The 57,671-nt window shown below is 61.1% G+C and carries 50 protein-coding genes and 1 pseudogene (1 of these 51 cut by a window edge); 22 read left to right on the forward strand and 29 right to left on the reverse strand.

The annotated features are described in order from the left end of the window. The 3 genes in view from hutG to hutI are tightly spaced (at most 52 nt apart) and all read right to left on the reverse strand, a layout consistent with a single transcriptional unit that may run on beyond the window. Positions 1-558 carry the 5' portion of an N-formylglutamate deformylase gene (gene hutG / locus EEQ99_RS03905; protein WP_028757210.1) on the reverse strand. The gene continues 246 nt to the left of window position 1, outside the view, so 558 of the gene's 804 nt are visible here — the first part of the coding sequence; its start codon is at positions 556-558; the stop codon falls past the left edge of the window. A gap of 52 nt (positions 559-610) precedes the next feature. Beyond that, positions 611-2,146, reverse strand: coding sequence for a histidine ammonia-lyase (gene hutH / locus EEQ99_RS03910; RefSeq protein ID WP_028757211.1), 1,536 nt, complete (start codon positions 2,144-2,146; stop codon positions 611-613). Next, a complete protein-coding gene (gene hutI, locus EEQ99_RS03915; RefSeq protein WP_028757212.1) occupies positions 2,143-3,405 on the reverse strand; it encodes an imidazolonepropionase in 1,263 nt (420 codons plus the stop codon). Before hutI ends, hutH begins: the two co-directional genes overlap by 4 nt. Before the next feature lie 122 nt (positions 3,406-3,527). On the opposite strand from hutI, the gene EEQ99_RS03920 reads away from it, so the two are divergent. Then, the gene (locus EEQ99_RS03920; protein ID WP_127430026.1) at positions 3,528-4,874 is read left to right on the forward strand and encodes a formimidoylglutamate deiminase; all 1,347 of its coding nucleotides are present in this window, start codon (positions 3,528-3,530) and stop codon (positions 4,872-4,874) included. Positions 4,875-4,993: 119 nt separating this feature from the next. Further along, positions 4,994-5,716 carry a histidine utilization transcriptional repressor HutC gene (hutC, locus tag EEQ99_RS03925; protein ID WP_028757214.1) on the forward strand — a complete coding sequence of 241 codons (723 nt, stop codon included), beginning with the start codon at positions 4,994-4,996 and terminating at the stop codon, positions 5,714-5,716. 34 nt (positions 5,717-5,750) lie between these two features. Here the strand turns inward: hutC (EEQ99_RS03925) and hutC (EEQ99_RS03930) are convergent, their stop codons facing one another. Further along, a complete protein-coding gene (gene hutC / locus EEQ99_RS03930; protein ID WP_028757215.1) occupies positions 5,751-6,506 on the reverse strand; it encodes a histidine utilization transcriptional repressor HutC in 756 nt (251 codons plus the stop codon). 196 nt (positions 6,507-6,702) lie between these two features. On the opposite strand from hutC (EEQ99_RS03930), the gene EEQ99_RS03935 reads away from it, so the two are divergent. The 5 genes from EEQ99_RS03935 to EEQ99_RS03955 all read left to right on the forward strand — a co-directional run bounded on the left by EEQ99_RS03935 (position 6,703) and on the right by EEQ99_RS03955 (position 11,381). Next, positions 6,703-7,545, forward strand: coding sequence for a transporter substrate-binding domain-containing protein (locus EEQ99_RS03935; RefSeq protein WP_127430027.1), 843 nt, complete (start codon positions 6,703-6,705; stop codon positions 7,543-7,545). A gap of 105 nt (positions 7,546-7,650) precedes the next feature. After that, positions 7,651-8,376, forward strand: a complete 726-nt coding sequence (locus tag EEQ99_RS03940; protein WP_028759048.1) for an ABC transporter permease — start codon at positions 7,651-7,653, stop codon at positions 8,374-8,376. Between the two features lie 10 nt (positions 8,377-8,386). Further along, a complete protein-coding gene (locus EEQ99_RS03945) occupies positions 8,387-9,091 on the forward strand; it encodes an ABC transporter permease (RefSeq protein ID WP_028759049.1) in 705 nt (234 codons plus the stop codon). A 23-nt stretch (positions 9,092-9,114) separates the two neighbouring features. Beyond that, a complete protein-coding gene (locus EEQ99_RS03950) occupies positions 9,115-9,891 on the forward strand; it encodes an ABC transporter ATP-binding protein (protein ID WP_063475979.1) in 777 nt (258 codons plus the stop codon). Next, on the forward strand, positions 9,888-11,381 hold the full coding sequence (locus tag EEQ99_RS03955) for an HAL/PAL/TAL family ammonia-lyase (RefSeq protein ID WP_127430028.1): 1,494 nt from the start codon (positions 9,888-9,890) through the stop codon (positions 11,379-11,381). Before EEQ99_RS03950 ends, EEQ99_RS03955 begins: the two co-directional genes overlap by 4 nt. Positions 11,382-11,386: 5 nt before the next feature. On the opposite strand, the gene EEQ99_RS03960 is transcribed toward EEQ99_RS03955, so the two are convergent. After that, entirely contained in the window at positions 11,387-11,929 is a 543-nt protein-coding gene (locus EEQ99_RS03960) for a hypothetical protein (protein ID WP_063475981.1), read from the reverse strand. A gap of 191 nt (positions 11,930-12,120) precedes the next feature. Between EEQ99_RS03960 and EEQ99_RS03965 the strand changes: the two genes are divergently transcribed. From EEQ99_RS03965 to EEQ99_RS03975, 3 genes are all read left to right on the forward strand, one after another. Continuing rightward, positions 12,121-12,858: a phosphatase PAP2 family protein gene (locus tag EEQ99_RS03965; protein ID WP_063475982.1), complete on the forward strand. Its 738-nt coding sequence runs from the start codon at positions 12,121-12,123 to the stop codon at positions 12,856-12,858. A 159-nt stretch (positions 12,859-13,017) separates the two neighbouring features. Continuing rightward, positions 13,018-13,770: a COG4280 domain-containing protein gene (locus tag EEQ99_RS03970; protein WP_097630774.1), complete on the forward strand. Its 753-nt coding sequence runs from the start codon at positions 13,018-13,020 to the stop codon at positions 13,768-13,770. Next, positions 13,767-13,991, forward strand: coding sequence for a hypothetical protein (locus tag EEQ99_RS03975; protein ID WP_063475984.1), 225 nt, complete (start codon positions 13,767-13,769; stop codon positions 13,989-13,991). The genes EEQ99_RS03970 and EEQ99_RS03975 overlap by 4 nt, the downstream gene beginning before the upstream one ends. Positions 13,992-14,063: 72 nt before the next feature. Here the strand turns inward: EEQ99_RS03975 and EEQ99_RS03980 are convergent, their stop codons facing one another. Next, positions 14,064-15,584 carry a cyclic nucleotide-binding domain-containing protein gene (locus EEQ99_RS03980; RefSeq protein ID WP_097595648.1) on the reverse strand — a complete coding sequence of 507 codons (1,521 nt, stop codon included), beginning with the start codon at positions 15,582-15,584 and terminating at the stop codon, positions 14,064-14,066. Between the two features lie 198 nt (positions 15,585-15,782). Between EEQ99_RS03980 and EEQ99_RS35580 the strand changes: the two are divergent. After that, a pseudogene (locus EEQ99_RS35580) lies at positions 15,783-15,864 on the forward strand (phosphatase PAP2 family protein); the annotation flags it as partial. A gap of 232 nt (positions 15,865-16,096) precedes the next feature. On the opposite strand, the gene EEQ99_RS03985 reads toward EEQ99_RS35580, so the two are convergent. The 5 genes from EEQ99_RS03985 to EEQ99_RS04005 form a co-directional block, all read right to left on the reverse strand. Then, positions 16,097-18,658: a GcvT family protein gene (locus tag EEQ99_RS03985; protein ID WP_127430029.1), complete on the reverse strand. Its 2,562-nt coding sequence runs from the start codon at positions 18,656-18,658 to the stop codon at positions 16,097-16,099. Between the two features lie 125 nt (positions 18,659-18,783). Beyond that, positions 18,784-19,128 carry a hypothetical protein gene (locus EEQ99_RS35460; RefSeq protein WP_080759866.1) on the reverse strand — a complete coding sequence of 115 codons (345 nt, stop codon included), beginning with the start codon at positions 19,126-19,128 and terminating at the stop codon, positions 18,784-18,786. Further along, complete coding sequence (locus EEQ99_RS03995; RefSeq protein ID WP_047612774.1) at positions 19,013-19,252, reverse strand: hypothetical protein; 240 nt, start codon at positions 19,250-19,252, stop codon at positions 19,013-19,015. The genes EEQ99_RS35460 and EEQ99_RS03995 overlap by 116 nt, the downstream gene beginning before the upstream one ends. 9 nt (positions 19,253-19,261) lie before the next feature. Continuing rightward, positions 19,262-19,522 carry a hypothetical protein gene (locus EEQ99_RS04000; RefSeq protein WP_047613454.1) on the reverse strand — a complete coding sequence of 87 codons (261 nt, stop codon included), beginning with the start codon at positions 19,520-19,522 and terminating at the stop codon, positions 19,262-19,264. Between the two features lie 3 nt (positions 19,523-19,525). After that, complete coding sequence (locus EEQ99_RS04005) at positions 19,526-19,846, reverse strand: helix-turn-helix domain-containing protein (RefSeq protein WP_047612775.1); 321 nt, start codon at positions 19,844-19,846, stop codon at positions 19,526-19,528. A 329-nt stretch (positions 19,847-20,175) separates the two neighbouring features. Between EEQ99_RS04005 and EEQ99_RS04010 the strand changes: the two genes are divergently transcribed. Continuing rightward, the gene (locus tag EEQ99_RS04010; protein WP_127430030.1) at positions 20,176-21,237 is read left to right on the forward strand and encodes a class I SAM-dependent methyltransferase; all 1,062 of its coding nucleotides are present in this window, start codon (positions 20,176-20,178) and stop codon (positions 21,235-21,237) included. Positions 21,238-21,256: 19 nt separating this feature from the next. On the opposite strand, the gene EEQ99_RS04015 is transcribed toward EEQ99_RS04010, so the two are convergent. Continuing rightward, on the reverse strand, positions 21,257-22,099 hold the full coding sequence (locus EEQ99_RS04015; RefSeq protein ID WP_047612778.1) for an AraC family transcriptional regulator: 843 nt from the start codon (positions 22,097-22,099) through the stop codon (positions 21,257-21,259). Between the two features lie 245 nt (positions 22,100-22,344). Here EEQ99_RS04015 and melA (EEQ99_RS04020) point away from each other — a divergent pair, with 245 nt between their 5' ends. The 6 genes from melA (EEQ99_RS04020) (at position 22,345) to melA (EEQ99_RS04045) (ending at position 31,411) form a co-directional block, all read left to right on the forward strand. Beyond that, a complete protein-coding gene (melA, locus tag EEQ99_RS04020) occupies positions 22,345-23,811 on the forward strand; it encodes an alpha-glucosidase/alpha-galactosidase (protein ID WP_047612781.1) in 1,467 nt (488 codons plus the stop codon). Positions 23,812-23,933: 122 nt separating this feature from the next. Beyond that, on the forward strand, positions 23,934-26,021 hold the full coding sequence (locus EEQ99_RS04025; RefSeq protein WP_127430031.1) for an ABC transporter substrate-binding protein: 2,088 nt from the start codon (positions 23,934-23,936) through the stop codon (positions 26,019-26,021). Between the two features lie 173 nt (positions 26,022-26,194). Then, positions 26,195-27,202, forward strand: a complete 1,008-nt coding sequence (locus EEQ99_RS04030; protein ID WP_047613455.1) for an ABC transporter permease — start codon at positions 26,195-26,197, stop codon at positions 27,200-27,202. A gap of 1 nt (position 27,203) precedes the next feature. Next, positions 27,204-28,340, forward strand: a complete 1,137-nt coding sequence (locus EEQ99_RS04035; protein ID WP_047613456.1) for an ABC transporter permease — start codon at positions 27,204-27,206, stop codon at positions 28,338-28,340. A 10-nt stretch (positions 28,341-28,350) separates the two neighbouring features. Beyond that, complete coding sequence (locus tag EEQ99_RS04040; protein WP_047612786.1) at positions 28,351-30,018, forward strand: ABC transporter ATP-binding protein; 1,668 nt, start codon at positions 28,351-28,353, stop codon at positions 30,016-30,018. A 22-nt stretch (positions 30,019-30,040) separates the two neighbouring features. Then, entirely contained in the window at positions 30,041-31,411 is a 1,371-nt protein-coding gene (gene melA / locus EEQ99_RS04045) for an alpha-glucosidase/alpha-galactosidase (protein WP_047614861.1), read from the forward strand. Between the two features lie 92 nt (positions 31,412-31,503). On the opposite strand, the gene EEQ99_RS04050 is transcribed toward melA (EEQ99_RS04045), so the two are convergent. The 7 genes from EEQ99_RS04050 to EEQ99_RS04080 all read right to left on the reverse strand — a co-directional run bounded on the left by EEQ99_RS04050 (position 31,504) and on the right by EEQ99_RS04080 (position 39,552). Then, a complete protein-coding gene (locus EEQ99_RS04050) occupies positions 31,504-31,884 on the reverse strand; it encodes a hypothetical protein (RefSeq protein WP_063475991.1) in 381 nt (126 codons plus the stop codon). Positions 31,885-31,910: 26 nt separating this feature from the next. After that, a complete protein-coding gene (locus EEQ99_RS04055; RefSeq protein ID WP_063475992.1) occupies positions 31,911-32,408 on the reverse strand; it encodes a hypothetical protein in 498 nt (165 codons plus the stop codon). A gap of 13 nt (positions 32,409-32,421) precedes the next feature. Beyond that, a complete protein-coding gene (locus tag EEQ99_RS04060) occupies positions 32,422-33,630 on the reverse strand; it encodes a gluzincin family metallopeptidase (protein WP_373289064.1) in 1,209 nt (402 codons plus the stop codon). Between the two features lie 66 nt (positions 33,631-33,696). Further along, positions 33,697-34,464: a TfuA-like protein gene (locus EEQ99_RS04065; RefSeq protein ID WP_127430032.1), complete on the reverse strand. Its 768-nt coding sequence runs from the start codon at positions 34,462-34,464 to the stop codon at positions 33,697-33,699. After that, on the reverse strand, positions 34,454-35,611 hold the full coding sequence (locus tag EEQ99_RS04070) for a YcaO-like family protein (RefSeq protein ID WP_088930363.1): 1,158 nt from the start codon (positions 35,609-35,611) through the stop codon (positions 34,454-34,456). The genes EEQ99_RS04065 and EEQ99_RS04070 overlap by 11 nt, the downstream gene beginning before the upstream one ends. Positions 35,612-35,627: 16 nt before the next feature. Then, positions 35,628-38,612 (reverse strand): ATP-binding protein, encoded by a 2,985-nt coding sequence (locus EEQ99_RS04075; RefSeq protein ID WP_127430033.1) that lies wholly within the window; start codon positions 38,610-38,612, stop codon positions 35,628-35,630. Between the two features lie 505 nt (positions 38,613-39,117). Continuing rightward, positions 39,118-39,552: a hypothetical protein gene (locus tag EEQ99_RS04080; RefSeq protein WP_097543488.1), complete on the reverse strand. Its 435-nt coding sequence runs from the start codon at positions 39,550-39,552 to the stop codon at positions 39,118-39,120. A gap of 204 nt (positions 39,553-39,756) precedes the next feature. Here EEQ99_RS04080 and EEQ99_RS04085 point away from each other — a divergent pair, with 204 nt between their 5' ends. Further along, positions 39,757-40,653 (forward strand): GGDEF domain-containing protein, encoded by an 897-nt coding sequence (locus tag EEQ99_RS04085; protein ID WP_127430156.1) that lies wholly within the window; start codon positions 39,757-39,759, stop codon positions 40,651-40,653. 102 nt (positions 40,654-40,755) lie between these two features. Here EEQ99_RS04085 and EEQ99_RS04090 read toward each other — a convergent pair whose 3' ends face one another. Both EEQ99_RS04090 and EEQ99_RS04095 read right to left on the reverse strand, forming a co-directional pair. Continuing rightward, positions 40,756-41,061 (reverse strand): hypothetical protein, encoded by a 306-nt coding sequence (locus EEQ99_RS04090; RefSeq protein ID WP_047612813.1) that lies wholly within the window; start codon positions 41,059-41,061, stop codon positions 40,756-40,758. Positions 41,062-41,365: 304 nt separating this feature from the next. Beyond that, positions 41,366-42,907: a cation:proton antiporter gene (locus tag EEQ99_RS04095; protein WP_047612815.1), complete on the reverse strand. Its 1,542-nt coding sequence runs from the start codon at positions 42,905-42,907 to the stop codon at positions 41,366-41,368. Between the two features lie 100 nt (positions 42,908-43,007). Between EEQ99_RS04095 and EEQ99_RS04100 the strand changes: the two genes are divergently transcribed. From EEQ99_RS04100 to EEQ99_RS04110, 3 genes are all read left to right on the forward strand, one after another. Next, entirely contained in the window at positions 43,008-44,225 is a 1,218-nt protein-coding gene (locus tag EEQ99_RS04100) for a flavin monoamine oxidase family protein (RefSeq protein WP_063475999.1), read from the forward strand. 101 nt (positions 44,226-44,326) lie between these two features. Further along, positions 44,327-44,791, forward strand: coding sequence for an NUDIX hydrolase (locus EEQ99_RS04105; RefSeq protein ID WP_063476000.1), 465 nt, complete (start codon positions 44,327-44,329; stop codon positions 44,789-44,791). A gap of 258 nt (positions 44,792-45,049) precedes the next feature. Next, positions 45,050-47,143 carry a carboxy terminal-processing peptidase gene (locus tag EEQ99_RS04110; RefSeq protein WP_063476001.1) on the forward strand — a complete coding sequence of 698 codons (2,094 nt, stop codon included), beginning with the start codon at positions 45,050-45,052 and terminating at the stop codon, positions 47,141-47,143. A 236-nt stretch (positions 47,144-47,379) separates the two neighbouring features. Here the strand turns inward: EEQ99_RS04110 and EEQ99_RS04115 are convergent, their stop codons facing one another. The 8 genes from EEQ99_RS04115 to arfA form a co-directional block, all read right to left on the reverse strand. Continuing rightward, complete coding sequence (locus EEQ99_RS04115) at positions 47,380-47,658, reverse strand: hypothetical protein (RefSeq protein WP_047612826.1); 279 nt, start codon at positions 47,656-47,658, stop codon at positions 47,380-47,382. Between the two features lie 225 nt (positions 47,659-47,883). After that, positions 47,884-50,112 (reverse strand): bifunctional diguanylate cyclase/phosphodiesterase, encoded by a 2,229-nt coding sequence (locus tag EEQ99_RS04120; RefSeq protein ID WP_127430034.1) that lies wholly within the window; start codon positions 50,110-50,112, stop codon positions 47,884-47,886. Positions 50,113-50,207: 95 nt separating this feature from the next. After that, positions 50,208-51,020, reverse strand: a complete 813-nt coding sequence (locus tag EEQ99_RS04125; protein ID WP_127430035.1) for an ABC transporter ATP-binding protein — start codon at positions 51,018-51,020, stop codon at positions 50,208-50,210. Beyond that, positions 51,017-52,006 carry an ABC transporter ATP-binding protein gene (locus EEQ99_RS04130; protein ID WP_127430036.1) on the reverse strand — a complete coding sequence of 330 codons (990 nt, stop codon included), beginning with the start codon at positions 52,004-52,006 and terminating at the stop codon, positions 51,017-51,019. Before EEQ99_RS04130 ends, EEQ99_RS04125 begins: the two co-directional genes overlap by 4 nt. 1 nt (position 52,007) lies before the next feature. Next, positions 52,008-52,865 (reverse strand): ABC transporter permease, encoded by an 858-nt coding sequence (locus EEQ99_RS04135; RefSeq protein WP_047612835.1) that lies wholly within the window; start codon positions 52,863-52,865, stop codon positions 52,008-52,010. Between the two features lie 3 nt (positions 52,866-52,868). Next, positions 52,869-53,873: an ABC transporter permease gene (locus EEQ99_RS04140; RefSeq protein WP_127430037.1), complete on the reverse strand. Its 1,005-nt coding sequence runs from the start codon at positions 53,871-53,873 to the stop codon at positions 52,869-52,871. Between the two features lie 113 nt (positions 53,874-53,986). Further along, a complete protein-coding gene (locus tag EEQ99_RS04145) occupies positions 53,987-55,891 on the reverse strand; it encodes an ABC transporter substrate-binding protein (protein WP_127430038.1) in 1,905 nt (634 codons plus the stop codon). Positions 55,892-56,057: 166 nt separating this feature from the next. After that, positions 56,058-57,566 carry an arabinosylfuranosidase ArfA gene (gene arfA / locus EEQ99_RS04150; protein WP_047612843.1) on the reverse strand — a complete coding sequence of 503 codons (1,509 nt, stop codon included), beginning with the start codon at positions 57,564-57,566 and terminating at the stop codon, positions 56,058-56,060. Between the last annotated feature and the right edge of the window lie 105 nt (positions 57,567-57,671).

Below are 57,671 nucleotides of genomic sequence, written 5' to 3' on the forward strand. Positions count from 1 at the left end.
GACGGTGAGCGTCGCCTGTTCGATGGCGCTGTCGCAGGTCTTGCCCATATCGGTCCCGATATTGAAATCCGGCAGCTTTCCTTCGAACAGGAAAGGAATGTGGGACCGGATCGAGTGGCAATCGTAAAGGATCGCGACGCCATGGATCGCTCTCACGCGCTCGATCTCGGCGGCAAGGGCTGCATGATAGGGCGCATGAAAATCCCGCAGCCGCGCCGCAATATCGGCCTCGTCAGGTCCCTTTCCATCCTTCCAGATCGCCTTGCCGTCAAAATCCGTTTCGGGAATGAGGCCGGTGGTGTTCTGGCCGGGATAGAGGCTGACGCCCGCCGGATCTCGGTTGGCATCGATGACGTAGCGGTGGAATGTGGCGCGCACGACCGTGACGTCGTCGAGCAGCCCGTCATAGAGGTGGTGGATGTGCCAGTCGGTATCGGCGAGAATCCTGCCATTGTCGTTGAGACGGTCGGCGATCTCAGCCGGCACTGACGTGCCGGTGTGGGGGAAGCCGAGGATGACGGGCGAGGTGCCCTGACGAATTTCGTATGGTGTGGTCATGGGCAAAGTGCTCCGGTGTCTCGGGCGATACCCAAATGCACATACATCACGATCAACCCTCCAATACCGGCAATATGCCTGTTGAAACCGAGGCGTTCAGCGCGCCCGTCGCCACCAGTTCGGCAGCGGCGGCGAGGTCGTTTGCCATGTAGCGGTCGGTATCGAGGGTCGGGACCTTGCTGCGGATGGCGGCGATCGCCTTGCTCAGTTCCGGGCTCGTCGACAGCGGCGCGCGCAGTTCGACGCCTTGGGCGGCGGTCAGCGCCTCGATGCCGATGATGGCGAACAGGTTCTCGGTCATCCCAAGCAGGCGGCGGGCGCCGTGGCAGGCCATGGAGACATGGTCTTCCTGATTGGCCGAGGTCGGCGTCGAATCGACTGAGGCCGGGTGCGACATCTGCTTGTTCTCGGACATCAAAGCCGCCGAGGTGACCTCGGCGATCATCAGGCCGGAGTTCAAGCCCGGCTTCTTGGCGAGGAAGGCCGGCAGGCCGTAGGAGAGGGTGGGATCGACCAGCAGCGCGATGCGGCGCTGCGAAATCGCGCCGATCTCGCAGACGGCGAGCGCAATCTGGTCGGCGGCGAAGGCGACGGGTTCGGCGTGGAAATTGCCGCCGGATACAACGGAATTGTCCGACAGCACCAGCGGATTGTCGGTGACCGCGTTGGCCTCGATTTCGAGCGTGCGGGCGACCGAGCGCAGCAGATCGAGGCAGGCGCCGTCGACCTGTGGCTGGCAGCGGATGCAATAGGGATCCTGCACGCGCTCGTCGCCCTCGATATGGCTCTGGCGAATGATGGAGTTTTCGAGCAGGGCGCGAAGGGCGGATGCCGTATCGATCTGGCCCTTGTGGCCACGCAAAGTATGAATATCGGAATGGAAGGGTGCCGAAGAGCCCATGGCGGCATCGGTGGACATAGCGCCGGTGATCAAGGCCGATTGTGCGGCGCGATGGGCGCGGAACAGGCCGGCCAGCGCCAGCGCCGTCGAGGTCTGGGTGCCGTTGATGAGCGCCAGGCCTTCCTTGGCGGCGAGCACCACCGGTTTCAGCCCGGCCCTTTCGAGGGCTTGCGCGCCCGGGAGGCGTTCGCCGGCGAAGAAGGCTTCGGCCTCGCCCATCATCACCGCCGCCATATGGGCAAGCGGGGCAAGATCGCCGGAGGCGCCGACCGAGCCTTTTTCCGGGATCAGCGGGATGACGCCTTTTTCCAACATGCCTTCGATTAGCCGTACCAGCTCCAGCCGCACGCCGGAGGCGCCGCGGCCAAGCGAGACCAGCTTCAGCGCCATGATCAGCCGGACGATATTGTCGGGCAGCGGCGCGCCGACGCCGCAGCAGTGCGACAGGATGAGATTGCGCTGCAACGTCGCGACATCGGCGCTGTCGATCTTGATCGAGGCAAGTTTGCCGAAGCCGGTATTGATGCCGTAGACCGGGGCATTGCCGGCGGCGATCTCGGCGATGCGGGCGGCGGCCTTGGTGATGCCGGCATCGAAGGCGGGATCGAGCCTTGCCGGCTCGCCGGTCCAATAGATGATTTCCAAATCCTTGAGCGAGACGGAGCCCGGGTGGAGCGTGATGGTCATCGACCGTTCCTTTCGCCCTTGAAGATACGCGCGTGAAGCGGGTTGAAGCCGATGCGGTAGACGAGTTCGGCGAGGCTTTCGGTATTCCAGACGGCGAGATCGGCGGACTTGCCGGGCTCGATCGTTCCTGTCTTGTCGAGCAGGCCGAGCGCACGGGCGCCTTCGCGGGTGGCGCCGGCGATGCATTCCTCGACGGTGAGGCCGAAGAGCGTCGCCGACATGTTCATGGTGAGCAGCATCGAGGTGAGCGGTGAGGTGCCGGGATTGCAGTCGGTGGCGATTGCGATCGGCACGCCTGCCCGCCGCAATGCTTCGACCGGCGGCTTCTGCTTCTCATGGATGGCGTAGAAGGCGCCGGGCAGCAGCACGGCGACGGTGCCGGCTGCGGCCATCGCCGCAACGCCGTCTTCGTCGAGATATTCGAGGTGATCGGCCGAAAGCGCGCCGTAGGATGCAGCGAGCTTGGCGCCGCCGAGATTGGAGAGCTGTTCGGCATGCAGCTTGACCGGCAGGCCAAGCGCCTTGGCCTTGTCGAAGACGCGGGCGATCTCGGTCGTGGAAAAGGCGATGCCCTCGCAGAAGCCGTCGACGGCATCGGCGAGACCGAGATTAAACATATCGTCGAGACCTGGCAGGACGACATCATCGAGATAATCGCCGTTGCGGCCCTTATATTCCACCGGCGTCGCATGGGCGCCGAGATAGCTGGTGGCGACGCGCACCGGTCTGATATGGCCGAGCAGGCGGGCGCTCTGCAGCATCTTCACTTCGCCGGTTCGGTTCAGCCCGTAACCGGACTTGACCTCGATCGTCGTCACGCCTTCGGCAAGCAGTGTGTCGAGTCGCGGCAGGGCCTCGGCGACGAGCTCCTCGACCGACAGCGCATTGGTCGCCTTCACCGAGGAGACGATGCCGCCGCCGGCGCGCGCGACTTCTTCATAGGTGGCGCCTGCAAGGCGCATTTCGAATTCGCGGGCGCGGTTGCCGCCGTGGACGATATGGGTGTGGCAGTCGACGAGGCCGGGCGTCACCCAGCGGCCTTCGAGATCGACGATCTCGGAATGTTCGATGGCCGATGCGGGCAGATCGCTTTCGGCACCGGCAAAGGTGATACGGCCATTCTCGATCAGCACGGCGCCCTTTTCGACGATGCCGAGGCCTTCTTTACCAGGCGCAAGCGTGGCGAGCCGCGCATTGCGCCAAAGCGCCGGCCTGACGTCGGCGGATGAGGCTTCCTCTGAAAAATTGTTCCCGGTCATCAGCTTTGCGCCTTTCCTTATGCCAAAACATGTATATACATAATCAACAGGTGACAAGTGAAATTTTGCGCGCTTTTCTGGAAAAGAAAGATCGGCGGCGCGGCAAGAGGAGAGGGAAGGCGATGACCACGCTTCACGCAGACACGGCGCTGACGCCGGAAGGCTGGCAGAAGAATGTACGGCTGACGCTCGAGGCCGGGCGCATCGCGCGGGTCGAAATCGGTGCTTCTCCCGAGCCGGGCGATGAACGCCACACGCTGCTCGTTCCCGCCATGGCGAACCTGCACAGCCATGCTTTCCAGCGGGCGATGGCCGGCCTTGCGGAAGTGCGCGGCCCGGCCAACGACAGCTTCTGGAGCTGGCGCACTGTTATGTACAAGTTTGCCCAGGCGATGACGCCCGAGCATGTCGAGGCCGTCGCGGCCAAGCTTTATGCGGAAATGCTGGAAGCCGGCTTTTCCCGCGTCGGCGAGTTCCACTATCTCCACCATGACAGGGATGGCAGCGCTTACGCCAATATCGCCGAGCTTGCCGAACGCATCGGCGCTGCCAGCGCAGAGACCGGCATCGGCCTGACATTGCTGCCGGTCTTCTACGCCCATTCCGGCTTTGGCGGCGCTGCGCCGATCGACGGCCAGCGGCGTTTCATCAATTCGCTCGAAAGCTTCGAAAGACTGATGGAGGGATGCCGGGCAGTGACCGGGCGGCTCGATGGCGCCGAGCTCGGGCTGGCGCCGCACAGCCTGCGCGCCGCGACACCCGAGGAGCTCACGAGGCTCGTGCCGATGGCTGGCGACGGTCCCATACATATCCATGTCGCCGAACAGGTGAAGGAGGTCGAGGACTGCATCGCCTGGTCCGGCGCGCGGCCGGTGGAATGGCTGCTCGATCATGCGCCCGTGGATGAACGCTGGTGCCTGATCCATGCAACGCACATGACCGAAGACGAAACGCGGCGAATGGCGAAAAGCGGCGCAATCGCCGGCCTCTGCCCGATCACCGAAGCCAATCTCGGCGACGGCGCCTTTGCCGCGCCGCTCTTCCTCGAAGAGGGCGGGCGTTACGGCATCGGCTCGGATTCCAACGTGCTGATCTCCGTGCCGGAGGAACTGCGCCAGCTCGAATATTCGCAGCGCCTGGCGCTTCGCGCCCGCAATGTCGTCGCAGCCCCCGGCGGTTCGACGGCGCTTTCGCTGTTCACACACGCGCTTGCCGGCGGCGGTGCCGCGCTGAAAGCGCCGGCAGGTCTCGCCAAGGGCCATCACGCCGATATCGTTTCGCTCGATATTTCAGCCGTTCCCTATCTCGCGGGTGATCAGATCCTCGACCACTGGCTGTTTGCCGGCGGCGTTTCCGTCGATTGCGTCTGGGCGCGCGGCCGCAAGCAAGTGGAAGGCGGTCGCCACCGTGAACGCGACGCTATCGACCGGCGGTTCCTGGCCGCAATGGGCGAATTGCTTGCCGCCTGAAAAAGAGCTTTTCCCATCCCGATATTCGAATTAGAGCAATTCCAGCAAAAGTGCGTAGCGGTTTGCGTCCGGAATTGCGCTAAAACAAAGAGATAGCGGGAGCCAACCGGAGCGTGGTAATGGACCAAAGCAGGGATCCCACCTTGCATCAGCGCATCCTGAGCGACATCGAGGGCCATATCGTCTCAGGCGAATGGCCGCCGGGGCACCGTATTCCCTTCGAGGTCGATCTCGCCACGCACTACGACTGTTCGCGCATGACGGTGAACAAGGTGCTGACCCAGCTTGCCAAGGCCGGCCTCATCGAGCGGCGCAAGAAGTCCGGCAGCTTCGTCACCCAGCCGCAGGCGCAATCGGCCGTTCTCGAAATCCACGACATCAAGGCCGAGGTGCAGTCGCTGAACCTGCCCTACTCCTATGCGGTATCGAAGAAGACGAGCCGCAAGGCCAAGGCGGACGACAGCCGCCGGCTGGAACTGCCTGTGGCGTCCTCGGTCGTCGAGGTCGTCTGCATCCACAATGCCGGCGCGCGGCCCTTTTGCCTGGAGGAGCGACTGATCAGCCTTGCGACGGTGCCGGAGGCGGCCAATGCCGATTTCCTGGCGATGGCGCCGGGTCCCTGGCTGCTCAACCAGGTGCCCTGGAGTACGGCCGAACACCGGATCCATGCCGTCTCCGCCAATGCCGAAGTGGCCGCAGCGCTCGATATAGCACGCAACACCGCCTGTCTCGTGGTCGAACGCCGCACCTGGAGCGGCGCCGGGCCGGTGACGCATGTGCGCTTCACCTATCCGGGCGATCGTCACGCGCTGGTGGCACGGTTCACGCCGGCGTCACAATAAGGGCCATGTTCCATATACAACATGGCCGCTGCTTTCATTCCTCGAACATCTTGCCGCTGCGCGCTTCCAGCCGGTAGCGGTGACCGGGATAGACGAGGCGGGCGGTCGATACCACCTGTTTTGCCGACCATGTGCGCCGGCGGATCGTCAGGCAGGGTTCGCTCTTCATGATGGTCAGCAATTTGCATTCCCAGGCCTGCGGCATCGCCGCCTCGACGACATGCTCTGAACCGCTGAGTGGGGCTGCGGCCGTCAGATAGGCGTTCGGCGTCAGCGTCGAAAAATCCTGGTCGAGATATTCCGGGGCCGCCTCCGGATGAACGAAACGGTCCTCGATCTGCACCGGAACGCCGTTTTCGCTGTGGACGATCAGCGAGTGGAAAACCGCAGCGCCAATCGGCAGTTCCAGCGCGTCGGCAACCTCGGGAGAGGCTGTTTCCTGGGCGAGAACGACGACGGAGGCTTCGTGGACATGACCGCGTTCGGCGATTTCCTCGGCGATGTTGCGGACCTCGAACAGCGCCGAATAACCCTTGCGCTCGGCGACGAAGGAGCCGACGCCCTGGATGCGGACGAGTTCGCCCTCGTTGGCAAGTTCGCGCAGCGCCCGGTTGGCGGTCATTTTGCTGACGCCCAGCTCGACGACCAGCTCGTTTTCCGACGGCACGCGGTATTTCGGCGGCCACTCGCCGCTGTGGATGCGGTCGAGGATCACCTGCTTGACGCCGGCATAGAGCGGCGTGCTGTCATTTTCCGCCAGTTCGCGCTTCATCTCGCCGGAACGCTTCATTGCCTATTCCTTTTGCACGAAGGGAATTCGCCGCATAAAGCGACTTTCCTCTTGCATATCACAAAATATCTCATATGGTACCATATACAACCTCCCAATCGGTCCTTAAAACAGAAATAGGACGGGAAAGGGCAAGCCGGCGCAGATCGGCCGTGGTGCCGCAAGGTCTGTTTCAACTCCAGAGGAGAATTCACAAATGAAATTTAGCGCAATCCTGTTTTGCGGCGTGGCGGCTTTTTCCGCTTTTGCCGTGCCTGCCTTTTCCAAGGACTGGACGAAGGCGACCATCACGCTCGAAGGTGCCTATGCGCCCTGGAACCTCACCAATGCCGACGGCACGCTCGGCGGTTTCGAGCCCGAACTCGCCAAGGTGCTGTGCGAGCGCGCCAAGATTGAGTGCACGCTGGTTGCTTCAGACTGGGACGGCATGATCCCGGCGCTCAATGCCGGCAAGTTCGACGTCATCATGGATGCGCTGTCGATCACCGAAGAGCGCAAGCAGGTGATCGATTTCACCATTCCCTATGCCGCCACCCCTGCCGCCTTCGCAACCGCCAAGGACAGCCCGCTGGCAAAGGCCGCCGGCACCGGCGCCACGATCAAGATGACGCCCGGCCAGACCGGCGTGAAGGAGATCGACGCGCTGAAGGCCGCCTTCAAGGGCAAGACGATCGGCATCCAGGCGGCGACCGTCTACGCCAAGTTCGTCTATGACAATTTCGGCGATATTGCCGAAATCCGCGAATACAAGACCGGCGCCGACCGCGACCTCGACCTGCAGAACGGCCGCATCGACCTCGGCTTCGACGATGCCGTCTATTTCGCCAACGCGTTCAAGACCGCCAACGACACGCTCGCCTTCACCGGCCCCGAGATCGTCGGCTCGATCTGGGGCGAGGGCGAAGGCCTCGGCATCCGCAAGGCCGATACGGACCTGCGCGACAAGTTCAACGAAGCGATCAAGTCGACTCTTGCCGACGGTACGGTCAAGAACCTGTCGATGAAGTGGTTCCAGGTCGACGTCAGCCCGCAGGAATAAGCGTTTCGGCCTTTTGGCCGCAAACATCTGTCTCCGGCTTTATCGCCGGAGACAGCATGTTATTGTCAATCCGCAAAACACTGCCACGGACGGGGAACGGACGATATGGCAAGCTTGGAACTGCTCGGCTTCGGCTCGACCGGATGGGGCGCGCTGCTCATTGCCGCCGCCTTGATGACGCTGGCTGTGACGGCGACGGCGCTGGCGATTGGCGCCGTGCTCGGCGCCACCGTCGCGGCGGCAAAACTCTCCGGCAATCTTGTTCTCGTCACGCTCGGCAACGTCTATACGACCGTATTTCGCGGCGTTCCCGAACTGCTGATCATCTATCTCATCTATTTCGGCGGCTCCTCGGCCGTCACCTCAATCGGCCAGGCGATGGGTTACGAGGGCTTCCTCGGTCTGCCTTCATTCATCGCCGGCGCGCTTGCCGTCGGCATCATTTCCGGCTCCTACCAGGCGGAGGTATTCCGCGGCGCCTTCCTCGCCATCTCCAAGGGCGAACTCGAAGCGGCCTCGGCGATCGGCATGCATCGCGGCCTGCGCTTTCGGCGCATCATCATGCCGCAGGTGCTTCGCCTGGCCATTCCCGGCCTCGGCAATGTCTGGCAGCTCAGTCTCAAGGATTCGGCGCTGGTCTCCGTCACCGGCCTTGCCGAATTGATGCGCACCAGCCAAGTGGCGGCGGGCTCGACCCGGCAATATTTCCTGTTCTTCATCGCCGGCGGCTGCCTCTACCTGATCCTGACCAGCCTTTCGGACCGCATCTTCAACGGGGCGGAGCGCCGCGCCAACCGCAGCATGCCGGCATCCGCCATGGGCCAGGCGTAAGGAGGGAATGATGGATTTCACCTTCATCGCCTCGACCATGGTCACCCTGCTCAAGGCCGTACCGACAACGCTCATCCTGTTTTCCCTGTCGATCCTCTGCGGCGGCCTGCTGGCGCTCGTCATCGTCTGGATGCGGGTCAGCGGCAATCCGGTGCTTTCGGGCTTCGCCAAGGGCTACATCTTCGTCTTCCGTGGCTCGCCGCTCCTGATCCAGATGTTCCTGGTGTTCTACGGCCTCGGCCAGTTCGGCGTCATCCGTTACTCCTTCCTCTGGCCGTTCCTGCGTGAGCCGATGGTCTGCGCCGTGCTGTCGCTGGCGCTCTGCACGGCCGGCTACACGGCCGAGATCTTCCGCGGCGGCATCCGTGCCGTCTCGCCGAAGGAGATAGAGGCGGCGCGCTCGATCGGCATGTCCGGCTTCCTGCTGGTGCGCCGCATCCTGGCGCCGATTGCCTTCCGCCATGCGCTGCCGGCCTATTCCACCGAGATCGTGCTGATGATGAAGTCGACGGCGCTCGCAAGCCTCGTCACCGTCTGGGAGGTCACCGGTGTTGCCCAGCGGCTGATCTCGCAGACCTACCGCACGATGGAAGTCTTCCTCTGCGCGGCGATCATCTATCTCGTCCTGAACTTCATCATCCTGCAGGGCATGGCCTTGCTCGAATATTCGCTGTCCCGACATCGCCGCGCCATTCCGCAGGCGCTGAAGGCGTAAGCGGCCTAACCATTGGAGCACTCATGCCAGGCGTCACCCGACTTTCGGTCCGCAATATCCGCAAGAGCTTCGGTACGCACGAGGTCCTGCGCGGCATTTCGCTCGATGCCGAAGACGGCGATGTGATTTCGCTGCTCGGCGCCTCCGGCTCCGGAAAATCGACCTTCCTGCGCTGCATCAACCTGCTCGAAACCGCAACCGACGGCGAGATCTGGGTGGACGGCGAGCATATTCAAATGGTTCACAAGAACGGGAAGAGCAAGCCCGCCAGCCAGAAGCAGGTGGACCATATCCGCTCCGAACTCGGCATGGTGTTCCAGTCCTTCAATCTCTGGTCCCACATGACGATCCTGCAGAATGTCATCGAGGGGCCGATCCATGTGTTGAAGCGTCCGCGGGCCGATTGCATCGCCGAGGCCGAAGCGCTGCTTGAAAAGGTCGGAATCGCCGACAAGCGCCATGCCTATCCCGCCCATCTCTCCGGTGGCCAGCAGCAGCGCGCCGCCATCGCCCGGGCGCTGGCGATGAAACCGAAGGTCATGCTCTTCGACGAGCCGACCTCGGCGCTGGACCCCGAGCTTGTCGGCGAGGTGCTGCGGGTCATGCGTGCGCTGGCCGAGGAGGGCATGACCATGCTCGTCGTCACCCATGAGATGAGCTTTGCCCGCAACGTCTCGAACCGCGTCGTCTTCATGCGCGAAGGGCTGATCGAAAGCAGCGGCAAGCCGGACGAGATGTTCACCGGCGGCGCCACACCCGCCTTCCGCCAGTTCATCGGCCATTTCGGAAGCGGTCAATGACGATCACCATCGATGCATTGCTGACCTGGCGCGATGTCGCGCGCGTCGGGGCAGGGGAGGCGCTGTCGCTGTCGCCCGGCGCCTGGGCGCGGGTCGAGCAGGCAAGCCGCATCGTCGCGCGCATCGTCGAGACGGGCGTGCGCGCCTATGGCGTCAACACCGGCGTCGGGGCGCTCGCCGATACGGTGGTCGATCGTGCCTCGCAGAGCCTGCTGTCGCGCAGCATCGTGCTCAGCCATGCCTGCGGCGTCGGGCCATTGCTTGATGCCCGCGAGGTGCGCGCCATCATCGCAGCGCAGATTGCCAATTTTGCCCATGGCCATTCCGGCGTGCGGCGCGAGATCGTCGCGCATCTCACGGCCATGCTGGAACATGATTGCATTCCCGACGTGCCATCCAAGGGTTCTGCCGGTTACCTCGTCCACAACGCCCACACCGCGCTGGTCCTGATTGGCGAAGGCAGCGCTCAGTTGGCCGGCCGGCGCCTGAGCGGCCGCGAGGCGCTTGCCGCGATCGGCCTCGAACCATTGGTGCTCGGCGCCAAGGAGGGCTTGAGCCTGGTCAACGGCACGGCCTGTGCCACTGGCCTGACGGCCGTTGCGCTTTCCCGCGCCGAACGGCTGCTCGACTGGGCCGATGCGATCGCGGCGCTGACGCTGGAAGCGGCAGGCTGCCAGATCGCCGCCTTCGACGCAGCGGTGCTGGCGTTGCGCCCATCGGCCGGCATAGAGAAGGTGGGAGCGACGCTGCGTGCGCGACTTCAGGGCAGCGGCCTTGTCGCCGCCGCCTTCGGCCGGCGCACGCAGGATGCGCTCAGCCTTCGTTCGGTGCCGCATGCCCATGGCGCTGCCCGCGATGTCTTCGACAATTCCGCCCGCGTCGTCGATCAGGAGCTTGCTTCGGTGACCGACAATCCGGCTGTCTCAGGCACGCCGGAACAACCGATCGTCTCTTCCGAGGCGCATGCTGTTGCCCCGGCGCTCGGGCAGGCGGCCGATAGCCTGGCCATTGCGCTCGCACAGATCGGCGCGATCAGCGAACGGCGCATGGACCGGCTCGTCAATCCGCTGGTGAGTGGTCTGCCGCCCTTTTTGGCGAGCGATGCCGGCAGCCATTCCGGCTTCATGATCGCCCAATATACCGCTGCCGCACTCAGCAACGAGAACCGCCGCCTTGCCGCACCCGCGGCCATGGACGGTGGGCTGACTTCCGGCCTGCAGGAGGACTTCCTGGCGCATCCCACAGCTGCCGTCGGCAAGTTGCTCGCCGTCATCGACAATGCCGAATATATCCTGGCGATCGAGCTGATGGCGGCGGCCCAGGCACATGATTTCCTGGCGGCAAAGGCGCCGCGGGCGGCCGGCACGGGCCTTGTCTACCAGGTCGTGCGCCAGCATGTTTCCCATTATGGCGACGAGCGGCCGCTCAACGGCGATATCGAGACTGTGCGCAGCCTGATCCGCGAGACCGCGCCGCCGCCGCTCGGCTGATCTCGTCAGAACGGCTTGCTGGTTTCGGAATCCTGCTTGGGCTTTCCGCCGGCCTCGAGACGTTTGAGGCATTGGAGATAGGTCGGGTAGAGCTGGTCCACCCGCGACAGCGGCAGCGTCCAGTCGCCTTCGTCGCCGGCAAAGGTCAACTGCACGTCAGGGGTTCCGGCGAAGGAATTCTTGATGATCTTCTTCAGTCCGCCGCTTCCTTTGCTGGCCGGAGGCCAGAGGCGAAGCGTGGTTTTGTCGAAGAATTCGGCGGCGACGACTTTCGTCAAATTGCGATCGGTCAGCGTCACTTCGGTCTTGGTGTCGGCTGGAATGTCCCAGGTGCTCTTTGCCACCAGCCAGAAGGTCTCGCTGGCGCTCTGGCGGAATTCCATGGTCTTGCCGAGCTCACTATCCCACCGCAGGCGACAATAGGGCGGGCTCTCGCTTGCAAAACCCACCGACCATTGTCTTGCGCCGCCCATCCACTCGGTCTCGCCCAAGGCCGAAACCGGCTGCAGGGCGGCGGCCATCAGGACCGTCGCAGTGAGAATTTTCATTGCCGAACCATCTCCAACGCAATCAACTCCAGCGATAGCAAAAGAAGGTTGAGCTTTTGCTACCAAGTGCCGGAGATCCGGCGGCGGCGGTCCGCGGGAACGTCTTTGAATGCCGCGAGGACTTGAATCCTGGGTTTGCATTGCCAATCTGGCGGGGGACGACAACATGTGAACGGAGTTTGATGACAGGCATGTCCGAGGTTCAACGACGCGGATTTTTGGCACGGCTTACCGCCTATGAGCCGCTGACGCTCATTATGCTGGCATCCGTTGCAGGTGGGCTGTTTGTGCTCCAGCGATTGACGAGCGAAGTCCTGGAGGGCGAGACATTCCGCTTCGACGAAGCGATCCTGCTGGCGTTGCGGCGACCGGGCGAACTTGCGGTGCCGATCGGGCCCGCCTGGCTGACACATGCCGTCGACGATATCACCAGCCTTGGCGGCGTCACCGTTCTCTCGCTGCTGACGGTTCTCATCACCGTCTATCTCGTGCTCGACCGGCGCTGGCCGATCGCGATCTTCGTCTTTTCCTCGGTGCTGACTGGCTGGCTGGCGAGCACGACGCTGAAGATCCTTGTTGCCCGGCCACGTCCCGACATCGTGCCGCATCTCGTCGAAGTGAGCGATCTCAGCTTTCCCTCCGGACATGCGATGGTCTCAGCGGTGACCTATCTGACGCTCGGGGCGCTGCTGGCGCGGACACAGCGTTACCGGTCGACGCGGATCTTCGTCATGGGCGCCGGCGTCTTCCTCGCCGTCATTGTCGGTTTGAGCCGCATCTATCTCGGCGTTCATTACCCCACGGACGTCTTCGCCGGATGGTGCGCCGGCGCGCTCTGGGCGCTCGGCTGCTGGCTGATCTCGAAACGCTTCGTTCCAAGCCGCGCTCCGGACGATGGCGCCGAGGCTGAAAACGGTGATAGCAGATAGCTCTCCTGTCCCGTCCATGGCGCAGGCGGCGGAGAGATAGGGATCGCCCTTCATGCACAATCTTTGGCAGCGCATGCCTTTTCCCTTTCTCGCAGCTGTTGCACAGTGCTGCCGGCATCAACAAGGCTTTGATCTCCGCCGGCATAACGGACAGAACCCATGGCAACTCTGACAACGATCACCTCGACGGTCACGGCCGCATTTCTCGGCTCCTTCGTCGAGGTCGTCGAAGCCTTCACCATCATCCTTGCCGTCGGCGTCACGCAAAGCTGGCGTCCGGCCTTCATCGGTACCGGTCTTGCACTCGGCGTTCTGGCCATTCTTGTGCTGGCGCTCGGTCCGTTGCTCGGCCTCATTCCGGTCGAGTTGATGCAGTTCGTCATCGGAACGCTGCTCATTCTCTTCGGCCTGCGCTGGTTGCGCAAGGCGATCCTCAGGGCTTCTGGTTTCATCGCCCTGCACGACGAGGAAAAAGCCTTTGCGGCCGAGACGGATAGTCTGAGACGCCAATCCGCAGAGCGTCGCGCGAATTTGCTGGCGGGCATTGCGGCCTTCAAGGCCGTGCTGCTCGAGGGGATCGAAGTGGTGTTCATCGTCATCGCCACCGGCGCCGGACATGGCATGATCGGTTATGCCAGCCTTGGGGCTGCCGCGGCTTGCCTGCTGGTGCTGATCATCGGCCTCTTCGTGCACAAACCGCTTTCAGCGGTTCCGGAGAACAGCCTCAAATTCGTCGTCGGGCTGCTGCTCAGCGCCTTCGGCATATTCTGGGTCGGCGAGGGCATCGGTGCAGAGTGGCCGGGCGCCGACCTTTCGCTCCTGGCGATCCTTGCCGTGCTCGCCGTCTTTTCCTTCGCCGCGGTCCGGGTGCTGCGCCAGTATTTCAACGCCCATGCCGAGGTCGCCGCATGACGAATATTCTTAAAGTCGCGTTCAAGGAATTCTTCGGCATGTTCGTCGACGACGGCGCGCTGGCGCTGGCGGCGCTGCTGCTGATCGCCGTCGTCGGCGTGCTGGTGAAATTCGCCCATACCGACGCGTTGCTCGCCGCCGCTCTGCTTCTCCTCGGCTGCCTGCTGATCCTCGCCGAGAGTGTGATGCGCGCGGCGCGGAAGAAGTTTCAGCGGAAATAGCCTGGATGATGATACCGAAAAGTGTGAAGCGGTTTCGGACGACGTCATGCTCCGTTTCTTTGATTTAGGGAGCTACTGCGGCACCTTGAACAGATGGCGGATCCGCGTCACCAGCGAGCTCACCGAGCCGCCGTTCAGCGTGGCGCCTTCAGTTGCGAAGGAGTGCTGGCCCGTCTCGATTCGGCGCGACAGGGTGGCGGCAAGTTCTTCGGCGATGCCTGGCCGGTCGTGTAACAGCGGTGTCAGGCTTGCTTGGGCGATCTCATAGACGACGACGAAGGTCAGCGCCCGCAGGCTGGCGGCTTCGCCGAGGCCGATCAGCAGTCCGCTTTCGCCGAAATAGTCGCCCGGCGCCAGCCGGCCGAGTTCGATTTCCTTGTGGCCTTCCCGCCGCGTGGCGACAAGGGCGCCGCTGCGCACGATCATCAGCGATGCGACCGTATCGCCCTGTTCGATGAGGATGGCATCCTTCTTGTAGGTGCGTCGCGTCATCGATGCTGCGAGCGTTTCCTTCTCGTCTTCGGTCAGCGAGAAAAAGAGCGGGATGGCGTCGAGAAGCTTGAGCGGCGTCGGCCGGTGCGGCTTCGCCATCTCCTCCGACTGCAGGCGGTCGGGCAGCGGCCCCGCGGCATCGATCGGTCGGGCCAAGGTGAGGCCTGCGGCCTTGATGTGACGGTAGATGAGGTCAAAAATCTCGTTCTTCGCTGGCCCGACCTGGCCGATATCCCTGACGCGGAAGGAGAGTTCCAGTTCCATTGCATCCGATGTAAGCGATTTGATCTGCACGCCGGGTTTCGGTTCGGTCAGGATCGAGTTGCTGCTCAAAAGGACTGTGCGCATGACGTCGACGATCGCCGACGGCCCGATCGTCGGCACGACGCGGACCATCAGCGTCGTCCCGTGGCTGCGGTCGGGACTGCTGAGATTGGTCAGCCCGACCTTGGCGAGGAAGCTGTTGGGTAGGACGACGAGGTCGTTCGAGCCGTTCAGCAGATGGGTGGAACGCCAGTTGGTTTCGACGACACGGCCTTCGATGCCATCATTCAGCACGATCCAGTCGCCGATCGTATAGGGCCGGCCGAGATTGAGCGCGATGCCGGAAAAGACGTCGCTCAGGGTGCTTTGCATCGCAAGGCCGAGGATGATGGCAAAGACACCCGAGGTGGCGATCAGCGTGCCGACGGGAAAGCTGAAGACGTAAGCGACCACCGAGAGGATCGCGCCGAGATAGATCAGGCCGATGACCAGATCCTGAACGAGGCGACCTTCGCGCGGTTGCCGCTCGAAGATCAGGAAGACGCGAACGAAGGCGATCAGTGCCCAGGCGGCATTGATCCACCAGACCACCTTGGCAAGGGCGATGAAGACGCGTTCGAAGGTCGACGCGGGCGTCGGCCCAACTTCGTAGGGCACGATGTCGTGATAGAGCAGCAGGACGGTCAGTACCGCGAAAAAAAACACCTGGCCGGCGAGCTTCCAGCTCGGGAAGGGCCGAAGCGCTATGCGCGTAACGACCGCGCCGACCACTGCCAGGGTCCCGGCCTGGACGATGGGATCGGCAAGCACTGCGGACCAAGTGAGAGTATCAAGCATCGACCGTCCATTTGCCGGAGCATGATGCCGAAGAGTGTGAGCGGTTTTCGTGCAACATCATGGCTCGCTATTGAATTCCAAAGCGCGTCTAGACGGCTTCGCCGCATCCTGACTTCCAATCCGGCTGCGAGGCAACCTTAAAATAGCGCCAGCGCCGACAGCGTCGGAAACGGGTGCGGACGTCACTCGGCGGCGCACGGCACGCTCTGGGCGATTGGCTGCTGGCTGGTCTCAAAGCGGCGCGTTCCGAGCCGCCCCTGACGATACGATGGACGCTGGGAACGGTGACAGCGGACGGTGTTTCAGCGAAATTCCAAGCAAGTTTTTGCGGGCGCCTGGAACAGATGACGGATCTGCGTTTCCAGCGAGCTTATCAAGCCGCCGTTGTGGCGCCACATCTGGCTTGAGGTGCCTTGAGCAATTCCAGGCAAAGCGCGAAGCGGATTTGCCCGGAATTGCGTAAGAACAAAATGATAGAGCGGTTCGGTGCTTCCGTTAAAAGCTGAACTGCTCTAGCTGCGCGGCTTCAGATTTTCTGGGTCGTAGATCGGCTTGTAACCGACGCCGACAACCTCCACCGGATAACTCTCGGCGAAATACTCGATATTCAGCCTGCGTCCGACCTGGCAATGCGACCAGGGCAAATAGGCCAAGGCAATGTTCTTTCCGACCATCGGGCCGTAGGCGATCGAGGTCGTGTAGGACCGACGGCCAAGCTCGTCGACCAGAACCTCTCCCGTGGCGGGATCGACAACCGGCAGGTTGCCGAGGGGATAACGCTTCACGCCCGACTTGTCGGTATTCTCGGTCATGACAAGCGTGCAGAGCATGGCCGGCTGGTGCTCGCGCGCCTTGTATTCCAGATGTTTTGCCTTGCCGCGGAAATCGGCTTCCTTGACCTTCGGACGGGCGAGATCGGCTTCGATCAGATTGTACTGGGTCAGGAGGTCGGCATTCTGCAGGCGCAGGCTCTTTTCCATGCGGCGCGAGTTTGCATAGGTCTCGACGCCGAAGGCCATCACGCCGGTCGAGCGCAGCGCATCCCAGACAGCGAGGCCGTCTTCATACTTCATGTGCAGTTCCCAGCCCTGCTCGCCGACATAGGAGATGCGGAAGGCGGTGACAGGCTTACCGGCGATTTCGATCGGCTTGATCGCCGCAAAGGCGAAGTTTTCCTGGTCGAGCCCGGCCGGATCGGCGACAGCCTTCTTCAGCGTGTCGCGCGCGTTCGGACCCCAGATGCCGATCGTCACGAATTTCTCCGAGACGTCCGTGATGGTCACGTCAAGGCCACGGTCCTGGGCGACGCGCTTCATGTAGTGCAGGTCGCGCGGGCCGGCATCGGCGCCGTTGACGAGACGGCAGCGGTCGGCCATGCGGAAGACGGTGAAGTCGGCGCGCACCATGCCTTCGTCGTCGAGGAAGTGGGTGTAAATGCCCTTGCCGATGTTTGCATCGCCGCCGACCTTGGCGGCGCACAGCCATTCCATCAGCTCGACATGGTCGGGTCCTTCGATATCGACCATGTGGAAGTGGCTGAGATTGACGATACCGCAATCTTCGCTCATCGCCAGATGCTCGGCATTCGACACGCGCCAGAAATGGCGGCTGTCCCATTCGTTCTCGCGAAGCGGGACGCGGTCGGCATATTTCTCCAGCAGGTGCTCGTTGGCGGCGTAGCCGTGCGCGCGCTCCCAGCCGCCAAGTTCCATGAAGTAGCCGCCAAGCTCCTTTTCGCGCTCGTAGAAGGGCGAGCGCTTGGCGTTGCGGCCGGATGCATAGGGTTCGCGGGTGTGAACGGCCGGGAAATAGATCTTCTGGGCGGCTTCGTAGCAGCGGCCTTCGATGAACTCTTCCGTCAACTGATGCGGATAGAAGCGGGCGTAATCGATGCTGTTGTGATCGATTTCAGTCCGGCCATCGGTCATCCAGTCGGCGATCAGCTTGCCGTAGCCCGGGCCGTCCTTGACCCAGATGGCAACGCAATACCAGAGACCACGCACCTTCTGGCTCTCGCCGCAGGATGCGCCGCCGCCGGCGGACACCTGCAGCAGGCCGTTGAAGGAGTGACCTTCGTTATAGCCGAGTTCGCCGAGGATCGGCGTCAGTTCCATGGCGCGCTCGAGCGGCTCGATGATCTGTTCCATCTCGAGGTCGCGCTGCGAAGGCGAAAGGCGTGCTTCGTGTTTTTCGAGAAGATCGCGCGGATGGCACATGCGCGGATTGGTGGCTTCGTAATAGCCCCACTCGATCTGACCGCCCTCCGTCGTCGCCGGGTCGCCGGTATCGCGCATATAGGCGGAGTTGCCCTGGTCGCGCAGCAGCGGGAAGCCGATTTCCTTGCCTGTGCCTTCAAACTCGTTATAGGGACCGAAGAAGGTGAGCGGGTGGTCGACCGGCATGACCGGCAGGTCTTCGCCGACCATCTCCGCGATCAGGCGCCCCCAGAGGCCGGCACAGACGATGACGTGGTCGGCCATAATCGTGCCGCGATGGGTGACGACGCCCTTGATGCGGCCGCCTTCGACGATCAGCGACTTTGCCGGCGTGTTGCCGAATACCTGCAGCTTGCCTGCCTTTTCGGCGGCGTCGACCAGCTTGCCGGCAACGGTCTGCGAGCGCGGAATGACGAGGCCGGCATCCGGATCGTAAAGGCCGCCCATTACCTGATCTTCCTCGATCAGCGGGAACTTTTCCTTGATCTCGGAAGGGCTGACATAATGGGCGCGCGTGCCGAAAGCGCGTGCCGAGGAAAGCTTGCGCTTGATTTCCTCCATCCAGGTATCGTCGCCGATCCGCGCCACTTCGAGGCCGCCGATGCGGGCGTAGTGGCCCATCTTCTCGTAGAAATCGATCGAATATTGTGTGGTCCAGACCGACAGATAGTCGTGGCTCGTGGTGTAACAGAAGTCCGAGGCATGGGCTGTGGAGCCGATGTCGGTTGGGATGCCCGACTTATCGATGCCGACGATATCGTCCCATCCGCGCTCGACGAGATGATGCGCGATGGAGGCGCCGACGATACCGCCGAGCCCGATGATGACGACCTTTGCCTTTTCCGGAAATGTGGCCACGTACTGTCCCTTCTGCCTATCGGACGAATTAAAATTTACCTGCAGCGCCGCGCGTCTGATAGGACGCGCAAAGGACGCTGCAACACCTTGAATTGCAGTAGCCGCGCTCGACCTGCGCTTCGCGGCTAGAGCGGCTCAGCTTTCAACGGAAGCGCCATACCGCTCTGCTGCGGAACCTCCAGACCTCTTCGCATGAAAGCTGCGATGGCGGTATTATGCATCATGCTCATGATCGTCATTGGTCCTACGCCGCCGAGTACCGGCGTGATTGCGCCAGCCCGCGAGGCTGGAGCTATTCCAGGAAAATGCGAAGCAGGAGCTGAGCCGGCCGCCTGTCGTTCGCACGCCCCGGGATCACGGCGCTGAAATCGCCTTGAGCCGGTCGATGTCCGCGAGCACGATATCTTCGGAAACGGGCTCACGATTGTGCAATCGGAACCATTCCGCCGCTTCCCGTACACGCTCGCCATGCGGCGGCGGATAGGCGCCGAGTCCGAGAACCCATTCCCGCACGGTCTCGCGCTCCATCCGACCGGCCCGGTATCGATCGCAGACGGTTTTCGCCGATGCGACTAGATCATTGATGCTCTTCACGAATCTTCCTCAATGCACGGATGGCTCTTCATCTTCGAGAAACGATCGAATGCCGTCCTTGGCGACGACGGCCAGGAATTCGTCGAAAGCCTCCCGGTCGGTCGCAAACGGCTCGTCCCAGCGGATCAGATCCTCCGCCTGCGTGACCACTTCCATCGTCCAGTCTTCATTGCTGCCCGATGTGCGGAAGATATCGACGAGCACGGTGATCCCGTCATCGGTGAATTCTCCCGCCAGTTCGGAATGTTCGAGCTTCTCTTTTTTTGCCATCATTCAGCCACCCGCACCGGGCGGTGCGTCGTTTTCGAGATATTCTTCATATTGAACCGTTTCGGTCTCATTCGTGTCGATCGAGGGGCTTGCGCGTTTTGCCAGGCGGACACCGGCGCCGCCGCCGTTTTCCGGGATGAAAACAACCCCGCCGCCTTCCAGGGCGTGCTTCATATCCTGAAGGGTGCGCTCATAGGGTGAACGCTTCCCGGCCTCGAAATTGGCAATCGTCGCTTTGGCGACTTTTGAGGCCGATGAGAGGTCGTCCTGAGACCAAGCCAGCAGGGCACGCGCGGCGCGGCATTGGGCGGAAGATAGGCTCAAAACAATAACCTTGCATCAAAAGTGTAGCGCTGCTTCCCGCGGATGATATGAAAAATGTAATCTCGATACAAGCGATGATGAGAGCAAGCGCATGACGACACAAGATGTTTTGAGCGGTTGACGTTGGTCTTCTCGTGGAATGGCAATCTCCCCGGATTATGTAGTCACGCGTAAATTGCGCCGGAATGGAACGGCCTATTCATCCCGCCTTTTACATTCTTTCGACCGTCAATACTCCACGCTCATCTGGTGAAACGGGAAGGTTGATTGACTGAATATTATTAAAGACTAATTTAACTGTTCCTTCATCACGCACCCGGGAGGTAACAATGCGTGAGCCAGATATGCAGAAACTCGATGCGCTCGTCGGTCGTCTTGTTGGGGACGTCGGCGCCGCCATGTCAGGGGCCTTGGTCGTGCTTGGCGACAAGGTGGGGTTGTTCAAGGCGATGGCCGACGGAACGCCGATGACCGTCCAGCAACTCTCCGCAAAAACAGGGGTGAAGGAGCGGTATCTCCGGGAATGGCTGAGCGCTCAGGCGGCTGCGGACTATGTCGCTTACGATGAAAAAACCGATCGTTTCAGCCTGACGCCGGAACAGGCGATGGTGTTTGCCGAGGAAAACAGCCCGGCCTTTTTCGTGGGGGCCTTCGAGGTCGTGCAATCCATGTGGATGGACGAGCCGAAGGTCGCCGATGCCTTCCGCACCGGCAAGGGTCTTGGCTGGCATGAGCACAGCACCTGCCTTTTCCGGGGCACCGAGCGCTTCTTCCGCCCGGGCTACAACAGCCATCTCGTCAACGAATGGATTCCGGCGCTTGCGGGGGTCGAAGAAAAGCTCAAGGCCGGCGCCAGCGTCGCCGATGTCGGCTGCGGTCATGGCGCCTCGACCATCCTGATGGCACAGGCCTATCCCGCGTCCCGCTTTACCGGCTTCGACTATCACGGCCCATCGATCGAAAGGGCAAAGGCCGCCGCGGAAGATGCGGGTGTCGCCGACCGCGTGACGTTCAACCAGGGCTCGGCTGCGGAATTTCCAGGCGGCGGCTATGATATGGTTGCCATGTTCGACTGCCTGCATGACATGGGCGATCCGGTCGGCGCCGGCCGGCATGTCAAGGAAACACTTGGGCCGAACGGCACGTGGCTGATCGTCGAGCCCTTTGCCCATGACCATCTCAAGGACAATCTCAACCCGGTCGGCCGCGTCTTTTATGGAGCATCGACGATGATCTGCACGCCAGCATCGCTCTCCCAGGAGGTCGGGCTCGGGCTCGGCGCACAGGCGGGAGAAATGAAGCTTCGAAAGGTGGCGCTCGACGCCGGGTTCACACATTTCCGGCGGGCGACGGAAACACCATTCAACATGGTGTTCGAGGTGCGGGCCTGACGCGATTTGGGATGATCCGCTATTTCAGCTTGCCGATGCTGGCATACATGCCCGTCGTGCGGAATTCCGTCGGATTGGTGCCGTAGACGCGGCGGAAGACTTTCGAGAAATAGTTGGCGTCCTCGAAGCCGCACATGATGGCGACTTCCTTGACCGGCAGGAAGTCGGCCTTGGTCAGAAGCTTGACGGCACGCTGCAGGCGTTGCTGCAGCACGAATTCGGCGGGCGGCATGCCCTCGCTTTCGGCGAAGCTGCGCGAGAAATGCGCGCGGCTGAGGCCGACGATGCCGGCGAGTTCGCTGACCGGCAGCGGCTTGTCGAGATTGGCGTTGATATGGTCGATCACCGGCTGCATCAGGCTGAGCTCGGCGGCAAAGGCCGGCGAGCCGAAGACGTCGTCGTAGAGCGCCATGGCCGCCTCATAGGCGATCGCCGAGGCAGCACCTGGCGACGTCGCGCCTCTGACGAGGCGCAGGCTGCAATCGGCGAGATGATCGATGGTCGAGGGCTGCAGCTTCAACACCGGGCCTGACGTGGAAAGCACCAGCTGATGGATGCGCAGCGTCTCCTCGCCATTCATCGAGATCCAGAAATATTCCCAGCGGTCGCCCTTCTCCAGCCAGTAGCGGTGATTGTGCGGGACGAGCACCAGCAGCGTATCGCCGCCCTGAAGCCGATAATTGCGGTTCTGGTAGCGCAGCCGACCGCTGCCGCTGATCGTGTGCTGCAGCACCGTGAAGGGCGTCTGGCCGCGCCTTCGGCCATCCCAGTCATAGGTCTCGTTCTCGCGCACCTCATAGCCGGTACTGGTCGGCATGGCGTGCAATCGCTGGCGGCCGCGGGGCAGCGAAACCGTCCTCATCGACTGTCCATTGGCAATTAAATCCTGCAGCACAAAATTACCCCTGAAAGCATAATCCTTCTCTGGTCGCCCCGACGATTTCGGGCATAATCCCGGTCGACAAGAAGGAAGAGACCACGGCCGATTAGAGCGGCCGGGAGGAAAACAGGCAGTTTTACGGCTTTTTCAACCACATGCGCCGGCATGCGGCCTGATCCTCCATAGCCATCTTTTCTCTAGCATTCGATTGGGTCGAGGTGAAGATCATGAGTTTCAAAATCGCTATCATCGGTGCGGGCAGCGTTGGCTTCACCAAGAAGCTGTTTACCGACATATTGTGCGTTCCCGAGTTTCGCGACATCGAATTCGCGCTGACGGATCTCAGCGAGCACAATCTCGAAATGATCAAGGCGATCCTCGATCGTGTCGTCGAGGCGAACGGACTGCCGACGAAAGTCACGGCGACGACCGACCGGCGCAAGGCGCTGGAAGGCGCACGTTACATCATCAGCTGCGTCCGGGTCGGCGGCCTCGAAGCCTATGCCGACGATATCCGCATCCCGTTGAAATACGGCATCGACCAGTGCGTCGGCGATACGATCTGCGCCGGCGGCATCCTTTATGGCCAGCGCAACATCCCTGTGATCCTCGACTTCTGCAAGGACATCAGGGAAGTCGCCGAGCCGGGTGCCAAGTTCCTGAACTATGCCAACCCGATGGCGATGAACACCTGGGCGGCGATCGAATACGGCAAGGTCGACACGGTCGGCCTCTGCCACGGTGTCCAGCACGGCGCCGAACAGATCGCCGAGGTGCTGGGCGCCAAGTCGGTGAGCGAACTCGATTACATCTGCTCCGGCATCAACCACCAGACCTGGTTCATCGACCTGCGCCTCAACGGCCGCAAGATCGGCAAGGACGAGCTGGTTGCCGCCTTCGAGGCGCACCCCGTCTATTCGCAGCAGGAGAAGCTGCGCATCGACGTGCTGAAGCGTTTCGGCGTCTATTCCACGGAAAGCAACGGCCATCTCTCGGAATACCTGCCCTGGTATCGCAAACGGCCGGACGAAATCACCCGCTGGATCGATATGTCCGACTGGATCCACGGCGAGACCGGCGGCTATCTCCGCCACTCCACCGAAACGCGTAACTGGTTCGAGACGGAATATCCGCAATTCCTGGAATCGGCCGCCAAGCCGATCGATCCTGCCAAGCGCTCGAACGAACACGCCAGCCACATCCTGGAGGCGCTGGAGACGAACCGGGTCTATCGCGGCCATTTCAACGTCAAGAACAATGGCGTCATCACCAACCTGCCGTCCGATGCGATCATCGAATCGCCCGGCTTCGTCGACCGCTTCGGCATCAACATGGTTTCCGGCGTCACCCTGCCGGAAGCTTGTGCCGCCACCTGCATTGCCTCGATCAACGTCCAGCGCATGTCGGTGCATGCGGCTGTTTCAGGCGACATCGATCTCCTGAAGCTCGCCGTGCTGCACGATCCGCTGGTCGGCGCCGTCTCGACGCCTGAGGAAGTCTGGCAGATGGTCGACGAGATGGTCGTTGCCCAGGCACGTTGGCTGCCGCAATATGCCGATGCCGTGCCGGCCGCCAAGGAGCGGCTGTCCAAATCGAAGGTGCAGACCCGCGACTGGGCGGGGGCTGCGCGCCGCAACGTCCGCTCGATCGAGGAGTTGCGCGCCGAAAAGGCGGCGCTGAAGCAGGCCGTCTAAGTTTTGTGAAGGTTGGGTCGTCATGGGTTTCCGGGAGGGAAATCCATGACATCAAGCCCGCTTTCATGTCGTGCGAGGAAAAGGAGCCGTGTGACCCGCGCTCCGGAACAGAGGGAGAAACGATGATGAATTTCCGCAATCTGGGCATTCTTGCCGGGCTGGCGCTCAGCGTCTCGGCCGCGGCGCTGAATGCATATGCTTCCGAGGCAACCATCCCGCCGGCGCCGGCGGACTTTCCGGCCGAAGGCAAGATCAAATATGTGGCGCGCGACTCCATCCTGGAGTTCAAGGCGCTGCCCGAATATCATGAGCCGGATTGGGTCACGAAAAATTTCGTCGCCGCCGGCAAGCTGCCGCCGGTCAAGGACCGGCTGCCGAAGGAGCCGCTGGTCTTCAAGACGGGCAATATGCCCGACGGCATCGGTGTCTACGGCGATACGATGCGCCACGTCATCGGCGGCCGGCCGGAAGGCTGGAACTACGGCGCCGGCCAGACGCAGGGCTGGGGCGGCATCGATATCGGCCTTTCCGAATGCCTGACGCGCACCGCGCCGCTGTTCCAGGTACAGGCCTCAGACACCGAGCCGCTGCCGAACCTCGCCAAGAGCTGGGATTGGTCCGAAGACGGCCATAAGCTGACCATGCACCTGATCGAAGGCGCCAAATGGTCTGACGGCGCGCCATTCAATGCCGACGACATCATGTTCTACTGGGATGACGAAGTCATCGACCCGAACGTTTCGCCGCTCGGCGGCGGCGCCTCGCCGGAAGCCTTCGGCGCCGGCACGACGCTGAAGAAGGTCGACGATTACACCGTCGAATGGACCTTCAAGGAGGCCTTCCCGAAGCAATATCTCTACACGATGTCCTACCCGAATTTCTGCCCGGGTCCGTCGCACATCCTGAAATCGAAGCATCCGAAATATTCGAAGAACACCTACGACCAGTTCAAGAACGCCTTCCCGCCCGAGTTCATGAACATGCCGGTGATGGGCGCCTGGGTACCGGTCGAATATCGCCCGGACGACATCATCGTCATGCGCCGCAACCCCTATTACTGGAAGGTCGACGAGAAGGGCGATCAACTGCCCTATCTGAATGAGCTGCACTACAAGCTCTCGACCTGGGCCGACCGTGACGTTCAGGCCGTGGCCGGATCCGCCGACATCTCGAACCTCGAGCAGCCGGAAAACTTCGTCGCGTCGCTGAAGCGAGCCGCCGAAAAGACCGCACCCGCCCGCCTTGCCTTCGGCCCGCGCCTAATCGGCTACAATCTGCGCATGAACTTCTCCGCCAACGGCTGGGGCAACCCGGACGAGCGCGGTGAGGCGATCCGCGAGTTGAACCGCAACGAGGACTTCCGCAAGGCCGTCACCATGGCGCTCGACCGCAAGGCAATCGGCGACTCGCTGGTCAAGGGACCGTTTACCGCGATCTATCCCGGTGGGCTCTCCTCCGGCACCAGCTTCTACGACCGCAACTCGACCGTTTACTACCCCTATGATCTTAAGGGTGCCAAGGCGGAACTCGCCAAGGCCGGCCTCAAGGATACGGATGGCGACGGCATCGTGAACTTCCCGTCCGGCACGCAAGGCGGCAAGAATGTCGAAATCGTCATGCTCGTCAACAACGACTACACGACAGACAAGAGCCTCGCCGAAGGTGTCGTCGGCCAGATGGAAAAGCTCGGATTGAAGGTCATCCTCAATGGGCTCGACGGTGCAAAGCGCGACGAAGCGCATTATGCCGGCCGCTTTGATTGGCTGATCCAGCGCAATACGACGGAACTGTCGTCGGTGGTGCAGAATACCGAACAGCTTGCCCCTGTCGGTCCGCGCACCAGCTGGCACCATCGTGCCGGCAAGGACGATCAGCTCGATCTGATGCCGTTCGAAAAGGAACTTGTCGATGTCGTCAACAAGTTCACGACGAGCCAGAGTAATGACGAGCGCGTCGATCTGATGAAGCAGTATCAGAAGATCTCGACGGAGCACGTCAACACCGTCGGCCTGACAGAATATCCGGGCGCGCTGATCATCAACAAGCGGTTCTCCAACGTGCCCCAGGGTACGCCGATCTTCATGTTCAACTGGGCTGAAGACTCCATCATCCGCGAACGCGTGTGGGTGGCTGCCGACAAGCAGGGCAAATACGAGCTGTTCCCCGAGCAGCTGCCCGGCAAGCCCGGCGACAAGGGCCCGATCAACTGATGCGTGTCATCAGGACACAAAGAGCTAGAGCGCGTCGCGTGTGATGCGACGCCGGAGAGTTCCCTCCCAGCTGAAGTGAGATTCAGGCCGCGCGTGGCGCGCGGCCTGATATGACCAACAAGCCGGCCGCGCTGACAAGCAGCGACTGGCGGCAAGGAGAAGCGAACCGTTCGATGTTACGATTCCTGCTCGTGCGCATAGCCTCTGCGATCCCCATTCTCTTCATCCTGAGCGTGGTGACTTTCGCGATCATCCAGGCACCGCCCGGCGACTACGCCGATTATATAAGATCCCAGCTGATCAACCAGGGCGGCGCATCTTATGCCCAGGCCGAAGCGCAGGCACAGCTCTACAGGGTCGAGCACGGCCTCGATAAGCCGCTGGTCATCCAATACGTCAACTGGATCGGCGGTATAGTGACCCGCGGTGATTTCGGCTACAGCATGTTTTACAACAAGCCGGTCGCCGATGTCGTCGGTGAACGCCTGCCGCGGACATTGCTTCTGGCGCTCGTCTGCCATCTCTTTGCCTCGGTGCTCGGCATCGGCTTCGGCATCTGGGCGGCGACGCGACAGTATAGCTGGATCGACAGCACGCTTTCGGCGATTTCCTTCCTCGGCATGACGGTGCCGCGCTTCCTGATGGCGCTGATCATCGTCTATCTGCTGGTCTTCCAGCTTAACGTCTCCGAAATCGGCAGCTTCTTCTCGCCGCAATATGGCGGGGCGCCCTGGTCCTGGGCGAAATTCGCTGATCTGGTTCGCCATGTCTGGCCGGTCGTGGCGATCGCCACCTTCGGCGGGCTCGCCTACAATATGCGCGTCATGCGCGGCAATCTGCTCGATACGCTGAATGCCCAATATGTCGAGACGGCCAAGGCCAAGGGGCTTTCCGGCGCCGCCGTGGTGATGCGCCATGCGGTGCCGAACGCGCTGCACCCGCTGGTGATGTACCAGGGCGTCGTGCTGCCCTACATGCTGACCGGCGAGATCGAAACCGCGATCATTTTCGCATTGCCCACCGTCGGCCCGGCGATCGTCGGCTCGATGGCGGTCGGCGACGTCTATGTCACCGCCACCTTCATGATGGTGCTGTCGGCGACGCTGATCGTCGGCAACATCATCGCCGACATGCTGCTCGCTTTGCTCGATCCCCGTGTCCGCCAGTATGGAGGAGCCTGAGATGCTGGCTTTCGACTCCGCGCCGCCTCCGCCGACGACAGAACTTTCCATCAACAAGCCATCGCGTGGGCATGAAAGCTACATCGCACTTGTCTGGCGCCGGCTGAGACGCTCCTGGACCGGCATGGCAGGGCTGGTGCTCGTCGTGCTCCTGATCGTCATGGCGATCTTTGCCGATTTCTTTGCGCCGATGGACCCGAAGGCAACCGATGTCGGCTTCGCGCCGCCGCAGATGATCAGCTTCCACGACAAGGACGGAGGTTTCGTCTTCCAGCCGCGTGTCTATGCGCTGTCGGATTCCGAGGAGCTCGACCCGGTCACCTTCCAGCCGATCGTTGGCGTGGATTACGACAACCCGCGGCTGCTCGGCTTCTTCGTCAAGGGCGCTGAATACCGGCTTTTCGGCCTGATCCCGGCCAACCGGCATTTCTTCGGCTCGACTGACGGCCAGCCGGTGCATTTTCTTGGCACCGACAAGTTCGGCCGCGACGTGCTGTCGCGCGCCATCATCGGCTCGCGCATTTCGCTGACGATCGCCCTGACGGTGGTCTTCATCGTCACCATCATCGGCACGACCGTCGGAATGGTGTCCGGCTATTTCGGCGGCACATTCGATATCTGGTTGCAGCGTTTCGTCGAACTGGTGCTCGCCTTCCCGCAACTGCCGCTCTATCTGGCGCTGACCTCGCTCATCCCGGTGACGGCGCCGACCAACGTCTTCCTTGCCTTCGTCATCGCCGTCATGTCGGCGCTCGGCTGGGCGCAGATGTCGCGCGAGGTGCGCGGCAAGACGCTGGCGCTCGCCCGTATCGACTATGTCCGGGCGGCGATGGCCGTCGGCGCCACCGACATGCGCATCATCATGCAGCACATCTTCCCGAACGTGATGAGCCATGTCATCGTCGCGGTGACGCTCGCCATACCGAGCGTCGTGCTCTTGGAATCCTTCCTGGGTTTCCTCGGCTTCGCGGTCAAGCCGCCACTGATTTCCTGGGGGCTGATGCTGCAGGATACGGCGACCTATTCGGTGATCGGCTCCTATCCCTGGATTCTCTCCCCCGTCGGCTTCGTGCTCGTCACCGTCTTCGCATTCAATGCGCTTGGCGACGGACTGCGCGACGCGGTCGATCCTTATTGAGGTGATTGATATGGCTCTTGCACTGGTCAATTCCTTCGCCCCGCCCGTCCGCCACGACCATGATGGCCGTTCGGACACGCCCATCATCGACGCCCGCAATGTGGCGGTGAATTTCAAGGTCGAAGACGGCATGGTCGAAGCCGTCAAGGACGTCTCCTTCCAGCTCTATCGCGGCGAGACGATCGCGATCGTCGGCGAATCCGGTTCGGGCAAATCGGTGACGGCGCGAACGGTGATGGGGCTCTTGTCGAAGCGCGCCGTCGTCTCCGAGGCATCGACGGTCGCCTATGACGGCAGCAATATCCTGAAGTTCTCCGAGCGGGCGCGCCGCAAGCTGCGCGGCGATCGCATCTCGATGATCTTCCAGGAGCCGATGAGCTCGCTGAACCCGATCTATACGATCGGTAGCCAGATCGTCGAAGCGATCCGCGTGCATCGCCGGATCAGCAAGAGGGATGCGCAAAAGCGTGCGCTCGAACTGCTCGAACATGTGCAGATCCCTGATCCTGCCGCGCGGCTCATGCAATATCCGCATCAGCTCTCCGGCGGGCAGCGCCAGCGCGTGATGATCGCCATGGCGCTTGCCAACGATCCGGACGTGCTGATTGCCGACGAGCCGACGACGGCGCTCGACGTCACCGTGCAGGCGCAGATCCTGAACCTGATCCGCAACCTGCAGAAGGAGTTGGGGATGGCCGTCATCCTCATCACTCACGATCTGACCGTGGTGCGGCAGTTCTCGGATTACGTCTATGTGATGCAGCTTGGCGAAGTGCGCGAGCACAACACCACCGAAGCTCTGTTTGCCAATCCGCAGGACGCCTATACCAAGCATCTGCTTGCCTCAGAGCCGCGCGGCCAGGCCAATCCGCTGCCGGAGGGATCGGATGTCATCCTCGATGCCAAGGGCGTGCGCGTCGCCTTCATGATGCGTCACGGTACCTTTCTCAAGCCGGCGATGCGTGAGCTTGTCGCCGTCGACAGCCTCGACCTGACGCTGCGCCGTCACGAGACGCTCGGTCTCGTCGGCGAATCCGGCTCCGGCAAGACGACCTTCGGCCAGGCGATCCTGCGGTTGAACACGCCCGAGAGCGGCGAGATCCATTTCGACCATCAGCCGATCCACGGCCTTTCCCGAGCCGAGATGCGGCCGTTGCGCGCCCGCATGCAGGTGGTGTTCCAGGATCCCTTCTCATCGCTCAACCCGCGCATGACGATCGGCCAGATCATCGAGGAAGGTCTCGTCGTCAACAGGCTGGGGGCGACCAAGGCCGAACGGCAGGACCGGGTGCGCGAAGCACTGATTGCCGCCGGCATGCCCGGCAATATCCTGTCGCGTTTCCCGCACGAATTTTCCGGCGGCCAGCGCCAGCGCATCGCCATTGCCCGCGCCATCGCGCTCGAGCCGGAATTCATTCTGCTCGACGAGCCGACATCAGCGCTCGACCTTTCCGTCCAGGCGCAGATCATCGAACTCCTCCGCAAGCTGCAGGACGAGCGGGGCCTAAGCTACCTGTTCATTTCCCACGATCTCAAGGTCGTCAGGGCTCTTTGCCATCGCGTCATCGTCATGCAGCATGGCAAGATCGTCGAAGAGGGCCCCGTCAACGAAGTTCTATCCCATCCCAAGACCGCCTACACCGAACGGCTCGTCAAAGCCGCTTTCGAGGTAGCATGATTGCCGAATGCCGGAGGTTATAATGGCAGCAAATCCCAAAATCACGTTCATCGGAGCTGGCTCCACCGTCTTCATGAAGAACATCGTCGGCGACGTGCTTCAGCGTCCGGCCCTGTCGGGCGCGACGATCGCCTTGATGGATCTCAACCCGCAGCGGCTGGAAGAAAGCGCCATCGTCGTCAACAAGCTGATCTCGACGCTCGGCGTGAAGGCGAAGGCCGAGACCTATTCCGACCAGCGCAAGGCGCTTGCCGGCGCCGATTTCGTCGTCGTCGCCTTCCAGATCGGCGGCTATGAGCCCTGCACGGTCACCGATTTCGAGGTGCCGAAGAAATACGGCCTGCGCCAGACGATCGCCGATACGCTCGGCGTCGGCGGCATCATGCGCGGGCTTCGCACCGTGCCGCATCTCTGGAAGGTCTGCGAGGACATGCTCGCCGTCTGCCCCGAGGCGATCATGCTGCAATATGTCAACCCGATGGCGATCAACACCTGGGCGATATCGGAGAAATACCCGACAATTCGCCAGGTCGGTCTCTGCCATTCGGTGCAGGGCACGGCGATGGAGCTGGCCCACGACCTCGACATTCCCTACGAGGAGATCCGCTACCGCGCGGCCGGCATCAACCACATGGCCTTCTATCTCAAATTCGAGCATCGCCAGCCGGACGGGTCCTATCGCAACCTCTATCCCGATCTCCTGCGCGGCTATCGCGAGGGCAGGGCGCCGAAGCCCGGCTGGAACCCGCGCTGCCCGAACAAGGTGCGCTATGAGATGCTGACCCGGCTCGGCTATTTCGTCACCGAAAGCTCGGAGCATTTCGCCGAATACACGCCCTATTTCATCAAGGAGGGCCGCGAGGACCTGATCGAGAAATTCGGCATCCCGCTCGATGAATATCCCAAACGCTGCATCGAGCAGATCGAGCGCTGGAAGGGGCAGGCGGAGGCCTATCGTTCGGCCGACAAGATCGAGGTTCAGCCGTCGAAGGAATATGCCTCCTCGATCATCAACTCGGTCTGGACCGGCGAGCCCTCGGTGATCTACGGCAATGTCCGCAACAATGGCTGCATCACTTCGCTGCCGACCAACTGCGCCGCCGAAGTGCCCTGCCTCGTCGATGCCTCCGGCATCCAGCCGACCTTCATCGGCGACCTGCCGCCGCAGCTGACCGCGCTGATCCGCACCAATATCAACGTGCAGGAACTGACGGTGCAGGCGCTGATGACGGAAAATCGCGAGCACATCTACCACGCCGCGATGATGGACCCGCATACGGCAGCCGAACTCGACCTCGACCAGATCTGGTCGCTGGTCGACGATCTGCTCGCCACCCACGGCGACTGGCTGCCCGAATGGGCGCGCACCAGCCGCAAGGTTCAGGCTGCCTGACCCTCTCTCCCGGGTCGGGCGTCAAAGAGCCCCGCGGTGGCAACACACCGCGGGGTTTTTGCGTGAAAAGCTTTTGCCAGTCAGACGAACTTCTATTTCGTCCCTTTGAGGACAGAAGCAGACGACTTGGCGGCACGGGAAGACTTGGCAGCTGGAGAAGGTGTGCTCTTGAGTATCTTGTCGATTTCACGCGCCAGTGCGTCCAGGTCTTTGAATTGTGCGAGTTCGTTAAGGGCCGAGCGAACTACTGGCGGGTATAGGAACGTTCCCTCGTTTCTCAGCGTCGCCTCTCCTTGCGGCGCCTCCGTGCTGGAAACTCTGACTTTTGCCTCTCCGTCGAAGTCGTCTGGCTCAAGTGTTGCTTCGTAGTCGGCGACAACGTTGGCCAGCTCAGTTTTTTGACCCGACCTCACATCTGTGATCACCACGTTCGTCAAGGCCCGGCCGAAATGAACATAGACTTTAATGGACATAACTTCTCCCTCCGCTCGCGAAAGCGCTAATCCCGGTTCAGACGCCCATCTCGGTGGGCTAAAGCCGCCGTGATCGCATAGGATGAAGGCGATCTCCTACCGGGTAGGTTAGCGTCAAGAATGAGTTTCTTGACGTCGCCGTAGTTCAGGGTGATTTCAAGCAATTCCTCAGAAGATCGGACGCGCCACATATGGTATTTGTCATTCACATTCGCAGGAAGGTCGAATCCGCAGCCGACGGCTTCCTCGGCCCTCGCCCCTTTGACGATGAAAACCCTTTTGGTGTCCAAGCGATAGCAATGCCCCTCGAACGCGTACCCGTAACCCAGTACGATTGAGTACTGTTTTTCGGTTTGCGCCACCCCCGACCTGTAGAGTAGCATCTGCAGTGCGGCGCTCCCGTTTTCGCCCGCGTCGAACTCGGCAAAGGGCATTCCTGTGTTGAGCTTGACGCCATAGAGGATGACAGTGTCCGGGAAATAAATCCCCGGTCTATCGGGTGCGGGTATGCTCACATCGACCATTTTCCAGCCTCCTTCAGCATATTAGCCTCCATCTGATGCAGTCTTCGATCTGCCTGACGTATGGACGGGCGCGGCCGTTGTCGCCTGATTCCAGAAGCGCTTCCGCTGCACCCTGGAATGTCAGACGGTCGGGATCGAGGCGCGCCCATGACCGGACAAGCGCCTCCCCAACGATATCCCTGGCCTCCTGCAGCGCGGCTTTGCTCGCAAAATGCCTCTTCTCGTAGTCGTACTTGGAATCCCGAAGGTTCTCCTCGATCAGTGCGGGGGCCATCTGCTGGCGCAGGTTGCTGAACCTGCGCGGATCGAGGTCTGTCACGCCCCTTTCGAAAAGCAACGTCTGGTATATTTCGACAAGGCTGTCGAACATCGCTCCCGCGAAAGGCTTCGACCTGTCGTGCACATCTTCGCCGACGTCTGAGGTCCTGAGCGAATTGTTGAGCGACCTGAGCTGCTTTTCGTCGCTGAGCTCTGCGAAACGATCGAGTTCGTTGTGGATCAGAAGATTGCCGCCTGTCCGCCGGAGGAGCCGATCGATGGCGGTGTCGAAGTGCAGAAGGCCGAGAAGTGATATGAAATCCGCGACCGCCTCGTGATAGGCGAAGAAGTCGGCATCTTGGCCGTCTCCGTATGGAATGCCCAGTTCGCCCAACAGAACGAGATGACCCATCTCATGGGCGATCGCATCGAAGTTCAACGCAAAACTGGAGGTAGGCGTCGGTGGTTCGCTCTCACCCAGTTCCAGAAAACCGAATCCCGACTGGGCGTTTTCCCATCGGGGGATGTGCGGCACGATCTCCAGCCTGTCGTAGGTCGGCTCGAAGAACCAATCGATGCGCCGTCCGACGTATCCCTCACAGATATCCAGCACGCGACGGGAGCAAGCGTAGCTGTGGGCTGAAAGAAAGGCAGGCGATCCTGGGAGTATATGGTCGAAGTGCCCGTCCGGCCCCGGCTCGGCGGGGGGGCGCAGAACCCCAGGGTAGGGTGGGAGGTCAGGAAGGGCATATGGTCGCTTTGGTTCGACCGGATCGGCCACGTACATGCGGTTGTCGGAAGGGCCAGCCAGGATCGGCCCGTCTGAGCGGCCAATCCAGACAACCTCCGGCTTCTCGTACCCACGGATGAACGGCGGCTGGGGGAAAACCAGGAAACGCGTCCCGATCAGGGGGTCGGAAACCACCTTCTGTCCCGCGTCGCCCGAATTTGCGATGGCATCCACAGTTGCCCCCACCGCCCGTTTCCCCTGCCAGGCGAAGTGGACACTATACTGTATATTAGAAAACTATCAAGGATGGTGGAGGTTGAATAATATATGCGCAAAATTGTAGTATTCCATATCGTAAGCAAAAGCCTCTGTCAGTTCAAAGCCCCTAGGATCGCTGCGTTTTTTCATTTCAAAACTGTTCGACGACAGGAGCGAAAGAAGACCGATGGCGTCGTCTTCTTTCTGCTTCCGTTTTCCGTCCACGAGCCAAATATCGAGGGCGCTGAGTTCCTGACTGGACATGCCATGCTCGGCCGCAGCAGAAATAATCCTCCCGAAGCTTCTTTCCGTATAGTGAATGGAGCGCGCCAATCTTTCCAGCGTCACTTGAAGTTGCCGCCCTATAATACATTCACGCACGGCCTTTTTCAGTGTCAGCCTGATGTCGATGAGGGCGTCACCGAGGGGAAAGGAGCCCAATTGCGCAGGGGCCATCGCGACCGCCACGTCCGCATCGTCGGCGAGCGAAGTCCGGCGGTACCATCTGAAGACCATGCCGTATCCACCCATCCCGTACTCCGTCAGTTCCGCGGCCCTCACGGCACCCATGCTGGAGGCTCCGTAGACGCGCACGCCACGCGACATCGCCCAGAGGATTTCCTTGTGGCGCACCGCCGGGGACTGGGCGAACACGCCGTCGATGATTGCGATCGCGCTGGGAGCATGTTCGATCACCGCCCTCACGATATCCCCGTTGCCTACAGGTGTGAGGTACAATGCATCCAGGTGCTCCCTGGCGTCTGCGACGCTCAGTGTGGGTCCGAGGAACACGACGATCTCATACCCCATTCTGGAACTCCGGGTCGGTTTCGAGAGGAGGGGTCACAACCCTCACCACATGGAGCGGTATGGTTTCATCGGAAAACAGTACCACGACAATTACGGCCTCTGCCCCCGCGCGTCGCAATGCTTCCACCGGCAGCGGCGATGGATCGGTATTCAGGTCAGCCGCTTCCGGTGCCGGGTAAGGCAATCCGCGGATGGCGAGTCGCCGGCGCCACGCTGATAGTTCCCTAGCGTCTTGGTAGCGGTAAATGTGTCCCGCCATGTCCTCTCGCGCGGCCGAGATGATCCCGAGGCGGGACTGACATGCTTCCAGCAGCGCCTTGGCGAGCGCTCGGTCGTGGGTCCGGTCGCAGCCGAAGCCTTCCGCTGGCCAGGGGGCCAAAGGAGCCTGTTGGTCGCTCTCCATGACGTGACACCAGTAGACGGGGAGGCCGTGTTCCGTCGGGATTGACCAGATTCCTACGGAACAGCCCGCCGAAAGTAGTCGACCGACAATCTCCCCTGCGGCTCCGGCAAGAACGGAACGACTGTCCAGCTGATAACGGTCGAAGAAGTGCGGTATTTTCATCGCCGCACAACGCGCGTGTCTTTCGAGCGCTTCGAAACAAGCATGCTCAATTGCCCCCCGCCAGCTTGTTCCTGCCGCCAGGCCCGTAGTGTTCCTCGGCAGCCAGGCGGGATGGGGGGAGGGTATCGTATAGGCGGTGTCAACCAAGGCAAGCGGTACAGGCACCGCCCGGGACGAGAAGAGGTCCCAGCCTTTGATCCACGCGAGTGTCTCGTTGCGTTTCCCATCGTCTGCGAGGTGCGACCAGTAGCCTTGCCCGTTCATGGAACGGAAATCCGCCAGTTCGACCCGCTCGGTGGGGATGCGTTCCGAAGACCACCCTTCCAGCGATTCCATGAGAGCGGAGATGGCGGCCTGCCCGTGAGTGAGACCCTTGCCCTGGTTCACGCTCACCGAACGCGACAACGGCCTTACGACTTGGGCAACCGGGATTCCGATGCGGTCAAGTTCGGTAATGGAACCTAGCCTCGTGATACCGAATTCCCGCTTCCGCTCGAGAATTCGGCGAACGGTCTCCAATGGATCGCGCGGCGGCTGAACCGGGGCCGCTAACATTTTTTCGAGTTGTTCTCCGTTCAGCAAGATCGCCCTCTGATCCTCAACCAATGCCGTCCAAATCCCGCTCGGCCCGTGCCAGAAGCCATGCCGCTCCCTGCGCGTCGGCTATCCGGATCGCACGTGCGAGATCGCTTCTGACCTTGGAATGCCGGTCTCCCAATCCATGTCTCAGTCTTGCGCTGAGGCGGTAGAGTTCGGCGAGCCAGAACCGTTGGCCGCTGTTGCGGCCAACGTTGATCGCATTGTGAATGGTCGCCAGGGCCTCAGCAGGCTTGCCGAGCCGCTGCAGCACCTGCGCATGCATGTCGCTGTGCATGGAAAAATTATCGTCGGTGCCCAATTGCTGCTGGAGCAGCAGACCGTGTTGGAATCGCTCTTCGCCGCGTTCGGCAAACGAGGTCATCAGCTCCGCCCAGCCGCAATACATGTTGGCGCGCGCCTGGCTGGCGGCGAGGCCGTGTCGCTCGGCAAGCGCCAGCATTTGTTCGCCGAGGTCATGGACATCGTCATATCGGCTTTGGCAGCGGCGAAGGACGATGGCGTAATAAAGCGCGTGAACCATGCTCCCGGCATGATCGGTCGAGGCCGCCCAGTCCAGACACTGTCCGATCGCATGTTCACTGGCATCGGCATTGTCGAGAAGCAGGTAGGACAGGGCGCTCTCGCCCAAGCCACAGACCCTGGCGTCATGTCCGCCGAAGAAGGCGCGGTTTCTGACCGCCCTTTCCGGATCGTAGAGATCAAGCCCTTTGGCGACGCAATCGAGACAGAATTCGTGCTCGCCGGCGTGGAAGCTCGTCGCCCATCCGCAGTGATAGGATTGAAGCCGCGTCTCCTGATCTTCGACGGTTTGCATGTCGCCGACGAGGATGCGCGCGCGAGACTGCTGCGTCAGAATGTTGGGTGCCGTGAACCACCATCCCCAATAGACCGGGAAATGTTTCGACCGGACAGCCGAGGCCTGTTTCCTCAGACGCTGCATTGCGCGGGAATAGACCCGGCGCGCGCTTTCCGAGCCCTCTCCCTCGAGCGCGGTCGCAACGACCCCCTGAAGTTCGAGCAGGCCCAATGCCAGTTCGGTGCGATCGGGATGGCGCCGGGAAAGCCTGTCGACCTCCTGCGCGCAGAGTTCGAGCGATACGTTCGCCTCGTGCATGGCGGAGCGCAGAACGCTCGCCTCCGCCGCCGCCAGGCCAAACCTGGCCGCGGCGTCGTGCAAGCCTGCTTCGGCGCACTGCCAGGCAGCGATGGCAGCCGGCAGACTGGGCTTTGCTTCTCCGATCAGGAGTTCGGCGATCCGCTTGTGTATGCGTCGTCTGTCGCTTTTGAGAAGGCTGCTATAGGCGGCTTCCTGGGTGAGTACGTGCCGGAACTGAAAGGAGCCGGGCGTGTCGGCAGAGGGCTCGATGATGCCTTGGGAAACAAGCCGCTCGACCGCGATCTCCACCGTCTGCCGGCTGACCCCTTCGAGAAGGTAGGCGAGCAGCGAGATGTTGAATTCGCGACCGATGACGCTCGCAAATTGCGCTGCCCGTCGTGCGGAACCGGTCGCCGCGAGTCTGGCGGAAAGCAGATCATTCAGCGAGCTGACGCCACCTTCCAGAAGCAGCCCTTTCCATTCGGATAAGGCCTTGCCCAAGGGTTGCCTTTCCAGGAAGAAGTTGGCCAGTTCTTCGGCGTAGAGCGGCATGCCATCGCATTGATCCAGAATGAAATCGGACAGGCCCGGCGGGGGGCGCTCACGCCAGACCGAGGCGACGAGATCGCGAACCGCCGCAGAGGCCAATCCGGATAATTCTATCTCGGTCGCCAGTGCCAGGGATCGTCTGATCCTCGATGTCTGAACCACGAGGATCGGCAACGTGCCTGCGAGTGATTCAAGCCGATCGATCACCTCCAACGTCATGCCGTCAGCCCAGTGGACATCCTCAAAGACGAGGAGCGTCGGAACGCCAGTCGCCTTGCAGGTCAGGATGTCGGCAGCGGCTTCGATGACCTTCCGCCTGAATGCCCGCCCCGACAGATCCGACACGCGAAGATTGCGCGAGGTCGCCGGCGATCGGTCTGATGTAAATGAGAGAATGGTGTCGACGATGTCTGCCCCTAAGGCTCGGCCGGATGTTTGAAGGGCCTGCATGAAAGCCCCGCTATCGCCATTCTTCAGAACAGAGGGTTCGGCCACAAGCCTCTCGAGAAACGACATAAAGGGGTGCAGCGGCTGGCTCTCCAAGCGCCTGCCGCACTGAAAGATCAGGGTCTCGTGCGAAGTATGGGACAGGCTGCGGGCGAATTCGCCGATCAGTCTGGATTTGCCGATGCCCGCCTCTCCGACCACGGTGATTGAACTGCCCTTGCCATCGAGAGCTGAATTCCAGGCGCTCGAAAGAGCGGCAAGTTCTCTTTCCCTGCCTCTTATCGGCCGATCCCATTCGCTGAATGGCGATAGCGCAGACGTTGAGCGATCACGTTCCTGCGGACGCCAGAGCGCAACCGGCTCTTCGAAGCCTTTGAGTTTGGCCTTCCGCACCAGGCTATAGTCGAAATTGTGTCGGGTGAGCTGAACGGTCGAATCTGCGACCAGAACGGAATTCGGTTCGGCCTCTGCCTGCAAGCGAGCCGCCAGCACCGGTGCTGTGCCAACAATCTCGTCTCCTTGCGCGGAGAAGACGACAAGACCGGTGGCAACCCCGATCCGCAGCCTGAAAGCTGTGCGCGCCTTGCCCTTGGTGCTCGCTGCAATGCCTAACAATTCCAAAGAAGCCTGCACCGCACTTTCAGCCGCATCTTCGGATTGGTCGGGATATCCGAAGAAACAGCATCCCCCATCACCGAGCCGTTGATGAAGAAAACCTCCATGTTTTTTTATGATCGTTTCGGCATTCTGATGTAATGCCGAGACGGAACGAAAGAATTTCTCCGGCTCGCTTCGCAATAAGAGCTCCGTCGAGCCGACAATGTCATAGAAAAGGGCAGTGACCTGTCGCCGCTCACCTGTAAACCGAATTCGCGCGTCGAGGGTTTTCATTCGGAGTCGCCCAACACCACAGAAGCCTTTTTCAGGACATCCGATTTATAGCTTGCATGCAAGCTTTTCGTGCGGCGGTGCCAATATATCCGTTATGCGGCCTGATCATGGGCTGCCCTCTTGTCAGCGCGACGCATGCGCGTGCCCCGGCCATATTGCTTCGGGCCCGCCATCTTTTCCTTGCGCGTGAGATTGGACGGTTTGGCGTTCAAGGGATGGCCAGATGGGCGTGCCGCATTGCATCGCCTTTCCTTGAACGTGCAGCAGCCCGACCGAAGGCACATCAAAATCCGGCCCCGCCGCTACGGCTCGCCCGTCGCTATTCCCAGCCATTGGCATTCCGCCAGCCAGGTTACGAAGAACCGCGCCGGTTTTTGGCAACGACGACGTTCACCGCCGGGCCACCGGAGATTGCCAGTAACGGCGGCCCGTCGGTCGCCGTGGCGGCCCTTTTCCCGCCGCGGCGACCGCCGGCCTTGCAGCGCCAGATGGCCTTCAGCCTCAATCAGGCAAAGAACGCACGAAGCTGAGCGAAGAACCCGCCTGGTTTGTAACTCGCCATCTTTCGCAGGCGGCGAGCGATGACTGCCGCGCTGACGTGTTCACCGAAATGGCAGAAGCAGACAAGGCCGTGCAATTGCTCGTCGCTGAGCTCGAAGAACCGCCTGGCCTCTCCATAGCTGTCATTTTCCATTCCCGCCGCCCGCAGAATGGGGTCAGCGAATGCAACGGAGATCGGGGTGTCGTCATCCCGCAGCGCAAGCCGTTCCGCCATCGACTTATATTCGGTTTCGTGAAGCGTGTTCAGAAACGCCCTGGGGCTGCGGTCGAGACTTTCGGCCCACCGCTCAAGCCGTTCGCGCCGCGTCATGTCAAGGCGCGTGCAGGTCGTGCTGACCTTGGCAATGGTTTTCAACTGATCGAGTGCGTACTGTTCCATCTCGGCCTCCTATCTCCGGAAAAATAGATGGTCCGCTCCCAAAGATAGCGTCGCTCAGGTGGCAGCCGATGTCCAATCACGATTGGGACCGGCAGCTCGTTGACGCTTCCGTAATCACTGGAGGCGTCTTTTGCTTGCTGACAGGCTCTTTTCTCATAGGATCTCTGCGCCATGTCATACCGAGGCAACCAGACAGGGTTCGGGATGGACGAGATATTCGAACAGCTTCTGCACCTTTCTGCATGCACGCAAACGCTGATTGCGGTCTATGATGGTCATGACCGGCTGCAATACGCCAACAGCGCCTTTCGTTCGGCCTATTTCATCGAACCGGATGAAACGCCCCTCTGGCCGGATCTCATGCGGCGCAATTTCCAGCAGCAGCGAGGCACAGTCATTCGGACGAGCAATTTCGAAGAGGGGCTGCGCTCGACTCAGTCGCGCCGCGGCAAGATCGGCTATCGCGCTTTCGAGACGGACCAGTGGGACGGCCGATGGTTCTGGATGACCGAGGCGGTGCAGAAGAACGGTTGGATGCTGTGCATTGCGAGCGACATCACCAGTTTGCGCGCGCATGGCAGGACTGTCCGGCAAGATCGCGATCAGGCGATCAAGGCGTCTTACACCGACGAGCTCACGGGTGTCGCCAACCGCCGCTTCGTGATGGCGCGCGTCGACGACATGCTGGCGGCCGCCCAGCATGGCAGCAGCGGATGCCTTGCCGTATTCGACATCGACAACTTCAAATACATCAACGATCGCCTTGGCCACCACGCTGGAGATGAGGTCCTGCGCGATTTTGCGCATCGCATTCATCAGAATGTTCGCCGCAACGATTGTTTTGGGCGGGTCGGCGGAGAAGAATTCCTTCTGGTGATGCCGGCAACCGAGACGGAAGACGCCATTGCCATCGTCGAGCGCATGTTGACGGTGATCCGGTTTTCCCGGCCCCTGCCTGCGTCACCCGACTTCAGCTACACCTGCTCTGCCGGTATCGCCGGGTGCGCCCCGTCCGACAGCACGTCGGATCTTTATCGACGCGCCGATCAAGCACTCTATGCGGCTAAGCTAAGCGGCCGGGACAGGGTGCGCGCAGCCTAGGCGCTTATGCGGTTGAACCCCAATCTGGTTGACGCAGTCGTGGCGGACGACGATCCGGCCCTGTTCGCCGGGGCCGGAACCAATTTAATCGGGCCCGATGTGTCAGATCCCCGACCCGTAAAGCTCCTGGTCATCGTCGCCTTCCCAGGGGGAGGGCATCGAGCTGCTGGCGAGGTTGGCCGAGGGCATCGGCATCCAACACTTCAATTCCGGCTCGGCATATTCGATGATGTGTCCGGGCGAGGAATCAGAGGCGCGCCAGCCTTCTCCACCGAACTGATCGCCATTCGTCCAATAGGCAAGGTCAACTTCCGCCGGCCCCTGTTCGGACGAGCGAATCGTGACGAGGATCCGGCTGCCGTCTTTCGGAGCGTTTGCCATATTGCGCCAGCGATCCGGCTCGTCCATCGTCTTTCCTCCTGCTTTTCTCAAGTGCAACTGTCGCCTCACGATCGAAAACGGTCAACTCAAACTTTGCAGAACCATCCCCATCGACGCCTGCAGGAACTGACAGTGCAGGCGCTGATGACGAAGAGCCAAGCGCTTCTCCCGGGTGAGGCCGTCAAGAAGCCCAGCGGTAGCAACGACTGCGAGGCTTGTGTTTGAGAATGGCGCCGCTTTCCAATAGAGGGGACGGCAAGGGACCATCCGACCCCCGTTCGCTATCAGGGAACCGTTGATTGTCCTGGTGTCGACCACTGCCTGGTCAGATCTAGCTTTCTGTGATGCGGCGATCCTCATCTGAGCCGATGGAGAGCTGCTTCCAGTCAAGGTCCTCCTGCAACTCGAGATATTGCGTCGCACCGATCTGGTCTGTATCGCGCAATTCCTCGAGGCGCTGGCGCTGGGCGAGAACGGCTGCGATGGTCAGGTCACGGCGCCGATTGAGCGGCGAGGTTCTGGCCGCATCGGTGGATGCTGTCCAATGATCCTTGCAGATCGTCCGGATCGCTTCGGCTTCAGTACCGCTTTCCTTCTCAAGCCGCTGAAAGGCGGCCTCGGCGAGCGACAAGCGGGCCGCCTTGAGTTCATCGCGCACTTCTGCCTGCCGACCGAGTTTCAGGAGATGGATCATCGGTGCCAGGGTCGCCCCTTGAATGACCAGGGTTGCAAGCACCACCGCGAAAGCCGTGAGCACGACCAGGTCTCGCTCGGGAAAGTCGGCAGGGAGTGCGAATGCCGTCGCCAGCGTAACAAGGCCGCGCATACCGGCCCAACCCACCAGCAAGGTTTCCCCGGATGTGAAAGGCGCCAATTCACGGCCGCGCCGGTGACGGGTCGCAACGACGGCGTGAAACAGGAACGCCATCGCCATGCGCGCCAGGATGACGCCGACCACCACGATCGCGGCAAATCCCACCGCCCGCTGAAGCTCTTCAGCCGACATCGCCTCAAGGATGCGGCGCGCCTGCAGCCCCATCAGCAGGAAAGCCACCACGTTCAAGAGGAACACGACCGTCGTCCAGACCGCGAAGGAATGCACCCGCATGCGTGGCGAATCCTCGACCGAAGAAAGGGTGGCGATGGTCATTGCGCTCGCCACGGTGGCAAGGACGGCCGACAGGTGCAGATGCTCGGCGATCAGCCAGGTCGAAAATGCGTAGACGAATTGAAACAGGGTCCCGCCGACGGTGTTTTCGGTTATCGGTCGAAGCCGCGAGACGACAAAGCCGAAAGCGATGCCGAATAGGATCCCTCCCGGTGCGGCGATAGCCACCTGAAGCGCCGTCCCGGCATCCAGCCCGCCCCGCGCTTGGACAGTGAGCGCGGCCCCGAAAAGCAGCAGCGCGGTCGCGTCGTTGAACAGGCTTTCTCCCTTGAGCAGGGCATCCACACGGCGGGCGACGGGCAAATTGGAAAGGACCGCCGTGGCGGCTGCCGCATCAGGTGGCGCGACGATTGCGCCCAGCGTGACCGCAACCGCAATCGGAAGCCCGACAGTCAGCATGCTGATCGACACGACGACACCTGTCGTGACGAGAACGGCGACGACGGCATAGAAGAACAGCGGCAGCAGCATGCGCCGCGCCGCACCCACCGGGAAGTCATAGGCCGAGTCGACAAGGACGGGGGCGATGAACAAGGCGAGCGCCGTCGGCGGATCAATCGGGATCGTCGGCGCGCCAGGCAGCATTGCCACGGCGACGCCGGCGGCAGCCAGAATGCCCGGGTAGGGCAGCCGCATGCGGCGCGTCACCTGCAGCAGCAGGATGGCAACCGCCAGCAATGCAACAAGTGTTTCGAAGAATGTCATGTCAGCATACTAGCAGGCTTTCGGGCCCGTTGAAGCGGGTGCAGCCTAGATGTAAAGCTTGTGTCGTATCAAGCTGGCGACGCAGCGGCGGAGGGCGACGATGGATTACGAGGTTGCTGTTGTCGGCGCTGGCGCGGCCGGCATTGCAGCAGCAAAAAAGCTGGTCGATGCCGGCCGCTCGGTCGTCATCCTGGAAGCCAGCAACCGCGTGGGTGGACGCGCCTGGACAATCGAAATGGCCGGGATGCCGCTGGATATGGGTTGCGGCTGGCTGCATTCTGCCGAGCGCAATCCTCTCGTCGCCATTGGCCGTGCAGCCGGGTTCACTATCGAGCGCGGGCGCACGGCGTGGCAAAGCCAGTGGCGCAATCTCGGCTTCACGCCGGATGAGCGGGCGGCTGCGGCGACTGCATGGAACGCGCTTGAGGAGCGGATGCGCGTCAATCCTCCCGCCAGCGACAGGGCTTCGGACGCGCTGGAGTCGGGCGGCGAATGGAACGCCTACTGCCAGTCGCTCAGCGGATATCTGAACGGCGCACCGCTCGATCGGCTCTCGGTCTCTGACTTTCTTGCCTATGACAATGCGGCAACCGATGCCAATTGGCGCGTGCGGGAAGGCTACGGAAGTCTGATCAGCGCCGCCGTTCCCAACGTGGCCTTGCGCCTTTCGACGCCCGTTCGAGCCGTGACCTTGACCGCGAACGGCGTCCAGCTGGAGACCGACCGCGGTCCTGTCACATCCGGTGCGGCAATCATCACGTCATCGACCAACGTTCTAGCCCGCGGAGCCATTATCTTCGACCCGGAGGCCGACGATCACCTCCACGCCGCAAGTCAGCTGCCGCTTGGCCTCGCAGACAAGCTGTTTTTGGAACTCCATGGCAATCATGGTCTGGAGCCGGAAACCCATCTGCTCGGCGACCCGCGAAATGCTGAGACCGGCAGCTATTATATCCGCCCGCTCGGCCGGCCGGTCGTCGAAGGCTTCTTTGGCGGAAATGGCGCCGTCGTCATCGAACGCGCGGGTTTACTGGAAGCATTCGCCTTCGCCCTGGACCAGCTGTCGTCGCTGCTCGGGAGCAATATTCGTCACCACCTGCGGCCCCTGGCAGCCTCTTCCTGGTGTCATACCGATTGGATAGGCGGCTCCTACAGCCATGCGCTGCCCGGCCATGCGGGCGCACGCGCAGTCTTGGCGCGTCCCGTCGGCGACCGGCTGTTTTTCGCCGGCGAGGCGACGCATCAGTCCGACTTCTCGACAGCCCATGGTGCGTGGCAAAGCGGATTGCGGGCTGCCGACCAGGCCGCAGCAGTTTAATGCCCTCGTGACATAGAAGGGCGAACTTCGTTCGCTTTGTTGATGGGAGAGCCGGCCCTACACCCGAAATGGCCGCGCCACCAACGCGAGAGGATAACGCAATGGCAATCCGTAGCGCCGGACTTCTCATATACCGGCGCGCTTCCGAGAATTACGAAGTCCTTCTCGTCCATCCGGGCGGACCTTACTGGGCGAAGAAAGACGAGGCTGCCTGGTCGATCCCTAAAGGATTGGTCGAGCCTGGAGAGGACGCACTCGCGGCTGCGAAAAGGGAAGCTGCCGAAGAGCTTGGTGTAACAATCGATGGCATATTCAGACCGCTTGGCGAATACCGGCAATCTGGCGGCAAGATTGTCGTCGTGTGGTCGATCGAAGCTGATCCAGTCCTGGATGTGAACGCGATTCGGAGTTCCGAATTTCAAATGGAATGGCCGCCAAGGTCGGGCCAGGTAAGAAGCTTTCCGGAGGTTGATCGCGCGGGTTGGTTTTCCTTAGCCGACGCAACGCTTAAACTGTTGAAAGGACAGCGACCGATGGTCGTCGACCTCCTGACGCATCTTGAGTGACCGGCCCCGCAAATTCCAGCTTCAGAGGCCCGCCTCGCCGCACTTATGGGTGAATCACGCAGCAGCCATGAATTGCTTCTGGAGGCCGCCGGCATGCGACAATCGCCGCCATCTGAATCAGATCGAGAAAATTGGAGCTGCGATCCGCAATCCGCGGCTTTTCAGCCATCCCATTTGCCACCCGGTTGCCAAAAAACCATGATTGCCTCACATAGATCACACATCGACCACAGGCATGAAGAATTGGATCGACGCTGGATGCGCATACACTACGTTTTTCTCAGTGCATTTCTTGCACTCGCACAGGCCGCCTATGCTGAAGTCGCGTCGCCGCCGGTCTTGGAGCCGCTGAAGCGGCAGGCGCAGGCCGCTGAGTTGAGCGCGCAATTCCTGTCGCGGTATAGCTATAAGCCCGTTCCGCTCGACGATGCCTTGTCGGCCAAGGTCATGGATGGGTTCATCAAGTCGCTCGATCCGGACCGCATGCTCTTCCTGCAGGCCGATGTCGACAGGTTCATGGCCGATCGCAACGAGATCGACGATGCGATCGAAAAGCAGGACCTGAAAATCCCGTTTGCGATTTTCAACGCCTATGAACAGCGCGTCGTCGACCGCATGACCTATGCGCGCGGCCTGCTGAAGCAGGGCTTCGATTTCAGTGCGCAGGAAGATTTTTCGGTGCTGCGCGATAAGGCGCCGTGGCCGCAATCGGATGCCGAGAGCAACGAGCTTTGGCGCAAGCGCGTCAAAAGCGATTGGCTGCGGCTGAAGCTCGGCGGCAAGACCGATGCGGCCATTCGCGAAACACTCGACAAACGATATGAAAACACGCTCGAGCGCGCTTACAAGTTTAAAAGCGACGACGTGTTCCAGTCGTTCATGGACGCCTATTCGACGTCGATCGATCCGCACACCGACTATTTCGGCGCGGCCGCTTCGGCCGATTTCAACGTCTCGATGAAGCTTTCGCTTTTTGGCATCGGCGCCGTGCTGCAGGAGCGCGACGACTACACGACGATCCGTGAGCTCGTGCCCGGCGGACCGGCGCAGCTCTCCGGCAAGCTTGCGGTCGGAGACCGCATTACCGGCGTCGGCCAAGGCAAGGATGGGGCGATCAAGGAAGTGGTGGGCACCCGCCTTGATGAAGTCGTGCAGATGATCCGCGGCAAAAAAGGCTCCGTCGTGCGGCTGGATATCCTGCCGGCCGATGCCGGAGCCGATGGCACGCATCGCGTCATCAGCCTGGTGCGCGATAAGATCACCCTCGACAAGCAGGCAGCCAGGAAGACCGTACTCTCCGTCAAGGCGGGCGATGCCACGCGCAAAATCGGGATTATCACGCTGCCGGTCTTCTATGAGGATTTCGACGCCAAGCGGAAGGGCGACAAGGATTACAAAAGCGCAAGCCGCGATGTCGCCAAGCTTCTCGGCGAGTTGAAGGACGAAAAGGTCGACAGCGTTCTCATTGATCTGCGCAACAATGGCGGCGGTTCATTGGACGAGGCGATCGATTTGACCGGTCTGTTCATCGGCAAGGGGCCGGTCGTTCAGCAACGCGGCAGCGACGGCAAGGTCGAGGTCAAAAGCGCCGATCTTGCAGCGCCTGTCTGGACAGGCCCGATGGGTGTCCTGATCAATCGCGGCTCGGCCTCGGCTTCGGAGATTTTTGCCGCGGCAATCCAGGACTATGGTCGCGGCGTGATCGTCGGCGAACCCAGTTTCGGCAAGGGCACCGTTCAGACGGTCGTCGATCTCGACCAGATCGTGCACAATAGCAAACCCGAATTCGGCGAGCTGAAAGTGACGATTGCCCAGTTCTTCCGGGTCAATGGTGGCACGACGCAGCTGCATGGCGTGACGCCTGATCTCAGCCTGCCGGGATTGTCCGATCCGACTGCTTTCGGCGAGACCAGTTATGACAATGCGCTGCCGTGGGCTGAGATCAAGCCCGCGAAATACCCGCGTGCCGAGACAGTCGCGACATTGCTTCCGGCATTGCAAAGCCGCCATGATGCGCGGGTCAAGACCGATCCGGACTTCCAGCGCCTGGTGAAAGACATTGCCGACCTCAAGGCGCAGCGCGAAAAAGGGGTCATTTCCCTCAACGAAGCCGAACGTCGCAAAGAAGCGGCGGCTCGCGAGAAACGGCTCAAGGATCGAGCCGAAGCAGGGGATGGCGAGGACCTTGGCGATGATGGCCTGGAGGCAGGCGAGCGCAGCCTGAGCGCCGATATTGCCATCGAGAATGCCCGCAAGAACGCCAAGGACGTCCTGCTCAACGAGGCAGCCGCCATTCTTGCCGACGAGGCGGATTTGCAGCAAGGCGTGCTCAAGGCAGCCACCAAACAATAAGGGAATGCGGACGGAAGACATAAGGCACTGCGAACTTCCTCCTCCTGGACCGGGTTAGCACGTCCGCATCAGCCAATTGCTGTTGATGACGGCGTCAGTCCCAATCCAGGAACAAGCCTGGAACTGTGGCTGATGCCCCTCGTTAGAGCGCCGTGCGTCCAAAAGGAGGCACGGCGCTCCAACACTTTCAATCCTCGCATCGTGCTTTCCGAAAATCGGATTTTCGGGCCGATGCGCTAGAAGGATGACGATGGAACCACGCCCATAGTCGGGACAGGTCGTTCCTGCTTCGGCGTCTTGTTTCCTTGCTCCTCGCCGCCGCTCAGTGCCTGGCGCACTTCATCCTCTTCCCAACCCGCCTCGATGGCCGAAGCCACGAGCCTCTCGATTTTCTCGGTTTCCGAATTGTGTGAAGTCTCATTCAGGTGGCGTCTGGCAGTCTCGAGACACTGACGGAGGTTGGACGCGCGGCTGGCGTCGTTACGATCGTAGCTTGGCGATGCGACGTAGGTCATTTGGAAGCTCCCTGTTGATCGGGAGAAACACCTCAAGAGACAGCCGGTTCCACTGCGTCAGCGTCGCCATCCGTCGTCTCGGGCTGCGCGACGGTGACGATGTCTCTGTTGGGCACGCTCATGGTCCTTCATGGACGACGACCACGGTATCTCCGCGCGATGACGCTTTCCGGAACCTGATGAATCTGCGTCAGAGGAATAGTCGTGCAGGCCGACCGTAACTGATCAACCGGACTGCAACGCGTGCGAGTCGCGGCAAAATTCAATCAATTGTTCCGAGGTCATGGGCCGTGCCAGCGCATATCCTTGCAGTATATGACAGCCGAGATCTTTCAGGATCTTCGCATGCTCCATCGTCTCCACGCCCTCTGCAACGATGTCGATGTTCTGTGATCGGCCGATTTCGATAATCGAGGAGACCAGACGGCGCTGCGATGGAGACGCGATGATCGGCTTGATGATCTCGCGATCGATCTTCAGCCGTCGCGGCTCAAATCGAAGCAGACTGACGATGCTGGCATGTTCGGTGCCGAAGTCGTCGATCTCGATTTCGATGCCGAGCTTTTTGACGGCTGGAATGATCTCGTTGAGAACAGGTTGAAGATCGTTGAAGGAGATCGTCTCGAGCAGCTCGAAACACAGGCGACCCTTGGCGATGGGAAGCTCGGACAGCTCGGCAAGCAGATTTGCCTGCGCCAGTCGGCGCGCTGAAATATTGACTGAGACACGGGGGATTTGCATTCCCAGGCTGTCCCATCTCGTCAGCTCGAACAGGGCCTTTTGCAGGATCAGCCTGTCCATGTCGCCGCTACGCCCCAGCTTTTCCGCGACGTCGAGAAATCTGATCGGGGCGAGCAGGCCCTTTTGCGGGTGGTCCCAACGGGCAAGCGTCTCGACGCCGGCAATGGCCAATGTGCTGGCATCGAACTGCGGCTGGAAGAATGCAACGAGTTCATCGCGATCGAGCGCGTGATTGAATTCGTCCGCCAGTTCTTTCGAATGGATCGCGGCGCTACGAAGCTCTTCGGTAAACACCGCCGCGCGGCCGCGGCCCGCCTTCTTCGCCTCGTACAGGGCCAGATCGGCATCGAGGAGCAATTGGCCGAGGTCCCGCCCGAGATCGGTCTCCCAGGCGACGCCGACGCTTGCCCCGACAACGCACGCCATACCGTCAATGAAGAGAGGTTGCTCGAGGGTCTCGACAATCTGCCGGGCCAATGCGTTTGCCTTCGGCTCCGGATCGGCGCTCCAGCTGGCGAAGATGAACTCATCTCCACCGATCCGAGCCGCAACGTCGTCTGGACCAGCCAAATCGGCAAGGCGCGAAGCCGTCCCCTGCAAGACCGCGTCACCGCCGGCATGGCCTTTCGTGTCGTTGATCTCCTTGAACCGGTCGAGGTCGATATGAATGAGGATCAGACAATCCTGTGCACGGGGTCTCGGCGGTTGCGCGATCATCCGGTCGACAAATCGTCGATTGGGAAGCCCCGTCAATGCGTCATGCAAGGACAGGAACTCCAGCCTCTGCCGGGCCCGAACGAGCTTTTTCTTGTGAAGGCGAAGCTTTTCGATCGTTCTTTGGCGCGATTTGGTCAGAAAGCCGATCCAGACGATCGGTGCAACGACACATAGTGACAGCAGGCTCGCGTAGAACTCAAAAATGCCGATCCCGCTCTTTTGGCCCCATCCGCGCTTCGGCAGTGCGGCGAGGGTCCAACGGCCATAGGTCATATCGACGGATGCCAGGACCGGCTTCCTGGAAAAGGTTGCCATGCTGCCGAAAAAGACCTGTTTGGGCTCGTTCGGCTCCGGCACGGTGCTGATGGCGAGTTCAAGCTCGGTCGAACCAAGACCGCTTTCCTGGTAGAGCCTTGGTATGTCGATGATGCCGGAAAGCAGTCCCCAAAAAATCTGGCTTTTTCCCTCAGTGATGTAAATTGGGTACCGGACCACGAAAGCGGTTCCACCTTGGACAAGCTCCACCGGGCCTGTGAGAACGATATTGTGGGTGTTGCGCGCCAGCATCGCGGCAGCCCGTTGCTTCTCATTGGTGCGGTAGTCGAGCCCGATGGCCTTTTCGTTTCCCTTCTCCGGATAGACCCACCTGACCACCATGTCGGGCGCGGCGGCGAAGCTTCGCAATTGTGAATCGGGCTGCAGGATCTGCGCGGCGAGTTTGGAAAATCCGTTCTGGCCCATCTCCGGATTGACTGCGATGCCGGCCGCCAACCCCTGCAACAGCTTCACATTGCTGTTGAGGTTCGTCTGAAGTCGGGAGGATATGGTGGCAAGATCGCCGGCGACGATCGAACGTTCCTCGGCCAGCGATCGCTCCAGCCGCCAGTTCGTTGCCACCCAGACGACGATTGCTGCAATAATCGCCGCAAATATTGCGGGAGCGAATGCGCTGGTATGGCTTATTGCGGAGCGAGCGAGATTTCTTCGAAACTTCATCAGGTTGCCGGCGTGGATGACAGACACTCATCCTTGCACGGTTTCTTTAAGGCAACGCTAAACTCGCCGGCGCCCTATGAAGGAAAGCCGCCTGCTTAGGTCGCCGGACTGAAATCGGCGGCCAGCACCGCGTCCCTGAGCGCGCGCGAGTAGGGATGCTGCGGGTTGTCCAGGACGGGGCGGGCCTGTCCGCGTTCGACGATTTCGCCTTTGCGCATGATGATGATGTTGTCGCTGATGTAATAGGCGGTGGCGAGGTCGTGGGTGATGTAGACGATGGAAAGACCGAGCTCGTTTTTCAGGCGGCCAAAGAGGTTGACGATGGCCATGCGCAGTGATGCGTCGACCATGGAGACCGGTTCATCGGCCACCAGCAGGCGGGGTTGCGGGATCAGCGCCCGGGCGATGGCGACGCGCTGAAGCTGGCCGCCCGACAATTCGTGGGGAAACCGGCCTTTCACTTCTTCAAGGGTCAGGCCGACATGGACGAGCGCGGCATCCGCCATCCGCTCCGCCTGCTGCCGGTCCGGCCGTTTTCCCGAGAATGAAAAATTGAGGGCCGTCTCGAAGAGATAACGGTCGACACGTTTCAGCGGATTGAAGGCTTCGAAGGGGTTTTGCAGCACCGGCTGGACCTCTTTCATGAAAGCCTTGCGTTCGGACCTGCTATGGATGGCAACGGTCCTGCCGCTGAATTGAAGCTCGCCTTCCGTCGGTTCGGTCTGGCCGAGGATCATTGCCGCGATCGTCGATTTTCCCGAGCCGGATTCGCCGACGATCGACAGGATCTCCGGCTCCGCTCCAAGTTCGAAGCTGACGTCCTTGACCGCCGTGATCAGGCGCCGGCCGAGCATGCCGCCCTGCCGGTAGACTTTCGTGACATGCGAGAGACGAAGAAGAGCGGTCAAACCTGATCTCCCGTAACGGCAAAACACGCCACGCGCCGCTGCGGCTCGACGGTGACCAGCGGCGGAACCTTCTGCGAGCAGATCTCCATGCGCTTGGGACAGCGCGGGTGAAACCGGCAGCCTTCCGGCGGCATGGCGAGGTTCGGCGGACGACCCTCCAGCGAAGGGCGGGCCGTCGCATCACCGATGCGCGGCAGGCTGCCGACGAGGTGCTGCGTATAGGGGTGGAGCGGTTTGTTGAAGAGTTTGGCGGTCGGCGCCTCCTCGACAAGACGCCCGGCATAGACAATGCCGATGCGGTCGGAGACCGTCGCATGAACCCCCATATCATGGGTGACGAACAGGAAGGACGAACCCATCTCGCGTTGGATTTCGCGGATCATCGATAGGACGTCGCGCTGAACGATCACGTCGAGCGCGGTCGTCGGTTCGTCGGCGATGATGAATTCCGGTGTCAGGATCGTGGCAAGCGCAATGGTCATGCGCTGGCGCATGCCGCCGGAGAGCTCGTGGGGATAGGCGTCGAGCAGATGCGGATCCAGCTTCAGCCGTTGCAGATGGGTGGCGACCCTTTCGAAAAACTCATTCCTGCCGACCTTCATGTGGCGAAAGGCGAAATCGGTGAAGGAATGACGGATCCGGCGCACCGGATTGAGCACATTCATCGAACCCTGCATGATATAGGACAGATGCCGCCAGCGCAGAGCCAGGCGCTCCTCCGGCCTCATTGCATAGATATCCTGGGTGCCGCCGTCGAAATGGAATGTCACCTTTCCCGAGACGACCCGGAGCGGCGGCCGGATCGCGCCGGCGATGGTCTTGATCAAGGTCGTCTTGCCGCTGCTCGATTCGCCGGCAACGCCATAGACCTCGCCGCGGGCGATCGTCAGGCTGATATCGTCGACGGCGCGCACCTCGCGATCGACGCCGTAGAGGAAGGCACGGTAATAGGCTTTCAGATTCTCAATTTCGACCAAAGGATCCATACTAACTTCCCATCCGGTTGAGCCGGCTGCGCGGATCATTGTATTCGTTCATCGACATGGACAGCAGGAAGAGCGCCAGGAAGAGGACGACGATGACGGCGACGGGGGCGGCCACCCACCACCATATGCCTGATATCAGCGCCGAATGCGCATTGGCCCAATAGATCATCATGCCCATGGTCGGCGTCTCGATATCGGTGAAGCCCAGCACCGACAGGGTGATCTCCATGCCGATCGACCAGATCATGTTGTTCATCGTGGTGGCGAAGACGATCGGCAGAACATAGGGCAGGTGCTCCTCGACGAGGATCTTGCGCATGCTCATGCCGGAATAGACGCTCTGGGTGGTGAAGGATCTCGTCTTCAGGCTGATCGCCACCGAACGGATGAGGCGTGCATCGTAGGACCAGCCGAGCGAGGCCATGATGACGATCAGCACTGTCCAGGTCATGCTGTCCTTCAGTACGAAATAGAAAAGGATCAGCAGCGGAAATTGCGGAATGACCATGACGCTGTCGTTGATGGCCATCAGCACCCGGTCGACCGCGCCGCCGGCATAGCCGGCGACGAGGCCGACGACCAGCGAAATGATGCGTGAAATGAAGGCGACGCCGATGCCGAAAAACAGGGTGTTGCGGAGCGCGGTTGTCAGTTGCCAGAAAACATCCTGGCCACGCGATGTCGTGCCGAGCCAATATTCGCCATCGGGCGGCATATCGGGCGGCAGAAGATAGATGTCGGTCGCGCCGTACGGCGAGAAGTAGGACATGATGACCAGCCCGACGATGACGGCAAAGAGCAGCAGGCCGCTGAGGAATTCCATATTCTGGCGCGCGAGGTCGCGGACGATCGTAAACATGCTCTATTCCACCTTGATGCGCGGATCGATCAGCGGGCTCAGAATGTCGATGATGAACACGGCGGCGGCAACGCCGACGATCGACAATGCGCTGAGGCCGAGCACCAGACTGTAGTCGCCGGCATGCACCGCTTCGATCAGCAGGTTTCCGATGCCCGGATAGCCGAAGACGATTTCGGTAATGACCGTGCCGTTGAAGATCGCGCCGAGCGACATGGCAAGCCCGGTGAACTGCGGCACCATGGCATTGCGGGCGATATAGGAGCGCAGAATCTTGCGCTTCGGAACGCCGCCCAGCTCGGCGAAGACGACGTAATCCTCGGTGATGATGTTGGAAACGAGCGCGCGCATGCCGATCAGCCAGCTGCCGGCGCCGACCATGATCAGTGACAAGGCCGGCAGGATCGAGTGTTTCAGGATATCGAGGACGAGGGCAAAGGAGAGGTCGAGATTGGCGTTCATCTCGTAGCCGCCATTGATCGGCAGCACCGGCCAGAGATAGCCGAAGACAATCAGAAGCACGAAGGCCAGGATGTAATAGGGAATGGGAAGCAGGGCGATGAAGACGAGGCTGACGGCCTTCAGCACCATGTCCTTGCGGTAATAACCGGCGAGCGCGCCGATCGCATTGCCGAGGACGAAGGTGATCAGGGTCGACACCGACATCAGCCCGATGGTCCAGGGCAGGGACCGCAGGATGATGGTGGAAACGGGGGTGGGAAAAGCCGAGAGCGAGGGACCGAGATCACCGGTCGCAAGCCGCAGCCAGAAATGCAGGTATTGCTGCCAGATCGAGCCCTCCATGCCGTAAAGCTCGCGAAGCGACTGGCGCATCAGTTCGATCGCATTCGGATCGGACTGCCCCATCTGGGTGATGGCGCCTATGCTTTCTTCGACCGGATCGATCGGGGTCAGGTGGGTGACGAAGAATGTTATCGTCACGCCAAGAAATACAACAAGCAGAAACTGACCGAACCGCTTCAGCACAAAGATCAGATAGGACGTCATAGGGCGGTGGTTCCTCTCTGGTTCCCTTCATCAAGTGGAAAGGATCGACGGACATGCCACATGCCCGTCGATTAGGGGGCCGGCGCGCAACACTCGCGCCGGCGTTGGGAGGATTATTTCGGTTGTGCCGGCTTCAGCTTGACCATCATCAGCCTGGAGTTGGCCCAATTCGGCACCGGATCGGTATAGGGGTCTGATATCGTTGGATAACCGGTCCAATAGGTCGTATCCATCGAGGTGAAGACGTTATAGGACATCAGCGGGATCGTCGGCATTTCGCGGGCCACCAGCTTCAGATAATCCTTGCCGAGCTCAACGCCCTTCGGATCATCGGCGCTGATGCCGCGAATGCTTTCGATGATCTTATCGAGATCCGGATTGCTCCAGCGCTGCCAGTTGCGCGGCGGCTGATTGTCACCCTTCTTGGCCACGAACTGCGAATGCCAGCTGTCGAGGAAGAACGACAGATCGGGATCGCCGCCCCAGGTTTCGACGCTCCAGGCGATCGCCACCTGGAAATCGCCGGGCTGGAGTGCCGTCTGCCAAAGTTTCGCGGCCGGCACGGCTTTGGCGTCGATACCGAAGGCGGCCCATTGCTGCGCAATCAGCGTCCCGGCCCGGGTGAAGACCGAGCGGGTGTCGCCCTCGACCGTCATCCGGATCTTGAAGGGCTGTCCATCCGGGGTCAGCCATTTGCCGCCGGATTTCTTGAAGCCTGCCTTCTCCAGCAGTTCGCCGGCAGCCTTCGGATCCGGTTTCCACCAGCCATAGCCGAAGGCACCGCTGATTGCCTGCGGGTCGGTCGGGATCTGGTCCTTGAACTTCGGCTGCTTGCGCAGGATATCGGCGATCTGTTGCCCGACCGTCGGGTCATAAGGCTTGATCTTGCTCTTGCCGGTATCGATCTCGAAATCCTTCAGCCAATCCTGCATCGGCGCCTGATAGTCCTTCATCGTGGCCGCCGTCGGCGGCACGCCGAGAGCCGACAGCGTCGCAGCGCCGCGGTAGCTCGCCATGTCAACGGCCTTGATGTCGATCAGCAGGGCAAGCGCCCAGCGTACATCGGCGTTGTCGAAGGGCGGATTCTGGGTGTTGAAAATGACAGCCGGAAGTGTCGGATCCGGATGGGCGAAGGGGAAGCCCGGGAACCAGGTCTCGATCGACTTCGATTTTTCCTTCAGCGTGAACATGCCCTCGGGCGTGTTGTCGTGAATGATATCGAGATTGTGCTCGAGCTGAGCGATAGTGCGTTTATCCGGCGGGCCGGGATCGGTATAGGTCACGTATTTCGGGGCCGGCTCGCCGAAGCGGGCAAGCGATGTCCGCTGCCAGTCGTCACGCTTCTCCCAGGTATACCACTTGCCCTGGGGATCGTAGGACTTGAGCTTGTAGGCGCCGAGCGAGACGGGATTGGCGAAATCATAGCGAAGCGGATCTTCGACTTTCTCGAAGACATGCTTGGGCATGATCCAGGCGCCGTTCCAGCGAACGGTGAAGATGGCGTGGAAGCGCGAATTGGGCTTCTTCAGCTTGAACACCACAGTCGAGGAGTCGGTCGCCTCGACGCTTGCCACCTGCACCGAGAAGGCAGCACTCCAGACCATGCCGGGGTGATCCATCTGCGTCTTGACGGTATAGACCACGTCGTCTGCCGTGAACTCCACGCCGTCGCTCCAGAAGAGCCCCTTGCGCAGTTTCACGGTCATCTCGGTGAAGTCGGCATTATATTGCGGCTTGTCGGCAGCCAGCGAATTGTCCCAGGTCGCGCCGCCAAGCCCTTGTTCGGGGTCGATATACCAGAGCGTATCCATGGTCAGCTGCTGCAGGCCGGTCGATACGCCGCCGCCGCCATTGACCCAGATGTTGAACCAGCCGGGATTTTTGATCGTCCCTTCCGGATTTTCGACGATGAGCGTCTCCTTGCGCGGCAAGGAGGTGTAGTCATCAGCCTTGGCCGCCGCTGTCAGGCCGAGTGCGGCCAGCGCGACGCCAAATGCGAGCCTCTTCCACTGTTGCATGAACTCCTCCCTAGAAAGCGACGATACGGCGGCCGCAAAGGCACGCAGGGGCACGTCGCGGTTGTCGGTTCGCAGAGGCAGAGCCTCAGTGAACCATCCCTCCGGCCCGCCTGCCTCCTCGCAGTGAGCCGAATATCTTCAGCCGGGGCTTACCCGGCGACGGCTGTCACACCGACAGCCGGATGACATTGTAGGACAGCGGTTTCAGCGCTGTCCGCACCCGTCCATCCTCGACCTTCGCAGTCTCGACATTGACCGGAGCGACCGTCTTCGGCCGCGCAGCCGTATTGACGGCTTCCAGGTCGCCATGGGTCATCTCCACCTGCTCGACCACCCGGGCGGCTCCGAAACCTTCCAGCCGCACGTCGAGATCGAGCGCCGCGTTCGGATGACGGTTGACGGCAAAGAAGGTGAGCTGCCTGCCGTCTTCGGAATGGACGGCCGATACGTCGAGATAGGGGACGTCGTTCTCTTCGTCGCTGTCATAGGTCGGGCCGTCGACGACCAGCTGCAGCGCCGAGCCGCGGCCATATCGGGAAGCGTAGTAGAAGGGGTAATAGATCGTCTGGCGCCAGGCCGCACCGCCGTCCTCGGTCATAATAGGGGCGATGACGTTGACGAGTTGGGCGATGCAGGCGATGCGCACCCGGTCGGAGCGGCGGATGAAGGTGTTCAAAATGCCGCCGACCTGCAGCACGTCTTCGAAATTATAGATATCTTCCAGGAGATGCGGCGCATCCGGCCATTCGTCGCGCGCCAGGATCTCCTTGTCCTGCTGGTTGGAATGATACCAGACGTTCCATTCGTCGAAGGAAATGCCGATCGTCTTCTTGGAGCGTTTTTTCGCCTTGATGTAGTCGATCACGCCGCCGATTGTGGTGATGTAGCGGTCGAGTTTCGTCGCGCGGGCGAGATAATTGAGCGTATTTTTCTCGCGATTGGCAAAATACATGTGCAGCGAAATATGGTCGGCGCTGTCATAGCACTGGTCGAGAACCTGAGCTTCCCACTCGGGATAGGTCTTCATATCGGAATTGGACGAGCCGCAGACCACGAGTTCGAGCGATTTGTCGAAGCCGCGCATGGCTTTGGCCGTCTCATCCGCCAGCCGGCCATATTCATAGGCCGACTTGTGACCGACCTGCCAGGGCCCATCCATCTCGTTGCCGAGGCACCACAATTTGACATCGTGCGGATTGGACCAGCCGTGCTTGCGGCGCAGGTCCGACCAGTAGGTGCCGCCGGGATGATTGCAATATTCCAGGAAATTGCGGGCGGCATCGAGGCCGCGTGATCCGAGATTGACGGCGAGCATCGGCTTGGTGTTGGCCTTCTTGCACCAGTCGACGAATTCATTGACGCCGATCTGGTTGGCTTCGCGGGTGCGCCAGGCAAGATCGAGGCGAACCGGGCGCTCCGAACGCGGGCCGACACCGTCTTCCCAATTATAGGCCGAGACGAAATTGCCGCCGGGATAACGGCAATATGGCGTGTCGAGCTCACGCACAAGATCGAGCACGTCGCGGCGAAATCCGTCCTCGTCGGCTGTGGGATGTCCGGGCTCATAGATGCCGCCGTAAATCGCTCTGCCGAGATGTTCGAGAAATGAACTGTAGAGCCTGGCGTCAATGGTCGCGACGCGGAAATCGCGGTGGGCAACGACATTCGTCTTCAACGGATCCTCCCGTTTATATATCAGAATTTTTGTTTTCTTGCCTCTAACTTGATATCAGGAATGTCGTTCTGTCAACCGAGTTGCGGTTTTAATCATACTAATTCA

The sequence above is a fragment of the Rhizobium anhuiense genome, from assembly GCF_003985145.1.
In the GTDB taxonomy this organism is placed as follows: domain Bacteria; phylum Pseudomonadota; class Alphaproteobacteria; order Rhizobiales; family Rhizobiaceae; genus Rhizobium; species Rhizobium anhuiense.

Bases quoted from the DNA above. Each gene is read 5' to 3' on its own strand.
- EEQ99_RS04035 (WP_047613456.1), top strand. From the start codon at position 27,204: ATGCTGGCTTTCGACTCCGCGCCGCCTCCGCCGACGACAGAACTTTCC.
- EEQ99_RS03945 (WP_028759049.1), top strand. From the start codon at position 8,387: ATGGATTTCACCTTCATCGCCTCGACCATGGTCACCCTGCTCAAGGCC.
- EEQ99_RS03920 (WP_127430026.1), top strand. From the start codon at position 3,528: ATGACCACGCTTCACGCAGACACGGCGCTGACGCCGGAAGGCTGGCAG.
- EEQ99_RS03970 (WP_097630774.1), top strand. From the start codon at position 13,018: ATGGCAACTCTGACAACGATCACCTCGACGGTCACGGCCGCATTTCTC.
- EEQ99_RS04145 (WP_127430038.1), bottom strand. From the start codon at position 55,891: ATGCAACAGTGGAAGAGGCTCGCATTTGGCGTCGCGCTGGCCGCACTC.
- EEQ99_RS04000 (WP_047613454.1), bottom strand. From the start codon at position 19,522: ATGGCAAAAAAAGAGAAGCTCGAACATTCCGAACTGGCGGGAGAATTC.
- EEQ99_RS04140 (WP_127430037.1), bottom strand. From the start codon at position 53,873: ATGACGTCCTATCTGATCTTTGTGCTGAAGCGGTTCGGTCAGTTTCTG.
- EEQ99_RS35460 (WP_080759866.1), bottom strand. From the start codon at position 19,128: ATGGCGAGCGTGTACGGGAAGCGGCGGAATGGTTCCGATTGCACAATC.
- EEQ99_RS04100 (WP_063475999.1), top strand. From the start codon at position 43,008: ATGGATTACGAGGTTGCTGTTGTCGGCGCTGGCGCGGCCGGCATTGCA.
- EEQ99_RS04065 (WP_127430032.1), bottom strand. From the start codon at position 34,464: ATGGGGTATGAGATCGTCGTGTTCCTCGGACCCACACTGAGCGTCGCA.
- EEQ99_RS04135 (WP_047612835.1), bottom strand. From the start codon at position 52,865: ATGTTTACGATCGTCCGCGACCTCGCGCGCCAGAATATGGAATTCCTC.
- hutC (WP_028757214.1), top strand. From the start codon at position 4,994: ATGGACCAAAGCAGGGATCCCACCTTGCATCAGCGCATCCTGAGCGAC.
- EEQ99_RS03960 (WP_063475981.1), bottom strand. From the start codon at position 11,929: ATGAAAATTCTCACTGCGACGGTCCTGATGGCCGCCGCCCTGCAGCCG.
- EEQ99_RS04120 (WP_127430034.1), bottom strand. From the start codon at position 50,112: ATGAAGTTTCGAAGAAATCTCGCTCGCTCCGCAATAAGCCATACCAGC.
- EEQ99_RS04025 (WP_127430031.1), top strand. From the start codon at position 23,934: ATGATGAATTTCCGCAATCTGGGCATTCTTGCCGGGCTGGCGCTCAGC.
- EEQ99_RS03950 (WP_063475979.1), top strand. From the start codon at position 9,115: ATGCCAGGCGTCACCCGACTTTCGGTCCGCAATATCCGCAAGAGCTTC.
- EEQ99_RS03940 (WP_028759048.1), top strand. From the start codon at position 7,651: ATGGCAAGCTTGGAACTGCTCGGCTTCGGCTCGACCGGATGGGGCGCG.
- EEQ99_RS04040 (WP_047612786.1), top strand. From the start codon at position 28,351: ATGGCTCTTGCACTGGTCAATTCCTTCGCCCCGCCCGTCCGCCACGAC.
- EEQ99_RS03935 (WP_127430027.1), top strand. From the start codon at position 6,703: ATGAAATTTAGCGCAATCCTGTTTTGCGGCGTGGCGGCTTTTTCCGCT.
- EEQ99_RS04055 (WP_063475992.1), bottom strand. From the start codon at position 32,408: ATGGTCGATGTGAGCATACCCGCACCCGATAGACCGGGGATTTATTTC.
- EEQ99_RS04110 (WP_063476001.1), top strand. From the start codon at position 45,050: ATGCGCATACACTACGTTTTTCTCAGTGCATTTCTTGCACTCGCACAG.
- EEQ99_RS04095 (WP_047612815.1), bottom strand. From the start codon at position 42,907: ATGACATTCTTCGAAACACTTGTTGCATTGCTGGCGGTTGCCATCCTG.
- hutC (WP_028757215.1), bottom strand. From the start codon at position 6,506: ATGAAGCGTTCCGGCGAGATGAAGCGCGAACTGGCGGAAAATGACAGC.
- EEQ99_RS04115 (WP_047612826.1), bottom strand. From the start codon at position 47,658: ATGACCTACGTCGCATCGCCAAGCTACGATCGTAACGACGCCAGCCGC.
- EEQ99_RS04090 (WP_047612813.1), bottom strand. From the start codon at position 41,061: ATGGACGAGCCGGATCGCTGGCGCAATATGGCAAACGCTCCGAAAGAC.
- EEQ99_RS03965 (WP_063475982.1), top strand. From the start codon at position 12,121: ATGTCCGAGGTTCAACGACGCGGATTTTTGGCACGGCTTACCGCCTAT.
- EEQ99_RS04080 (WP_097543488.1), bottom strand. From the start codon at position 39,552: ATGGAACAGTACGCACTCGATCAGTTGAAAACCATTGCCAAGGTCAGC.
- EEQ99_RS04130 (WP_127430036.1), bottom strand. From the start codon at position 52,006: ATGGATCCTTTGGTCGAAATTGAGAATCTGAAAGCCTATTACCGTGCC.
- EEQ99_RS04075 (WP_127430033.1), bottom strand. From the start codon at position 38,612: ATGAAAACCCTCGACGCGCGAATTCGGTTTACAGGTGAGCGGCGACAG.
- EEQ99_RS04050 (WP_063475991.1), bottom strand. From the start codon at position 31,884: ATGTCCATTAAAGTCTATGTTCATTTCGGCCGGGCCTTGACGAACGTG.
- EEQ99_RS04030 (WP_047613455.1), top strand. From the start codon at position 26,195: ATGTTACGATTCCTGCTCGTGCGCATAGCCTCTGCGATCCCCATTCTC.
- EEQ99_RS04105 (WP_063476000.1), top strand. From the start codon at position 44,327: ATGGCAATCCGTAGCGCCGGACTTCTCATATACCGGCGCGCTTCCGAG.
- EEQ99_RS03955 (WP_127430028.1), top strand. From the start codon at position 9,888: ATGACGATCACCATCGATGCATTGCTGACCTGGCGCGATGTCGCGCGC.
- EEQ99_RS04010 (WP_127430030.1), top strand. From the start codon at position 20,176: ATGCGTGAGCCAGATATGCAGAAACTCGATGCGCTCGTCGGTCGTCTT.
- EEQ99_RS03975 (WP_063475984.1), top strand. From the start codon at position 13,767: ATGACGAATATTCTTAAAGTCGCGTTCAAGGAATTCTTCGGCATGTTC.
- hutH (WP_028757211.1), bottom strand. From the start codon at position 2,146: ATGACCATCACGCTCCACCCGGGCTCCGTCTCGCTCAAGGATTTGGAA.
- EEQ99_RS04015 (WP_047612778.1), bottom strand. From the start codon at position 22,099: ATGAGGACGGTTTCGCTGCCCCGCGGCCGCCAGCGATTGCACGCCATG.
- hutI (WP_028757212.1), bottom strand. From the start codon at position 3,405: ATGACCGGGAACAATTTTTCAGAGGAAGCCTCATCCGCCGACGTCAGG.
- melA (WP_047612781.1), top strand. From the start codon at position 22,345: ATGAGTTTCAAAATCGCTATCATCGGTGCGGGCAGCGTTGGCTTCACC.
- EEQ99_RS03980 (WP_097595648.1), bottom strand. From the start codon at position 15,584: ATGCTTGATACTCTCACTTGGTCCGCAGTGCTTGCCGATCCCATCGTC.
- melA (WP_047614861.1), top strand. From the start codon at position 30,041: ATGGCAGCAAATCCCAAAATCACGTTCATCGGAGCTGGCTCCACCGTC.
- EEQ99_RS04085 (WP_127430156.1), top strand. From the start codon at position 39,757: ATGGACGAGATATTCGAACAGCTTCTGCACCTTTCTGCATGCACGCAA.